General features: G+C 69.3%; 45 protein-coding genes (1 of these 45 only partly in view). 26 read left to right on the forward strand and 19 right to left on the reverse strand.

Annotated features, from left to right (window positions below):
- Both BQ2383_RS09935 and BQ2383_RS09940 read left to right on the forward strand, forming a co-directional pair.
- Positions 1-793 carry the 3' portion of a DUF4185 domain-containing protein gene (locus BQ2383_RS09935; protein ID WP_167381596.1) on the forward strand. The gene continues 383 nt to the left of window position 1, outside the view, so 793 of the gene's 1,176 nt are visible here — the last part of the coding sequence; its start codon lies beyond the left edge, outside the window; the stop codon is at positions 791-793.
- Positions 790-1,518: an SGNH/GDSL hydrolase family protein gene (locus tag BQ2383_RS09940; RefSeq protein ID WP_091033164.1), complete on the forward strand. Its 729-nt coding sequence runs from the start codon at positions 790-792 to the stop codon at positions 1,516-1,518. The genes BQ2383_RS09935 and BQ2383_RS09940 overlap by 4 nt, the downstream gene beginning before the upstream one ends.
- Positions 1,519-1,669: 151 nt before the next feature.
- On the opposite strand, the gene BQ2383_RS09945 is transcribed toward BQ2383_RS09940, so the two are convergent.
- Positions 1,670-2,128, reverse strand: coding sequence for a VOC family protein (locus tag BQ2383_RS09945; RefSeq protein ID WP_091033166.1), 459 nt, complete (start codon positions 2,126-2,128; stop codon positions 1,670-1,672).
- Positions 2,129-2,231: 103 nt separating this feature from the next.
- Here BQ2383_RS09945 and BQ2383_RS09950 point away from each other — a divergent pair, with 103 nt between their 5' ends.
- The 7 genes from BQ2383_RS09950 (at position 2,232) to BQ2383_RS09980 (ending at position 8,064) form a co-directional block, all read left to right on the forward strand.
- Positions 2,232-3,185 (forward strand): helix-turn-helix transcriptional regulator, encoded by a 954-nt coding sequence (locus BQ2383_RS09950; RefSeq protein ID WP_091033169.1) that lies wholly within the window; start codon positions 2,232-2,234, stop codon positions 3,183-3,185.
- Between the two features lie 277 nt (positions 3,186-3,462).
- The gene (locus tag BQ2383_RS09960; RefSeq protein ID WP_432206339.1) at positions 3,463-3,717 is read left to right on the forward strand and encodes a type II toxin-antitoxin system Phd/YefM family antitoxin; all 255 of its coding nucleotides are present in this window, start codon (positions 3,463-3,465) and stop codon (positions 3,715-3,717) included.
- Positions 3,714-4,094 carry a type II toxin-antitoxin system VapC family toxin gene (locus BQ2383_RS09965; protein WP_091033175.1) on the forward strand — a complete coding sequence of 127 codons (381 nt, stop codon included), beginning with the start codon at positions 3,714-3,716 and terminating at the stop codon, positions 4,092-4,094. Before BQ2383_RS09960 ends, BQ2383_RS09965 begins: the two co-directional genes overlap by 4 nt.
- A gap of 102 nt (positions 4,095-4,196) precedes the next feature.
- Entirely contained in the window at positions 4,197-6,527 is a 2,331-nt protein-coding gene (gene purL / locus BQ2383_RS09970; RefSeq protein WP_091033177.1) for a phosphoribosylformylglycinamidine synthase subunit PurL, read from the forward strand.
- Positions 6,524-6,679, forward strand: a complete 156-nt coding sequence (locus tag BQ2383_RS19365; RefSeq protein WP_167381597.1) for a hypothetical protein — start codon at positions 6,524-6,526, stop codon at positions 6,677-6,679. The genes purL and BQ2383_RS19365 overlap by 4 nt, the downstream gene beginning before the upstream one ends.
- Before the next feature lie 209 nt (positions 6,680-6,888).
- Positions 6,889-7,212 carry a cupin domain-containing protein gene (locus BQ2383_RS09975; protein ID WP_091033180.1) on the forward strand — a complete coding sequence of 108 codons (324 nt, stop codon included), beginning with the start codon at positions 6,889-6,891 and terminating at the stop codon, positions 7,210-7,212.
- 147 nt (positions 7,213-7,359) lie between these two features.
- Positions 7,360-8,064: a DUF2786 domain-containing protein gene (locus BQ2383_RS09980; protein WP_091033182.1), complete on the forward strand. Its 705-nt coding sequence runs from the start codon at positions 7,360-7,362 to the stop codon at positions 8,062-8,064.
- Positions 8,065-8,096: 32 nt separating this feature from the next.
- On the opposite strand, the gene BQ2383_RS09985 is transcribed toward BQ2383_RS09980, so the two are convergent.
- The gene (locus tag BQ2383_RS09985) at positions 8,097-8,669 is read right to left on the reverse strand and encodes a TetR/AcrR family transcriptional regulator (protein WP_091033185.1); all 573 of its coding nucleotides are present in this window, start codon (positions 8,667-8,669) and stop codon (positions 8,097-8,099) included.
- Positions 8,670-8,739: 70 nt separating this feature from the next.
- Here BQ2383_RS09985 and BQ2383_RS09990 point away from each other — a divergent pair, with 70 nt between their 5' ends.
- The 3 genes from BQ2383_RS09990 (at position 8,740) to BQ2383_RS10000 (ending at position 12,228) form a co-directional block, all read left to right on the forward strand.
- On the forward strand, positions 8,740-11,286 hold the full coding sequence (locus BQ2383_RS09990; RefSeq protein ID WP_091033187.1) for an MMPL family transporter: 2,547 nt from the start codon (positions 8,740-8,742) through the stop codon (positions 11,284-11,286).
- A gap of 114 nt (positions 11,287-11,400) precedes the next feature.
- Entirely contained in the window at positions 11,401-11,751 is a 351-nt protein-coding gene (locus BQ2383_RS09995; RefSeq protein ID WP_091033190.1) for a TraR/DksA family transcriptional regulator, read from the forward strand.
- A 39-nt stretch (positions 11,752-11,790) separates the two neighbouring features.
- The gene (locus tag BQ2383_RS10000) at positions 11,791-12,228 is read left to right on the forward strand and encodes a VOC family protein (RefSeq protein ID WP_091033192.1); all 438 of its coding nucleotides are present in this window, start codon (positions 11,791-11,793) and stop codon (positions 12,226-12,228) included.
- Positions 12,229-12,638: 410 nt separating this feature from the next.
- On the opposite strand, the gene BQ2383_RS10005 is transcribed toward BQ2383_RS10000, so the two are convergent.
- Positions 12,639-14,297 (reverse strand): Ig-like domain-containing protein, encoded by a 1,659-nt coding sequence (locus tag BQ2383_RS10005; protein WP_091033194.1) that lies wholly within the window; start codon positions 14,295-14,297, stop codon positions 12,639-12,641.
- Between the two features lie 311 nt (positions 14,298-14,608).
- On the opposite strand from BQ2383_RS10005, the gene BQ2383_RS10010 reads away from it, so the two are divergent.
- Together BQ2383_RS10010 and BQ2383_RS10015 are read left to right on the forward strand one after the other, a co-directional pair.
- Positions 14,609-15,712 (forward strand): GntR family transcriptional regulator, encoded by a 1,104-nt coding sequence (locus BQ2383_RS10010; protein ID WP_167381598.1) that lies wholly within the window; start codon positions 14,609-14,611, stop codon positions 15,710-15,712.
- 67 nt (positions 15,713-15,779) lie between these two features.
- The gene (locus BQ2383_RS10015; RefSeq protein ID WP_244175976.1) at positions 15,780-17,186 is read left to right on the forward strand and encodes a mannitol dehydrogenase family protein; all 1,407 of its coding nucleotides are present in this window, start codon (positions 15,780-15,782) and stop codon (positions 17,184-17,186) included.
- A gap of 83 nt (positions 17,187-17,269) precedes the next feature.
- Here the strand turns inward: BQ2383_RS10015 and BQ2383_RS10020 are convergent, their stop codons facing one another.
- The 7 genes from BQ2383_RS10020 to BQ2383_RS10050 form a co-directional block, all read right to left on the reverse strand.
- The gene (locus BQ2383_RS10020) at positions 17,270-18,175 is read right to left on the reverse strand and encodes a carbohydrate ABC transporter permease (RefSeq protein ID WP_237682403.1); all 906 of its coding nucleotides are present in this window, start codon (positions 18,173-18,175) and stop codon (positions 17,270-17,272) included.
- A complete protein-coding gene (locus BQ2383_RS10025) occupies positions 18,172-19,152 on the reverse strand; it encodes a carbohydrate ABC transporter permease (RefSeq protein WP_244175977.1) in 981 nt (326 codons plus the stop codon). Before BQ2383_RS10025 ends, BQ2383_RS10020 begins: the two co-directional genes overlap by 4 nt.
- On the reverse strand, positions 19,152-20,429 hold the full coding sequence (locus BQ2383_RS10030) for an extracellular solute-binding protein (RefSeq protein ID WP_167381599.1): 1,278 nt from the start codon (positions 20,427-20,429) through the stop codon (positions 19,152-19,154). The genes BQ2383_RS10025 and BQ2383_RS10030 overlap by 1 nt, the downstream gene beginning before the upstream one ends.
- Positions 20,430-20,662: 233 nt before the next feature.
- Positions 20,663-21,526, reverse strand: a complete 864-nt coding sequence (locus BQ2383_RS10035; protein ID WP_167381600.1) for a Gfo/Idh/MocA family protein — start codon at positions 21,524-21,526, stop codon at positions 20,663-20,665.
- A gap of 15 nt (positions 21,527-21,541) precedes the next feature.
- Entirely contained in the window at positions 21,542-22,573 is a 1,032-nt protein-coding gene (locus tag BQ2383_RS10040) for a Gfo/Idh/MocA family protein (RefSeq protein WP_091033207.1), read from the reverse strand.
- A gap of 56 nt (positions 22,574-22,629) precedes the next feature.
- Complete coding sequence (locus tag BQ2383_RS10045) at positions 22,630-23,631, reverse strand: Gfo/Idh/MocA family protein (RefSeq protein WP_091033210.1); 1,002 nt, start codon at positions 23,629-23,631, stop codon at positions 22,630-22,632.
- 33 nt (positions 23,632-23,664) lie between these two features.
- Entirely contained in the window at positions 23,665-24,681 is a 1,017-nt protein-coding gene (locus BQ2383_RS10050; RefSeq protein WP_091033212.1) for a LacI family DNA-binding transcriptional regulator, read from the reverse strand.
- 138 nt (positions 24,682-24,819) lie between these two features.
- Here BQ2383_RS10050 and BQ2383_RS10055 point away from each other — a divergent pair, with 138 nt between their 5' ends.
- The 6 genes from BQ2383_RS10055 to BQ2383_RS10080 all read left to right on the forward strand — a co-directional run bounded on the left by BQ2383_RS10055 (position 24,820) and on the right by BQ2383_RS10080 (position 30,561).
- Positions 24,820-25,602, forward strand: coding sequence for a 6-phosphogluconolactonase (locus BQ2383_RS10055; protein WP_208617652.1), 783 nt, complete (start codon positions 24,820-24,822; stop codon positions 25,600-25,602).
- A complete protein-coding gene (locus tag BQ2383_RS10060) occupies positions 25,599-26,783 on the forward strand; it encodes an N-acetylglucosamine-6-phosphate deacetylase (RefSeq protein WP_208617653.1) in 1,185 nt (394 codons plus the stop codon). The genes BQ2383_RS10055 and BQ2383_RS10060 overlap by 4 nt, the downstream gene beginning before the upstream one ends.
- Entirely contained in the window at positions 26,780-28,018 is a 1,239-nt protein-coding gene (gene manD, locus BQ2383_RS10065; protein ID WP_091033214.1) for a D-mannonate dehydratase ManD, read from the forward strand. Before BQ2383_RS10060 ends, manD begins: the two co-directional genes overlap by 4 nt.
- A gap of 67 nt (positions 28,019-28,085) precedes the next feature.
- The gene (locus BQ2383_RS10070; protein ID WP_244175978.1) at positions 28,086-28,958 is read left to right on the forward strand and encodes a hypothetical protein; all 873 of its coding nucleotides are present in this window, start codon (positions 28,086-28,088) and stop codon (positions 28,956-28,958) included.
- The gene (locus BQ2383_RS10075; RefSeq protein WP_208617654.1) at positions 28,955-29,716 is read left to right on the forward strand and encodes a spermidine synthase; all 762 of its coding nucleotides are present in this window, start codon (positions 28,955-28,957) and stop codon (positions 29,714-29,716) included. The genes BQ2383_RS10070 and BQ2383_RS10075 overlap by 4 nt, the downstream gene beginning before the upstream one ends.
- Positions 29,713-30,561, forward strand: a complete 849-nt coding sequence (locus BQ2383_RS10080; protein WP_091033217.1) for an SMP-30/gluconolactonase/LRE family protein — start codon at positions 29,713-29,715, stop codon at positions 30,559-30,561. The genes BQ2383_RS10075 and BQ2383_RS10080 overlap by 4 nt, the downstream gene beginning before the upstream one ends.
- A 101-nt stretch (positions 30,562-30,662) precedes the next feature.
- On the opposite strand, the gene BQ2383_RS10085 is transcribed toward BQ2383_RS10080, so the two are convergent.
- Both BQ2383_RS10085 and BQ2383_RS10090 read right to left on the reverse strand, forming a co-directional pair.
- Positions 30,663-31,517 (reverse strand): fumarylacetoacetate hydrolase family protein, encoded by an 855-nt coding sequence (locus BQ2383_RS10085; RefSeq protein ID WP_091033218.1) that lies wholly within the window; start codon positions 31,515-31,517, stop codon positions 30,663-30,665.
- A gap of 13 nt (positions 31,518-31,530) precedes the next feature.
- Positions 31,531-32,505 (reverse strand): C-terminal binding protein, encoded by a 975-nt coding sequence (locus BQ2383_RS10090; RefSeq protein ID WP_091033220.1) that lies wholly within the window; start codon positions 32,503-32,505, stop codon positions 31,531-31,533.
- 76 nt (positions 32,506-32,581) lie between these two features.
- Between BQ2383_RS10090 and BQ2383_RS10095 the strand changes: the two genes are divergently transcribed.
- Positions 32,582-33,331: an SDR family NAD(P)-dependent oxidoreductase gene (locus tag BQ2383_RS10095; RefSeq protein ID WP_091033223.1), complete on the forward strand. Its 750-nt coding sequence runs from the start codon at positions 32,582-32,584 to the stop codon at positions 33,329-33,331.
- Complete coding sequence (locus BQ2383_RS10100) at positions 33,324-33,668, forward strand: nuclear transport factor 2 family protein (protein WP_091033224.1); 345 nt, start codon at positions 33,324-33,326, stop codon at positions 33,666-33,668. The genes BQ2383_RS10095 and BQ2383_RS10100 overlap by 8 nt, the downstream gene beginning before the upstream one ends.
- 193 nt (positions 33,669-33,861) lie before the next feature.
- Here BQ2383_RS10100 and BQ2383_RS10105 read toward each other — a convergent pair whose 3' ends face one another.
- Positions 33,862-34,200 (reverse strand): SdpI family protein, encoded by a 339-nt coding sequence (locus tag BQ2383_RS10105; protein ID WP_091033227.1) that lies wholly within the window; start codon positions 34,198-34,200, stop codon positions 33,862-33,864.
- Positions 34,201-34,344: 144 nt separating this feature from the next.
- Complete coding sequence (gene dinB / locus BQ2383_RS10110; protein ID WP_091033338.1) at positions 34,345-35,541, reverse strand: DNA polymerase IV; 1,197 nt, start codon at positions 35,539-35,541, stop codon at positions 34,345-34,347.
- Between the two features lie 103 nt (positions 35,542-35,644).
- Between dinB and BQ2383_RS10115 the strand changes: the two genes are divergently transcribed.
- A complete protein-coding gene (locus BQ2383_RS10115) occupies positions 35,645-36,475 on the forward strand; it encodes a zinc-ribbon domain-containing protein (RefSeq protein ID WP_091033231.1) in 831 nt (276 codons plus the stop codon).
- A 154-nt stretch (positions 36,476-36,629) separates the two neighbouring features.
- The gene (locus BQ2383_RS10120; RefSeq protein ID WP_140403335.1) at positions 36,630-39,044 is read left to right on the forward strand and encodes a hypothetical protein; all 2,415 of its coding nucleotides are present in this window, start codon (positions 36,630-36,632) and stop codon (positions 39,042-39,044) included.
- Positions 39,045-39,302: 258 nt separating this feature from the next.
- On the opposite strand, the gene BQ2383_RS10125 is transcribed toward BQ2383_RS10120, so the two are convergent.
- The 5 genes from BQ2383_RS10125 to BQ2383_RS10145 all read right to left on the reverse strand — a co-directional run bounded on the left by BQ2383_RS10125 (position 39,303) and on the right by BQ2383_RS10145 (position 45,394).
- Complete coding sequence (locus BQ2383_RS10125) at positions 39,303-39,590, reverse strand: SDR family oxidoreductase (protein WP_244175979.1); 288 nt, start codon at positions 39,588-39,590, stop codon at positions 39,303-39,305.
- 260 nt (positions 39,591-39,850) lie between these two features.
- Positions 39,851-40,927, reverse strand: coding sequence for an enolase C-terminal domain-like protein (locus BQ2383_RS10130; RefSeq protein WP_091033239.1), 1,077 nt, complete (start codon positions 40,925-40,927; stop codon positions 39,851-39,853).
- A complete protein-coding gene (locus tag BQ2383_RS10135; RefSeq protein ID WP_091033240.1) occupies positions 40,924-41,679 on the reverse strand; it encodes an SDR family NAD(P)-dependent oxidoreductase in 756 nt (251 codons plus the stop codon). The genes BQ2383_RS10130 and BQ2383_RS10135 overlap by 4 nt, the downstream gene beginning before the upstream one ends.
- 54 nt (positions 41,680-41,733) lie before the next feature.
- The gene (locus tag BQ2383_RS10140) at positions 41,734-43,125 is read right to left on the reverse strand and encodes a hypothetical protein (RefSeq protein WP_091033242.1); all 1,392 of its coding nucleotides are present in this window, start codon (positions 43,123-43,125) and stop codon (positions 41,734-41,736) included.
- A 34-nt stretch (positions 43,126-43,159) separates the two neighbouring features.
- Positions 43,160-45,394, reverse strand: a complete 2,235-nt coding sequence (locus tag BQ2383_RS10145) for a DUF4148 domain-containing protein (protein ID WP_244175980.1) — start codon at positions 45,392-45,394, stop codon at positions 43,160-43,162.
- 149 nt (positions 45,395-45,543) lie between these two features.
- Between BQ2383_RS10145 and BQ2383_RS10150 the strand changes: the two genes are divergently transcribed.
- Entirely contained in the window at positions 45,544-46,200 is a 657-nt protein-coding gene (locus BQ2383_RS10150) for a GntR family transcriptional regulator (protein ID WP_091033244.1), read from the forward strand.
- An 8-nt stretch (positions 46,201-46,208) separates the two neighbouring features.
- Positions 46,209-47,129, forward strand: a 921-nt coding sequence (locus tag BQ2383_RS10155; protein WP_091033343.1) for an SDR family NAD(P)-dependent oxidoreductase, incomplete at its 3' end; no start/stop codon positions are given.

The raw sequence follows: 47,129 nt of genomic DNA on the forward strand, positions 1-47,129 counted from the left end.
CCTCACGACCATCACCGGCGGCACCCCCGACGACCCGGCCGGCATCATCCCGCCCGAGCCCGACGGCAAGTGGTACTGGATCGGCGACCCGACGCCCGGCCGTCACGGCACGGTGCAGGTGCCGCTGCTGCAGTTCGCCCGAACCGGCACGGGGCAGTGGGACTTCGCGTGGACCGCGAACCGGCTCGCCACGCTCGACGGTCAGACGCTGCAGCTCGAGGGCATCGTGGACCTCCCCTCGGCGACCGGCATCAACTGGGGCTCGTGGACGCTCGAAGAACGCGGCACGACCTACATCTACGGCATCGCCGACCCCGGCGGAGTGCGCTCAGCGTACGTCGCGAAGGTGCAGGGCAAGGACGGCTTGAAGGGCACCTGGACGTACTGGAACGGCACGACCTGGGCGGCGGACGAGGCGGATGCCGTGCCCGTGGTGCCCTACGTGGCCAACGAGTTCAGCGTCGCCCCCTTCCGTGACGGCTACCTGCTCGTGACGCAGGACACGTCGGAACTGTTCAGCACCCGCATCGTCGCGCGCACCTCGTGCTCGCCGACGGGTCCGTTCACCGACCCGGTCGAGCTGTACCGCACACCCGAGACCGGGGCGCTCGGCAGCTACGGAGACCCCGACGTGTTCACCTACAACGCGCACGAGCATCCGAATCTGCGTCAGGGCAACCGCATCCTCGTCTCCTACAACGTGAACACCTTCGACAACGTGGGTGACGTGTACGACGACGCCTCGATCTACCGTCCGCGGTTCATCGACGTGCAGCTTCAGGTGAGCCGTTGACGGATGACCGCGCGGCGCTCCGGGGGCTCCTCGCCTCCGGAGCGCCGGTCACCTGGGTGTTCACGGGCGACTCGATCACGCACGGCCTGATCCACACCCGAGGGGCTCGCAACTACGTCGACCACCTGCACGAGCTGATCCGCGGCGATGCCGGGCGGGTGCAGGATGCCGTGATCAACACCGCGATCACGGGGTGGCGGGCCGACCTGATCCTGGGCGACTTCGACCGTCGCGTGGCGCACTGGCGGCCCGACGTGGTGACGCTCATGATCGGCACGAACGACTGCACCACCGAGTGGCTCGACCCCGTGATCGAGGTGTCGGCGTTCGCGGAGTCGATCGCGGAGTTCGTGCGGCGGGTGCGAGCGCTCGGTGCGGTGCCGGTGCTGCAGACGCCGCCGACCGTCGATCTGCTGCATGCGCCCGACCGCGCACGCATCGGCGAGTTCGCGCAGGCGATCCGCGATGTGGCCGCGCGGGACGGTGTGGTTCTGGTGGATCAGTACGCCGCGTTCGCGGAGTTCTCGGCGGGGACCGGGCCGGGCAACGAGGGCATGCCGTGGGGACTGCTCGACGACGCGTTCCACCCGAGCGCCGCGGGGCACGCCCTGCTCGCACTCGGGTGGGCCGAGGTGGTCGGGGTCGGCGGTGCCGGGTCGCTCGTGCTCGCGGATCTCGCGGCGCGGGTGGCGCTGGCGCGGCATCCGCAGTGGCCTCCCGTGTGACGCGCGGCGTGCCGGGTTCGCGCGGGGCGGCGTGCCGGGTGGGGCGGTACACCTGTCGGGAGTTCGGACGGATGCAGGAGCGAAACGCCGCGAACCCTCCTGCATCCGTCCGAACTCCCTGCATCCGTCCCGGGAAAGGGTACGTCGCGGGTCAGCCGGCCTGCACGTCGAGCACCCAGGTCACGCCGAAACGGTCGGTGAGCATGCCGAAGCCGGCCGACCAGGCCGAGGCTGCCAGCGGCTCGACAACCGTCGCGCCCTCGGCCAGACCGTCCCAGTACCCCCGCAGCTCGTCGAGCGATTCCGCCCGCAGCGACTGGAAGAACGTGCGGTCGGTGATGGTCGCGCCGTTCTCCCGGTGCGTGGTGCCGGCGGTCGCCGTCGGGTCCGGGTCGTCTTGCCCCGGGATGTCGTACGCCATCAGCCGGATCCCCGTCGCGGCTTCGAGCTGTCCGAACACGATCTTGTCGAACCCGGGCACTCCCTCCGGCATGCCGAACTGGCCGTATGTCGCGGCGGTGACCTCGCCGCCGAACACGGACCGGTAGAAATCGAGCGCCTGTCGAGCCGTGCCGCGGAAGTTCAGGTGGGTCGTGGTGTTGATGGTCATCGGTCTCTCCTTCTTGTGCGGCCCGCCGTTCGGAACCGCCTGAGAGAACGATCACAGGGGTAGCGGTCGGTTTCTGTCCTCTACTGCGGGCAGACTGAATCGCATGGCCTCAAGCTCGTCACGAATGCTCGCGCTGCTGTCGCTGCTGCAGACACCGCGCGACTGGCCCGGCCACGTGCTCGCCGAGCGGCTGGAGGTCAGCCCGCGCACCGTGCGCCGCGACGTCGATCGACTCCGAGAGCTGGGCTACCGGATCGGCGCGATCAAGGGGCCGGACGGCGGCTACCGTCTCGCAGCCGGATCCGAGCTGCCGCCGCTGCTGTTCGACGATGACCAGGCCGTCGCGATCGCGGTGGCGCTGCAGACCGTCCCCTCCAGCGGCATCGACATCGAGGAGGGCGCGGCGCGGGCGCTCGCGACCGTGCGGCAGGTGATGCCCTCACGACTGCGGCACCGTGTCGACGGCATCCGCTTCACGGGTGCCACTGCCGATGTGCGCGTCGATCCGGCGGTGCTCGAAGCGGCGAGCGCGGCCGTGCGCGACCGCCAGGTGCTGCGCTTCGACTACGGCTCCGACCGCGACCGACCTGCCCGTCGCACCGAGCCGCACGCGGTGGTCGCCCGCGAGGGCCGCTGGTATCTGCTCGCGTGGGATCTGGAGGTTGCGGATTGGCGTACCTTCCGGCTGGACCGGATGCAGCCGCGCATCCCGACCGGGCCGACGTTCACCCCGCACCCGCTGCCGGCGGCGGATGCCGCGACCTACCTGGCCGCGCGAGCGAAGGGGTCGGCGACCGAGGATCGGTGGCCCTGCGTCGGCGAGGTCGTGATCGAGCTCCCTGCCCGCGAGGTCACACCCTGGCTAGGCGAGGGCGAGCTGGAAAACCTCGGCGATGGCTCGTGCCGGATCACCATCGGCTCCTGGTCATGGGTCGGCGTGCTCGCTGCGGTCGCCCGGTTCGATGCGCCCTTCACGGTGGTGGGTCCGGCGCCGCTGCAAGAGGCCGCCGGGGTGCTGGCGGCGCGGTTTGCCGCGGCGGCGGACTCTTCCTCCTGATCCAGAAGTTCTCACGACCTTTCCCCATATCCCGGAACGATGCTCCCGATCCGGCGCTCACACGCCTCGTGGTTCGCTTGAATGGCCGAATGACGAACGGCCTGCCTCCACACGAACCGTCCGACGAAGAGCTCCGAAGGCTGGTGATGGACGGATTCACCTCGGGCGAAGGATCTGAAGTCGACCAGAAGTACTTCGATCGACTCCGAACCAGAATCCGAAACTCGAAAATCTAGTACTTCTAGTACGCAATCGGTAGACTCGGAGGATGGGGACAGTGACGAAGACAGAACTCAATCAGCAGACAGCGCGGGTGCTGGCGCGCGTCACCGCGGGCGAGCATCTGACGGTTACGGACCGCGGTCGTCCGATTGCGGAACTGACACCGCCGGCCGAGACGGCGTGGACACGAATGATCGCCAGCGGGCGTGTGACGCTCCCCACGAAAAGGGGACCTCTCACCAACGCCCCCGTCCTCGACACGATGCCGACTGCAGAGGTCCTCGAAGACCTCCGTGCGGACCGCGCGTGATCTACCTCGACACCTCGGCCGCGGTGAAGGCACTCGTCGAAGAAGCAGAAACCTCGGCGATCGTCGATGCCTTCGGCACCGGAGCAGAGTTCGTGTCCTCCCGCCTGCTCGCCGTCGAGCTGCACGCCGTGGCAGATCGACGTTCCCTCGATCACGAAAGCGCTGATGACCTGCTCGATCGAGTCGCGCTCGTCTCTCTCGACGATGACACGATGGCCCACGCCATCCGCCTCCGCAGCGGCCTGCGCACCCTCGATGTCCTGCATCTGGCAACCGCACTCGAACTGAGCGATGTGGTCACATCCGTTCTCACCTACGATGACGAACTCGCTGCGGCGGCGCGCGCCCACGGCCTGACACTCACGGACCTCACGTGAGGTCTGTGCCGCGGGCCTGCGGCAGAGGCACTCGCGGGAGAGCCGCCTCACCCGCGCCGGTAGACTGAGCATGCCCCGCCGGCCCCTTCCTTTGGAGTGCGCGTGACCACCGCCCCTGCACCTTCCCCCCAGCACGTCCCCGACTCCGTCGAGAACGCGATCGCGACGCCCGAGAAGGAGCAGCCGTACGCGGCCCTCGGACTCAAGCCCGACGAGTACGAGCGCATCAAGGAGATCCTCGGCCGTCGCCCCACCTCGGGCGAGCTGGCGATGTACTCCGTCATGTGGTCGGAGCACTGCTCCTACAAGTCGTCCAAGAACTACCTGCGCCGCTTCGGCCAGAAGGTCTCCGACGAGATGAAGGAACGCCTCATGGTGGGCATGGGCCAGAACGCGGGCGTCGTCGACGTCGGCGAGGGCTGGGCCGTCACCTTCAAGGCTGAGTCGCACAACCACCCCTCGTTCATCGAGCCCTTCCAGGGTGCGGCGACCGGCGTCGGCGGCATCGTCCGCGACATCATCTCGATGGGCGCTCGCCCGGTCGCGGTCATGGACGCCCTGCGCTTCGGCGCGGTCGACCACCCCGACACCGCCCGCGTCGTGCACGGCGTGACCAGCGGCATCAGCTTCTACGGCAACTGCCTGGGCCTGCCGAACATCGGCGGCGAGACGGTCTTCGACTCCGTCTACCAGGCCAACCCGCTCGTGAACGCGCTCGCGGTGGGCGTGCTGCGCCACGAAGACCTCAAGCTCGCGAACGCGACCGGCGTCGGCAACAAGGTCGTCCTGTTCGGCGCCCGCACGGGTGGCGACGGCATCGGCGGCGCGAGCATCCTGGCCTCCGACTCGTTCGACTCCACCGGCCCGACCAAGCGCCCCGCCGTGCAGGTGGGCGACCCGTTCGCCGAGAAGGTGCTCATCGAGTGCTGCCTCGAGCTGTACCGCGGCGAGCTCGTCGAGGCGATCCAGGACCTCGGCGCCGCCGGCATCTCCTGCGCGACAAGCGAGCTCGCGGCCAACGGCAACAGCGGCATGAAGGTCTCGCTCGACAACGTGCTGCTGCGCGACCCCACGCTCACGGCCGAGGAGATCCTCATGTCGGAGTCGCAGGAGCGCATGATGGCGATCGTCGCTCCCGAGAAGCTCGACGCTTTCCTCGAGGTCGTGAACAAGTGGGAGGTCGAGACCTCCGTGCTCGGCGAGGTCACCGGCGACGGACGCCTCATCATCGACTGGCAGGGCGAGCGCATCGTCGACGTAGACCCCTCGACCGTCGCGGTCGACGGCCCCGTCTATGACCGTCCGGTCGCCTACCCGACCTGGATCGACGCCCTGCAGGCGGATGCCGCCGAGAACCTGCCCCGCGCCAACGACCCCGAGACGCTGCGCGAGCAGTTCCTCGCCCTCGTCGCCTCGCCGAACCTGGCCGACACGAGCTGGATCACCAACCAGTACGACTACTACGTGCTCGGCAACACGGCACTGAGCTTCCCCGACGACGCCGGCATGATCCGCGTCGACGAGGAGTCGGGCCTCGGCTTCGCCATCTCGACCGACGCCAACGGCCGCTACTGCCAGCTCGACCCCTACGCGGGCGCACAGCTGGCCCTCGCCGAGGCCTACCGCAACGTCGCCGTCACCGGCGCCGTGCCCACGGCCATCACCGACTGCCTCAACTTCGGCTCTCCCGAGAACCCCGAGGTCATGTGGCAGTTTGGTCAGACGGTCGACGGCCTGGCCGACGGATGCTACGAGCTGGGCACCCCGGTCACCGGCGGCAACGTCTCGTTCTACAACCAGACCGGCGACGTGCCGATCCACCCGACCCCGCTCGTGGGCGTGCTCGGCATCATCGACGACGTCTCGCGCCGCATCCCCTCCGGATGGCAGGACGAGGGTCAGAACATCTACCTCCTCGGCACCACCTCGACCGAGCTCTCGGGTTCGGCCTGGGCCGACGTCGTGCATGACCACCTCGGCGGACTGCCGCCGAAGGTCGACCTCGCGGGCGAGAAGCGCCTCGCGGGTCTGCTCTCGGCCGCCCGCGACGAGTGGCTCATCTCCTCGGCGCACGACCTCTCCGAAGGCGGCCTCGCGCAGGCACTCGCCGAGGGCGTCATGCGCTTCGGCGTCGGCGCCCGCGTCTGGCTGAACGAGATCATCGAGAGCAACGGCGTGGATGCCGCATCCGCCCTGTTCTCCGAGTCGACCGGTCGCGTGCTCGTGACCGTGCCGCGTGAAGACGACGTGAAGTTCCGCGGACTCTGCGAGGGACGCGACTACCCGGTGATGCGCATCGGCGTGACCGACACCGAGGGCGCGAAGCTCGAGGTGCAGGACGTCTTCACCGTGTCGATCGCCGAGCTGCGCGAGCGCTCGCAGGCCACGCTCCCCTCGTACTTCGGCCCGACGGTCACGGAGGTCAGCGCATGAGCGACGTGAGCCGGCAGAACCCGAACGAAGAGGACTACGGCGACCTCGGCGAGAAGCGCAACCGTCGCATCCGCATCGTCGCGTGGACCGTGATCATCGCGCTCATCCTCGGCGGTGGCGGCGCGACCGTGATCACCCTCATCCTCGGCTGAGAGGGGCCGGCCCCTCCGCCCCAGGTCGCAGTTCCGCACCCGCGTCGCAGTTCCGCACCCAGGTCGCAGTTCCGCACCCGCGTCGCAGTTCCGCACCCAGGTCGCAGTTCCGCACCCGCGTCGCACGGATTCCAGGATTGCGTGCGACCTCGATGAGAGAGTGCGACGCGGCCTCGCCAGGCGTACCCTCGGGCGGGAACGGAGGAACCATGACCATCCACCTCAGAGACGTCACCGCTGACGAAGACATCGAGGGGTACCTGCTCGGCTCACCCGTGAGCATCATGCGTGAGTTCATCACGACACCCGGTCGAGGACCACGTCTGCACCGGCATCCGTATGCCGAGACGTTCGTGATCCGTCGCGGCCGCGCGCTGTTCACGGTCGGCGACGATCAGGTGGTCGGCGTCGGAGGGCAGATCCTCGTCGTCCCCGCGCTCGTCTCCCACCGTTTCGAGGTGCTCGACGGCGGCACATACGAGGCCACGCACATCCATGCGAATGACCGCTTCGTCACGGAGTGGCTCGAGTAGCCACAGCATCACCGCCGAACACCGCGCACAGCATCCCTCCCCAGGACGCCGCGAAACAGGTTTCTCCCCAGGCACCGTGATCGACCCTCTGAATGCGGGTGACCCCGCGGAGGATACGAGGCATCACACACCACCAAGGGGGATGCCATGACCGAGGCGAAGCTCGACCTGATCGCGAAGCTGCTGGCGAAGGCCGAGAGCACGACACCGGAAGAGGCAGAGGCTCTGACCGAGCACGCCGAGCGGCTGATCGTGAAGTACGGCATAGATCAGGCCCGCATCGACGAACGTCGTGGCCGGCTGGGCCAGACACAGGAGCAGATCGTTCAGGAGCGGATGCTCTTCAGCGGCGTGTACGCCCGGGATCTGCAGGAGATCGGCGCGGGCGTCGCGCAGGCGCTGGGCACGGTGCGGCCGCTCGGGATGGAGGTGCCCGTCGGCGCGGGCCTGCTCCTGGTCGGGTACGCGTCCGACGTCACGCAGGTGCGCACCCTCACCGCGAGTCTCGAGGTGCAGGCCATGGTCGCGATGCGGAAGTGGTGGTCCGTGCAGCGCGAGATCTACCACCGGCACACGGAGTCCGAGAAGCGGCGTGCGCGCAGCGGCTTCCTGCGGGGCTTCGCCCGAGGTGTCATGAGTCGCATCCAGGACAGCCGCCGAACGATCGTCGAGGATGCGGGCACCGGCACCGCCCTGGTCCTGACCTCGCGCCGCGATCGGGTGGACGAGGCGGTCGACGCGATGGCGACCAAGCGCGCCCGACCTCGCCGCCATGCCGATGCCGGAGCCTTCGCATTCGGGCACCGATCGGGGCGAGAAGCGCGAACCGGCGAACGAGGCCGCCTGACATGACCGAGTCCCTGTACCCCCGGCGCGACGGAAGCTCAGCGGGCGAAGAGGTACCGGACCAGTTCGATGATCCCGCCGGGTCCGTGGCTCTCACGGCCGAGGGACTCCACGATGATCGCGCCCAGGATCGCTCGGCCGATCTGCGCGATCGGGGCGTCTTCCGGCAGCTGACCGTCGCGGATCCCGCCGCGCAGCCGTTCGGCCAGGTGCTGCTCGACGCCGAGACTCCCCCCGAGGTGGGCCCCGACCGCGGCGTCTTCGGCGGCGGCTGCGACCAGCGACTGCAGCAGCGCCTGCCCCTGCGTGGTCGCGAGGATGGCGAAGACCGACTGCAGCCACGTCTCGACGTCGGCGAACAGGTCGCCGGTGTCCGCGACGACGAAGTCCACGGGGATGAGGCGCCCGTCGACCAGGCAGTCCGCGATGAGCGCACCCCGCGAGGGCCACCAGCGGTAGATGGTCTGCTTGCCGACCCCCGCTTCCTTCGCGATGCCCTCGATCGTGAGCCGGTCGTACCCCTGCGCGTGGAAGAGTCGCGAGGTCGCATCGAGGATCGCTTCGCGCGCCGCGGTGCTGCGCACGGGCCCGCTCCGATGCTCGTTGACCATGCTCTCAGGATAGCCAAAGATCTCTAGACGAGACGTGCCGTATGATCTTTCGAGTCTGAAGGAGACCACTGTGGCTTCACTGCTTTACCGTCTGGGTTCGTTCGCTGCACGCAAGGCGTGGACGGTGATCGTGTCGTGGGTGTTGATCCTCGGCCTCGGCGTCGGCGCCTTCCTCACACTGGGGGGCACGCTGAGCAACAGCTTCGACATCCCCGGCACCGCATCGGGCGCCGTGACCGACGACCTCGCCGACAAGCTCCCGGATTCCGCGGGCGGCACCGGAACGGTCGTCTATCGCACCACCGACGGTTCAGCGTTCACCGACGAGCAGAAGCAGGACATCTCCGATCTCGCTGCCAGCGCCGAGGATCTCGATGGCGTCGCCTCCGTGATCGATCCGTTCGACGCGCAGCAGCAGCAGGCCGGCCGGGCGAAGGAGCTCGCCGACGGCGAGAAGCAGATCACCGACGGTCGCGCCCAGCTCGACGCTGGGCAGACGAAGCTCGACGAGGGCAGGGCCCAGATCGAAGCCGGCCTCACCCAGCTCACTGCGGCCCGCACCCAGGCGGAGCAGGCCGGTGCCGGCCCCGAGCAGCTCGCCGCCCTCGACGCCCAGGTGGCGGCGCTGAACGCGCAGGCCGCCGAGCTCGAGGCGCAGAACGCGAAGCTGGACCAGTCCCGCATCACCCTGCAGGAGAACGCCGACCAGGCGGAGTTGGGCTCGACCCTCCTCGACCTGGCCGACGGCATCGGCGTGGTGTCGGAAGACGGGTCCACCGCGATCGTCAACATCTCGTTCGTCGACCCGCGCCTCGAACTCTCCGAAGAGGTCAAGCAGGGCACGATCGACCATTTCGCATCCGCTCCGATCGACGGCACCGAGGTCGACTTCGGCACCGACATCGCGCAGGGCGTGCCCGAGATCTTCGGCGTCGGCGAGGCGGTCGGTCTCGTGTTCGCCGCGATCGTCCTCATCGTGATGCTCGGCTCGCTCATCGCCGCAGCCCTCCCCATCGTCACCGCCATCGTCGGCGTCGGTGTCGGTGTCACGGCATCCCTCGCGTTCTCCGGCGTGGTGGACATGGCGTCCGTGACACCGGTGCTGGGCGTGATGCTCGGCCTCGCGGTCGGCATCGACTACTCGCTCTTCATCGTCAACCGACACCGCAAGCAGCTGCTCGCCGGCGTTCCGGTGCGCGAATCCATCGGCCTCGCCACCGGCACGTCCGGCACCGCCGTGGTGTTCGCCGGCACGACCGTGATCGTCGCGCTCCTCGCGCTCAACGTGACCGGCGTCCCGTTCCTCGGCCTCATGGGCACGGTCGGCGCAGTGTGCGTCGCGGTGGCCGTGCTCGTCGCGATCACCCTCGCGCCCGCCATCCTCGGGCTCGTCGGCGACCGTCTGCTCAGCCGCCGCGCTCGCGCGACGGTCGGGCAGGAGCATGCCGCGGGCACGCCCGTGAAGCGGATGTCGACCCTGCGCGCGGTCGTCACCACGCTCGTGAGCGTGGTCGCGCTGCTCATCATCGCGATCCCCGCGATGTCGATGCGACTCGGCCTGCCCGACGGGTCGAGCGAACCGAGCGACTCGACCAGTTACCGAGCGTTCCAGACCGTCGACGAGCAGTTCGGCGAAGGGGCGAACGGCCCCCTGCTGGTCACCGCGACCCTCGACGACGCGGTCACCGACGACGACCTGCTCTCCACGCAGGTCACGATCGCACAGGCCATCGCCGACCAGGACGACGTCGTGGCGGTCGCTCCGATCGCCACGTCCGACGACAACACCCTCCTCGCATTCCAGGTCGTCCCCGAGGAGGGTCCGAACAGCGCCTCGACCGAGAAGCTCGTACAGGACCTCCGCGCCCTGCCGGCGATCGGCGACGGGATCACCCTCGGCGTCGCGGGTCAGGCCGCGATCAACATCGACATCTCCGAGGCTCTGGCCGGGGTCCTGCCGCTGTACCTCGTGGTCGTGGTCGGCCTCTCGCTGCTCATCATGATCGTCGTGTTCCGCTCGCTGCTGGTGCCCCTCATCGCCACCGGTGGGTTCGTGCTCTCGCTGTTCGCGACATACGGCCTGATCGTCGCGGTGTTCCAGTTCGGCTGGGGCGCCGAGATCATCGGGTTGCACAGCACCGGGCCGATCCTGAGCTTCCTGCCGGTGATCCTCGTCGGCATCCTGTTCGGCCTCGCGATGGACTACCAGCTGTTCCTCGCCTCCGGCATGCGCGAGGCGTACGTGCACGGAGCATCGGCGCGCGATGCCGTGGCCCAGGGCTTCCGTGCCGGCCGCTCGGTCGTGACCGCCGCCGCGCTCATCATGGTGTCGGTGTTCGGCGGGTTCATCTTCTCGGAGTCGACGATCATCCGCTCGATCGGGTTCGGCCTCGCGTTCGGCGTGCTGCTCGACGCGTTCGTGGTGCGGATGCTGCTGATGCCCGCGCTCATGCATCTGCTCGGCCGTTCGGCGTGGTGGCTGCCGCGCTGGCTCGACCGCATCCTGCCGAACGTCGACATGGAGGGGGCGGCCCTCGAGCGCGATCACCCCGGCATGAAGGCCGTGGCCGTTCCGACGACGACCGACTCGGTGCCGACGAGCGGGCACTCGGCCTGAGGCGCGTCGCAGATTCGCGTCGAGGTCGCAGAGTTCCGCCTGAACCCTGCGACCTCGACGCGAAAGTGCGATGGTTGGGGCCGGGGTGTCGGTGGGGATGCCTAGAGTGGGCGCATGAGTTCTGACCCACGCGCGCTGCTGCAGGAGTTGCGCGTCCAGGCCGAGGCCCGGGTGCAGGCGGCGGCCGCAAGCCTCGACGAGCTCACCCACGACCGCGAGAGCTCGAACGACGACGACGAACACGACCCTGAGGGCGTCACGCTCTCGTCGGAGTGGTCACGGCTGACCGGGCTCGCCGAGGCGGCAGCATCCGAACTCCGACAGGTCGACGACGCGCTGGCGCGAGTGGATGCCGGCACCTACGGCGTCTGCGCGAACTGCGGCCGGCCGATCCCCGCGGCACGACTGCAGGCCCGACCGTTCGCCGAGTACTGCGTCGCCTGCGCCGAGAAGCTCGGGCACTAGCGCTGACACGGGTGGACGAGCGCGAGTAGCATCCCACCCATGCCCATCACACTCGAGAACGTCGGGATCGCCGTGCGCGACCTGGAAGCCACCATCTCCTTCTTCACCGACCTCGGCCTCACGGTGCTCGGTCGCGACGAGGTCAGCGGGGAGTGGGCGGCGACCGCGGTCGGACTCGACGGCAACCACGCGAAGATCGCGGTGCTGCAGACCCCCGATGGACGCGGCCAGATCGAGCTGTTCGAATACATCCACCCGGATGCGATCGAGACGGAACCGACCCTTCCCAACGAGATCGGCATGCACCGCATCGCCTTCTCGGTCGACGACATCGACGAGTCGCTCGCGATCGCGGCCCGCCACGGCTACCAGCCACTGCGCGGCGTCGCGAACTACCAGGACGTCTACAAGCTCACCTATCTCCGCGGCCCCAGCGGCATCCTCGTGATGTTCGCGCAGGACCTCACGAAGAGCTGACCGCGCGTCCCCAGACTTCCCGTGCACGGCTTCGGCGCCTCGTGCACGACTTCGGAGTTCCCCGTCGACACGCGGCCGTTCGGTCGATCCGCCCGGCGCGTCACGCGCGATCTCCGAAGCTGTGCGGCGACGAGGGGGCCAAGCAGTGACGAGGCCGCCTGACCCGAACGGGCTCGCGCGGTCTCAGGCGGAGAACTCCCCCTCGGGAGGAGATTCTCGGCGAATCCGTCCGCCCGAGGGGGAGAAGTCCGCCCGAAGCCGGGTGCCCGACGCCGGGTGCCTGAAGGGGGACAGCCGCAGCGAGGCAGCTCAAGCGGTCACCCCCACGCGCGGCAGCCGAACACGCGACACCGAGCCGGACAGCCGAAGCGGGGCAGCCCCCGAAGGGACTGCCCCGCCACGACAGGAACCTACGGCAGCGCCGGGCCCCCTGGTCCCGCACCCGGCACGGGGTAGTACACGGGCGGAGTGTCGTCCCACGCCGACGGCAGCATCAGCAGGTCGTCGTAGTGGTGCATGGCGATGCCGCCGAACGAGGCGTCGTCCTGGAACGCGGCGTACGTCTTGTCGAGCTCGCCCTCGAGGTAGGTGCGTCCCTCCTCCCAGAACGTCACGGTCTCGGGGTCACCCGTGCCGGAGAGGTCCTTGGTCTCGATGCCGACCACGACCGAGTGCGGCTTGCCGATCTGGTTCGCGTAGTCGATCTCGTGCTGCGCCTGGGCGATGATGCCCGCACTGCCGTCGGCCGTGTCGCGGTAGTCCATGATCGCGATGTAGTCGGTCATGTCCTGGATGTGATCGCTGAGCGGCTTGGTCTGGCCGTTCCAGGTGATCGAGGTGCAGCAGGCCGAGGAGTCCAGCCAGCGCGGGATCGCGGGCCCGACCAGCACCGGCAGCCCGGAGGCGTCGCGGCGCTCGATGAGCGTGTCGAGGATCTCGAGCCACCGGTTCGGGAGGCCGCCGCTGTCGGGCAGCTTCCAGTCGGTGAGGATGTACGGCTCGATGTCGACGTTGATGCCGTCGAAGCGCGCGGACTCCGGCACGGCGAGGTTGTAGTCGAGGACCTTCTCGAACTCGTCGACCGCGAAGTGCTCGAACTGCTCCAGGGCGCCCAGATACGGCGGACGCGTGCCACCGGCAACGGTGGCCTGCACGTGGTAGCCGCGGGCGCGCGCCCACTCCACGAACGCCACGACCTCGTCACGCGAGTCGCGCAGCATGTCGGTCGTGCCGTACTTGTCGACGCCGAGGTAGATCGTGCGGATGGGGTCGGACCCGAACGTCGTGGTGTCATCCATTACGGCGCCGAGGCGGTCGCGGGCGTCCTCATCGAACACGGCCTCGTACGAGGCGCGCTCCCAGATCCACATCGCGCGGTCCTGGTCGTAGATCACGGGGGTCTCGGCGGTGGCTCCACCGAGCGCGACGTAGGTGGTCGGCGCGTCAGTCGTGTGCCCCGACACGTCGGTCGCCCGGGCCTCGATGCTCGCGAACTCGGAACCTGCGACGGGGAAGGATGCCGTGTACTCGCATCCGCCCTGCGCCGCAGCGGCCTGCCAGGCACCGCCGTTCACCCGCACCTCGACGGCGGACAGCGCGCGGTCGGATGCCACGTCGACGACCACGTCGAGGGAGGAGCCCGCATACGCGCCCTCGGTCGGCGAGACGACCGTGACGACCGGGCGGGATGCGGCGGGGTTGTCGACCTCGACGGCGAGGAACTCCGACCAGGTCGTGTAGAGGGTGGTGAGGTCGAGGGCGCGCACGGCGAGGTCGAGTCGCCCGTCGCGGTCGGCGATGTCGATGTCGATGCTCCACGTGCCGGCCGTGCCGGTCACCGGGATCGGGATCACCTCCTGGGCCCCCACGACGAGTACGAGCTCGGAGGTGTTCGCGAACGTCCCCTCCACCGTGAGCGTCGATCCGCTGACGGTGCCGCCGTCGACGGGCGAAGTGATCGCGAGCTCGGTCGTGACGGTCTCCGCAGAGGCGGCGCCGCCGGCGGCGACCACCCCTCCGGTGAGAAGGCTCGCGGCGACCAGCGCCGACAGCCAGCGTGTGCGTCTCATCGGTGTCTCCTTCCGCTCCGCCAGGCGCGGAGTCGTCGTGACTGCCACCGTGACGCGCGGGCATCCGGTGGTCAACGAAAGGTCCGAGAAGGGGAATGACTGGAGGAAGGAATCGGGACTTCGCCGGCTTCGGCCCTGCACTTCGCTCGGCCGATCGCACGTGCGTCGGCCCTTTCGCCCGGATGCGGCGGAGGGAAGCGCGAATCCCCGCAGCACGCGCCGCGAGTGCCCGACACCTTGCCGAACCGAGTCCGAATGAATACGGTTGCATAGCAAAGACTCACGGGCATCCACGGGCCGAGGAGGGCGACATGGGAGCTTTTCCGAACACCCAGCCGCTGTTCGTGAGCCTGGCGCAGCAGCTCCGCGACCGCATCACCGCCGGCGAGTGGTCACGGGGCGAGCGCCTGCCACCGGAGGCGACTCTGGCGGCGACGCACGCGGTCGGCATCAACACCGTGCGTCGGGCGGTGGGGATGCTCGTCGACGACGGAGTGGTGGTCCGCCGCCAAGGATCCGGCACCTACGTGTCGGCGCGCTGGACCGGGACGACGCCCCTGATCGGCGTGATCGTCCCGTCGCGCAGCTACTACTTCCCCACGGTCGTCGACGGGATCACGGAAGTGGCCCGGGCCGCGGGCGCGACCCTGCGCATCGTGTCGAGTGAGTACGACGACGCCCTGGAGATCCGCCGCATCCGCGAGCTCCTGGCCGCCGGATGCGACGGCCTGCTGATCACCCCGACACTGCACCGCACCGACCCGACGGCGCGACTCGACCTGCTGCGCGCACTGCCGATCCCGGTGGTGCTGATGGAGCGGATGCCGACGGATTCGCCGCCGGACGACGGGCTCTCGGCGGTGTGCACCGATGTCGTCGCGGGCGGATACGCGGCCGTGCGGCACCTGGCACGGCAGGGCCGTCGGCGTATCGGATTCCTCGGGCGTCGTGACACCGCGACCGCCGATGCCGCGCTGCGCGGCTACCGTCGCGCGATCGACGATCTGACCCTCGTCGACCTCCCGGGCGCGGTGGTGCGTCGGGACTCGTGGGACGACGCCGCACTCGCCGACTACGCGCACCGAGCGCTCTCGGTGGGACTCGACGGCGTCGTCTGCCTCGGCGACCGCGAAGCGACGGCGCTCCTTCCGCACCTGAGGCGCGTGGGGCTCTCGCTTCCCGACGACCTCGCGCTGGTCGCCTTCGACGACGAAGAGGCGGCGGATGCGTCGCTCCCGCTCACCGCCGTGTCCCCGCCGAAGCGCGAGATCGGACGCCTCGCGGCGGCCACACTGTTGCGGCAGCTGGGGCGCGGGGGCGACCGAACCCCGGTGCGGATGCTGCTGCAGCCGGTCGTTCGGGAGCGGGCCTCCACTACCGTCGCATCCACCCGCGTCTTGCAACCGCTTGCATGATCGCGCCGCGCGTCATAGGTTGAGATCAGGCCCGCCCCAGGGTTCGACGATCGACCCGAGGATTCCCGTGCCCCACAGCCCGCGCCGCACCCTACCGCGCGCCCCCGTGCGCATCGTGCACCTCGGACTCGGTGCCTTCCACCGTGCACACCAGGCCTGGTACACCGCCCACGCCGATCCCGATCACGAGTGGGGCATCGCCGCGTTCACGGGTCGCGCGCCCGATGCCGCCGAGACGCTCACACGACAGGATGACGTGTACACCCTCCTCACGCGCGGCGCGGAGGGCGACCATCTCGAGACCATCGAGAGCATCGTGGCCGCGCACGACGGCGGCGACACCGACGCGCTGCGCGACTACCTCACCCGCCCCGAAGTCACGGTCGTCACGCTCACGGTGACCGAGAAGGGCTACCGACGCGGATCGGACGGCCGCCTCGACGTCGCCGACCCCGACATCACCGCCGACATCTGTGCGCTGGGCGAAGCCTTCGCCGATCGGGAGAACCCGCCGGACACCATCGCGAACGGCGTCCTGCGCACGATGCCCGCCCGCCTGCTCTGGGCGCTCGACGCTCGACGCCACGCCCTGCCCGACGGCACGATCACGCTGATCCCGTGTGACAACCTCGATGACAACGGCTCCGTGCTCCGGGCCGTGCTCGGCGACCTCGCCGCGCTCACCTCCCCTCCCCTCGGCGCCTGGATCGACGCGCAGGTCGACGTGGTCAGCACCTCCGTGGACCGCATCACCCCGCGCACCACGGCAGACGACATCGACGCCGTCGCCGCCCGCGAGGGCATCCGCGACGAAGCCCTGGTGGTGACCGAGCCGTTCCACAGCTGGATCCTGAGCGGACGCGTCCGCGCCGCCCGACCGCGCTGGGAGGATGCCGGCGCCTCGATCGCGAACGACATCGAGCCGTTCGAGCAGCGCAAGCTCTGGATGCTCAACGGTGCGCACTCCCTTCTCGCCTCCGACGGCATCCTGCGCGGACATGAGACCGTCGCCGAGGCCATCGCCGACCCGGAATGCGCGGCGCTGGTCCACGACCTGTGGGATCTCGCCCAGCGGCGCCTCGATGCCTCCGCCGACAGAGCCGGCGTCGAACTCGACCTTCCCGCCTACCGGACGGCGCTGCTCGAGCGATTCGCGAACCCCGCGATCGTGCACCGGCTGCGCCAGATCGCCGCGGACGGCAGTCTCAAGCTGCGTGCCCGCATCGTCGAGCCGGTGCGCCGCGCCCGCGCCGACGGCGAGACGGGGGCGGCCGGCATCGCCGCGATCGCCGCCTGGGCCCGGTTCGTCATCGCCGAGGTGCACGCAGGACGTCCGCTCGACGACGTCGCCGCGGAGGAGCTGGCCGCACGCGCGACAGATGCCGATCCGCATCGCGCCCTGCTCGACCTGCTCGCGCCCGATCTCGCCGCGGACCCCGCCGTGCTCCAGATGCTCACCGACCACGCCCGCTGATCCGTCCCCGCTGATCCCCCCACACACCCCACGCACGAAGAGCGCCGATCCCGAAGGACCGGCGCTCTTCGGCGTCTGCGGCATCAGCCCTTGACGGCACCGGCCATCATGCCCGCGCCCAGGCGACCCTGAACGAAGAGGAACAGGATGACCACGGGCACCGAGATCAGCGTGGCGCCCGCCATGATCCCTGCCCAGTCGGTGGCCGACAGCTCGCTGCTGAACGTCTGCAGCCAGAGCGGCAGGGTGGCGTTGCCCGGCTTCGTCATCACGACGAGGGCCAGGGTGTACTCGTTCCACGCCTGCAGGAACGCGAAGACGGATGCCGTGACGATGCCCGGTCCGAGCAGCGGCAGCGTGACCCGCATGAACGCCCCGAACCGGCTGCAGCCGTCGACCATCGCCGCCTCTTCGAGCTCGGCCGGGATGCCGTGGATGAACCCGCGCAGCAGCCACACCGTGAACGGGACGACCGTGCCGATGTAGAGCAGCGACAGGCCGCCGACCGTGTTGAGCAGGTGCCAGCCGTCGAGCATGCGGAACTGCGAGATGAACAGCGCCTCGGTCGGGATCATCTGCACGATGAGCACGAGCAGGATGATGAGGCCGCCGCCCTTGAAGCGGAAGCGGCTCACCGCGATGGCCGCGAAGAATCCGAACAGCACGGCGACCACGACCACGATGGCGGTCACGCCGGCGCTCATGCCGAGCGCCGACCAGAAGCCGCCGTCGGCGAGGATGCTCCCGAAGCTGTCGAAGCTCAGCGGGAACGGGAAGAACCGCGGCGTGCGCGAGAACAGCTCTTCGTTCTCGGAGAGCGCGGTGTTCACCATCCAGTAGATCGGGAAGACGAGGAGCAGCGCGGCGGCCACCGCGACGCCGTTCCAGGTGCGCCGGCGGGTGTCGTTGCGGTTGCCGATGGTCCGACGCGAGCGCGGCGGCACGACGGCGGCGATGTCGGTGGTCCTGGTCATGGTCGGGGCACTCATTCCGAGACCTCCTTCTGCTGGGCGAACATCTTCGCGATGTACTTCCAGGTGAGCAGCAGCGTGAGGATGAGCACGATCGTCGCGAGAGCCGACGCGTCGCCGTACTCGCCCTGGCCGATGCCGATCCGGTAGATGTAGGTGCCGAGGAGGTTGGTCTCCTCGATCGAGACGCCCGCCTGCTGCAGCACGTAGATCTGCGTGAACACGCGCAGGTCCCACACGATCTGCAGGAGTCCGACGATCATGACCGCCGGGGTGATGAGGGGCATCGTGACGTGCCGGAAGCGCGTCCAGGGACCGGCCCCGTCGAGCTCCGCCGCCTCGAGCACTTCGGTGGGCACCTGGGTGAGGGCGGAGTAGATCATGAACACGATCAGGGGCAGGCTGCCCCAGATCACGGTGATCGCGGCGATCGTGAACACACCCATCGGGGTGGAGGTCCACGGGAACCCGGCCATGTCGGGGAATCCGATGCGCGCGAGCACCCAGTTCACCAGGCCGTAGCGGGCGTCGAACAGCCACTGCCAGATGACCATGGTCACCAGCGCCGGGGTGGCCCACACGAGCAGCAGCGTCACCTGCAGGGCGATGCGCGCCCAACTGCTCACCTTCGTCAGCAGCAGCGCGATCAGCATGCCGATCACCATCGACAGCGACGCGCACACGGCGCAGAAGAGCACGGAGCGGAAGAACACGACCCACATGTTCGGGTCGGTCAGGATCCTGCCGTAGTTCGCCAGGCCCACCCATTCGGGCTCCTGCCCGAACTGCTGCGCCAACCCGAACTTCTGCAGCGACATCACGAACTGCTGCAGCAGCGGCCAGCCGAGGGCGATCAGCACCGCCGCGAGGAGCGGCGCGATCAGGAGGTACGGGAGCAGCGCTCCCCGCACGCGACGCGGGCGCGTGCGGGGAGCGGGCTGCTGCGGGGCCGCCTCGGGGGCGACCTCGACATCGATCACGGGAGTGGTCATCATCAGTCGGCGTTGAGGGTCGCTTCGATCTTCGCGCCGATGCGCGTGACCACCTCGTCGATGTCCTCACCCTTGGCGATCGCCGAGTAGAGGTCGACCGGGATGTTGTTGCCCTCCACGATCGCCCAGTTCGGGGCCGCCGGGGTGAGCGCGCTCGTCTCGGCGATCTGCTGCTGCAGCTCGGCGTCAACGATGCCGTCGGGGATCGCCGACGCGAAGGTGGTGTTGCCGGGGACCCAGCCGGAGTCCTCGGCGAGCTGGGTCATGAAGTCCTCGCTGAGGATCAGCTTCATGGCCTTCTTCGCCAGCTCCTGCTGCGACGACTTCGCGGCGATGCCGACGTTGGATCCGCCGAGGAACTGGTGGCTCTCGCCGCCGGCCTCGACCGGGGGAAGCGCCATCACACCGGTGACGTCGGCGAGCTCGGGGGAGATGCTGTCCTGTGCGAAGACGCGGTAGGAGAACATCGCGACCTCGCCGTTGTTGTACGGCACCCACGGGTTGCCCGCGGTCTCCTTGGCGTCGAGCGCGCCGAGGGCCGACCCCTGCCAGATGGTCTGCATCTGCTCGAGAGCGGCCTTGGCCTCGGGGGTGTCGAGTCCGCTGACCCACGCGCCGTCCTTCTCCTCGGCGTAGTTCGCGCCGTGGGAGAACAGCCAGCCCTCGAGCCCGTGCACGTCGACGACGGGGAAGTAGATGCCCTTGAAGCCCTCGACGCCGTCGGGGTTCGCCTGCTGCACCGTGGCGGCTGCGGCGACCAGGTCATCGAGCGTCTCGGGAGCGGCGATGCCCGCCTTCTCGAGCAGATCGGTGCGGTAGAACACGACGCTGGTGCCCGCGTAGAGCGGGTAGGCGTAGGTCTTGCCGTCGAGCGTCGCCTGGTCGACGAAGCTGGGGATCAGGTCGTCACCGTCGACCTCGTCGTACAGGTCGGAGATGTCGGCGAGCGCCCCGACGTTCGCGAACGTCGCGGTCTTGGTGTTGCCGATCTCGACGATGTCGGGGGTCTCGGACTCGCTCGCGAGCGAGGTCTGGAGCCGGGAGACGATGTCATCCCAGGGCTGCATCTCCACCGTCAGCGTGGAGCCGGGGTTCTGGGCGGCGAACTCGTCTTCGAGCCACGCGACCGCATCCTCGGACACGGAATCCTGCATGAGCCACACGCGGAGGTCTCCGCTGTCGGCGTCGCCTCCGTCGTTCCCGGTGCCTGAGCTGCAGCCGGTGACGGCCAGCACCGCGGCCAGTGAAGCGGCCGCTGCGATCACAGTGCGTCTTGCCATTCTCGTTCCTCCATGGTCTTCCTCGACGGGCCCGAAAGGCGCCCGATGAACGGGTGTTTCAACCATTTCTCACGCTAACGTGCAAACGGTTGCATTACAATAGCTTCTTCGTTGAAGAGGGTGTAACGGTTGAGTTTCTGTTTGATTACCAGGGATAAGTCAGTGCGTGCGGGTAGCGCGGTGCAGCGATCACGACCTTCGGGGGCGTGATCCCTGCACCGCGTTGCACAAGGTCAGACGGCGATGGCCGCCGTGGTGCGGGCGACGGCCTCCAGCACCGCGATCGGTGCGAGCAGCTGCGCCGTGGGGATCGGGGCTTCCCCCGTCGCGAGCATCCGGGCGAACGCGTCCACGCCGGGCTGCACGTAGTCGGCGCCGAGCACGATGTCGCGACTGATGACCCCGTGGCCACCGACAGCCGTCGCGCGGAACGGCACCTGACCGTCGCCGTCGGGGCGGATGAACTCGAGCGTGACGAGCACGCCGCCAACGCGGTAGCGCGCGACGACCCCTCCCGGCAGGCGCTGCACGTCGATGTCCTCGGGCTCCCCCGGCACGAGGCGCTGCGCCACGTCGGCGATGTGGATGCCGTAGAAGAAGATGCCGCTGTACGGGCTGGCCGCATCCGCGGGCCCCGTCACGGTGACCGCCTGCAGCTCGCCGATCGACCCGAGGCCCTCGGCGATCGCGTCGGTGTCGGCCACCCAGCGCAGCGCCGACGACGAGGTGAGCACCGAGCCACCGCGCTCGGCCGCGGCGACGATCTCGTGCGCATCGGCGACGCTCGCCGCGAGCGGCTTGTCGACCCAGACCGGCGTTCCCGCCTCGAGGAACGGCACGGCGTGCGCCCGGTGCAGGGCACCGTCGCGCGAGGTGACGATGAGCGCGTCGATGCTGCCGAGCAGGTCGCCCGACTCGGCGACGATCCGCTCGATGCCGCCGAGCTCCGCCAGCTCCCGCGTGCGGTCGTCCTCGCCCGCGACAAGCGCCACCACACGCACCGGCACGTCATCCGGCCGCTCGACGTTGAGGTAGCGGATGATCTCCTCGGCGTGGCTGTTCTCGATGCCGACGATCGCGACGTTCTTCGTTTCCATGTCTCTCATCCTCTTTCACTCGTGCAGGTCGACGGGACGACCGGTGCGGGCCGACTCGTACACGGCCAGCACCACCTGCAGCGCTCGGCGGCCGTCATCGGTGGTGATGGCGGGGCGACCGCCGCTGCGGATCGCGCGCACGACGTCGAGGTACTGCCGGCGATGCGCCATGTCGACGTCGCTCCACCCCTCGGGCACATCGTGCTCGACGAGCGAGTCGGCGTCGGGCTGCGGCGCAGAGGCCGAGGCGAAGAAGGACAGCCCGTCGTTCTCCATCACCGCGGTGCCCTGCGAGCCGTGCACGGCGAGGCGCACCGGCAGCCCCGGGTAGGCCGCGGTGCTGGCGAGCAGCAGGCCGATGGCGCCGCTCTCGAACTCGATCGTGGCGCCCGCGACATCCTCCACCTCGATGCCCTCGTGCGCGAGACGGCCGGTCTTCGCACTCACCGACACCGGAGTGCCGAGCATCCACAGCAGCAGGTCGAGCGCGTGGATGCCCTGGTTCATGAGTGCACCGCCGCCGTCGATGGCCGCGGTGCCGCGCCAGTCTCCGGACTCGTAGTACTCCTGCGGGCGGAAGAACGCCGACTCCACGACGCCCGACGTCACGCGTCCGAGCGCGCCCTCGTCGATCGAGCGGCGGATGAACGAGGCCACCGGCTGGAAGCGGCGCTGACTGATGACGGAGACCGTGCGTCCGGAGGCGCGCTCGGCCGCCCGCACCCGATCGGCGGATTCGAGCGTGACGTCGATCGGCTTCTCGACGATCACGTCCACCCCCGCGTCGAGGGCGGCGACCACCGCGTCGGCGTGGAAGGCGCTGGGCAGGCAGATCGCGGCGAGGTCGACGCTCTCGGCGCGGTAGGCCTCGGCGGCCGACGCGTGGAACGGCACGCCGTACTGGTCGGCGAGCGCGCGCCCACGAGCCTCGTCGACGTCGACGATCGCGGCGAGCACGCCGGCGTCGCCGAGAGCCGCGACGAGGCGCGCGTGGACGGCGCCGATCACCCCGGCGCCGACGATCGCGATGCGCAGCGGTTCGGTCATGATGTCTCCTGTCGTGGGGATGGATGCCGGAGGTGTCGGCGCAGCCGGCGGGGGTCTCAGTCGGCCGGGCGCGACCAGGCCAGCGCGGTGCCGCCCTGTTCGGTAGAGGTCTGGGCGAGGAGGGCGAGTCGGGTCGCGGCGAGCGAGTCCCGAGTTCCGACCTCGGGGGTGCGCCCGTCGGCGAAGGCGTCGAGCGCCTCTTCGGCCGGACGCCGTCCCGGCGGCAGATCGAGCGCGCGGGTCGGCTGATCGTGGGTGGTGACCTCGACCCGGCCGCGGGCCCAGAAGATCTCCGCGGTCCCGCGGGTACCGACCAGGCGCAGCCGGTAGTCGCCGTGCACGTCGGAGGCCTGCGGGGTGAGCCAGTTCACCTCGGCGGAGACGACGGTGTTCGGTGTCGTGAGGGTGGCCGAGCCGTAGCGCGCGAATCCCTCGGCGCCGTCGAGCGGGGCCGAGACGGCTCCCCGGATCACGCCCTCGTCGGCCGGCGCGAACAGGAGCGCGGCGTCGAGGTCGTGCACCGACAGGTCGGTCAGGATGCCGCCGTACTGCGCCGGGTCGAAGAACCAGTCCGGCCGCTGGGCGCGGTTGAGCTTGTGGGGGCCCGATGAGGTGACGCCGACGATGTCGCCCAGCTCTCCGGCGCGCACGACATCGAGTGCGGCGAGGGTCTCGGGGTAACCGCGCTTCTCGAGCAGCAGGTTCACGGTGCGGTCGACCTCGGCAGCCACGGCCTCGATCTCGTCGAGTTCCGCGAGCGAGGTGCACAGCGGCTTGTCGGCCAGCACATGGGCACCGGCACGGAGTGCGGCGATGACATCTGCTCCGCGCGCTCCGTAGACCCCGGCAATCACGGCGACGTCGACGCCCTCGGCGAGCAGATCCTCGGCGCGGTCGAAGGCGCGAACGCCGAAGCGGGCGGCGTGATGCGCGGCGACAGCAGGGTCGGCGTCCTGTACACCGACGAACTCGAACGCGGCGCGGTCGGCGCGGGTCAGCTCGTCGAGCACGTAGTCCACGTGCGGATGGGCGGCACCGATGATCGCGATCCGAGGCATGGGCGACAGTAAATCATGCGACCGGTTGCATGGTCAACCGCCGATCGTGTGCGCAGCCTCCGTGGTGGCCCGGACGACGAGGTGCGTGGCGATCGTCACGCGGGCATCCGAGCGCTCCCCGCTGGCGAGCACGCCGAGCAGAAGCTCGGCTGCCGCATCGCCCGCCGCCGCCGAGGCGGCCGAGATCGTGGTGAGGGCCGGATGCGTGCCGGAGGCGAGGGTGTCGTCGCATCCGATCACGCTGATGTCGTGGGGAACGTCGATGCCGCGCAGCGCGAGTCCCGCCATCACGCCCTGGGCGACCACGTCGTCGAACGCGATCACGGCCGTCGCCTCGGAGGCGAGAATGCCGCCGACCGCGTCGCGTCCGCTGGCCGAGCTCGGGCGCCCCAGCTCCTGCACGATGACCTCGAGTCCCGCGCGCTCGGCAGCCCGGGCGAGGGCGGCCCGGCGCTGCTGGTCCGACCACGACTCGCGCGGCCCCGACAGGTACACCACGCGGGCGTGGCCCAGGCGATGCAGGTGCGCGACGGCCTCGTCGAGGCCTCCGCTCGGATCGATCAGCACCCGCGCCAGGCCCTCGATGTCGCGGTTCACGAGCACCACGGGGCGCGAAGCGTCGAGCTCGCGGATGCGGTCCTCGTCGAGGCGCGGGGAGGCCAGGACGAAGCCCTCGACCTGGGCGCTGAGGCGGGAGGTGAGGTTGGCCTCGCGGTCGGCGATCTCGTCGGAGTCGCCGAGGAACACCGCGTAGCCGGCGGCGTCGGCCAGCGTCTGCACGCGGCGCACGAGCGGCGGGAAGAACGGGTTGGCGATGTCGGGCACGACCACGGCGACGTTGCCGAAGCGACCGGTGGAGAGCGCGCGCGCGGCGTGGTTCATGACGTAACCGAGCTCGTCGGCCGCGGCCTTGACACGTCGCACCGTCTCGGGGTTCAGCAGCTCGGGGCGGCTGAACGCACGGGAAACCGTCGACCGCGAGACGCCGGCCACGCGGGCGATGTCGCCGATCGTCACCGACGTCGATGCCGTCTTCCTGTTGCCTGTCACGTCACACACACTAAGCCCGTGCACCGTGGCTGCGCGCGTGCGAACCCTCGGGAATCTCCTCGTGGGGGCGGCGAGAACGCGAAACGGATCCTATTCGGGGGCTTGACTTTGCAAGCGGTTGCATTAATCTTGCGAATCATGAGCACGACGACGTTCGCCCTGCATGCCCACCCCGACCGCGCCGCGATGGGCGCTGCCGCCGCGCGATCGGCGGCGCGCACGCTGCGCGAAGCCGTGGCCGCTCGCGGCACCGCTCGGATGATCGCCGCCGCCGCCCCCAGCCAGCTCGACGTGTACCGAGCCCTCACCGCCGAGCCCGACGTGCCGTGGGACCGCATCACGATCCTGCACATGGACGAATACCTCGATCTCGACCCCGCGGCCCCCCAGCGCTTCGGCAACTGGCTGCGCACCCACCTCGTCGATGCGGTGCAGCCCGCCGCGTTCCACCCCATGCGCACCGAGCTCGGCGCCCAGGCGGCGACCGAGGAGTACGCGGCCCTGCTCGCCGAAGGGCCCATCGACCTGGTGTGCCTCGGCATCGGCGTGAACGGCCACATCGCGTTCAACGATCCGCCCGACGCCGACCTCGGCGACCCGTGCCCGGTGCGCGTGGTGCAGCTCGACCTCGCCAGCCGCGTGCAGCAGGTCGACGACGACTGCTTCGATACGCTCGAGGCCGTGCCCACCCACGCACTGACGCTGACCATCCCGGCGCTGATGAACGGCGCCCACCTCGTGTGCGCCGTGCCCGATGCCCGCAAGGCCGAGGCCGTGCGCGCCCTGGTCGAAGAGCCGATCAGCTCGCACTGGCCGTGCACCGTGCTGCGGCGGCACTCGCGCTGCGAGGTGCACGTCGACCGCGACGCGGCATCGCTGCTGCATCCCGCACCGGCCGTGGCGGCCCAGGCGGCGCGATGACCGCGCGCACGCTGCACGGTCGCGACGCCCTCGGCGCGGGCGGGCTGGAGGTCGTCGTCGAGCACGGCCGGATCAGCGCGCTCACCCCGACCGCCGACCCCGGTGACGGCGCCCCGTGGATCGGCCCCGGGCTCATCGACCTGCAGGTCAACGGCCACCTCGACGGTGACGCGAATGCGGCAGAGCCCTCGCCGGCCCACATCACCGCGATGGCACAGTCTCTCGCCGCACACGGCGTCACGCGATTCCTGCCGACCGTCATCACCGCCTCGCCCACCGAGATGCTCGCCCGCATCCGTGCGATCGACGAGGCCGTGCGCACCTCGACCGCGACCTCGCGCGCAGTCGCCGGCATCCACGTCGAGGGACCCAGCCTGTCGGAGCAGGACGGCCCCCGCGGCGTGCATCCGCTCGCGCACATCCGCCCACCGGCCATCGCCGAGCTGCAGACCTGGCTCGACGCCGCTCCCGGCCTGCTCCGGGTCGTGACCCTGTCTCCGCACCATCCGGGGTCCGTCGAAGCCACACGCTTCCTCGTCGCGCACGGCGTGCGGGTCGCGGTCGGACACACCCACGCGACGGATGCCGAGATCGCCGCGGTCGTCGACGCCGGCGCCACGCTCTCCACGCACCTCGGCAACGGCGCGCACGCGGTGCTCCCCCGGCATCCGAACTACCTGTGGACCCAGCTCGCCGAACGCCGGCTCGCCGCCGGTGTCATCGCCGACGGCCACCACCTGCCCGATGCGACGCTCGCGACCATGATCGCCGCGAAGCGCGACCACGGCATCTTCCTCGTGAGCGACGCCGTCGCCACGCCCACGGCCCTGCGGGAGAACGGCGTCTCAACCATCGGCGGTGGCGTGCACCTCGCCGACGACGGAGCGCTGCGGCACGTGTCGACCGGATTCCTCGCGGGCTCCGTGCAGACCCTCGACGTCGGTGTCGCCACCGTCGCCCGCCTGACCGGTTCGCTGGCGGCGGCGGTGCGGCTCGCGACCTCGGCCCCCGCAGCCGTCCTCGGCGACGGTCCGCACTGGACGGTCGGCGCCCGTGCCGACGTGCTGCTGTTCGACTGGGCGCCCGGCGAGCGCGCGATCACGCCACGCGAGGTGCTGATCGCCGGCGAACCCGCCACCGACATGACCGACGCACCCGCAGCCGCAGGAGGAACCCGATGACCATCGACAGGGCTGACGTGATCGTCACGAGTCCCGATCGCAACTTCGTGACACTCAAGATCACGACCGCCGACGGCGTGACGGGTCTGGGCGATGCGACGTTGAACGGGCGGGAGCTCGCGGTCGTCGCATATCTGACCGAGCACGTGGTGCCGTTGCTGATCGGGGCGGACGAGTCGCGCATCGAGGACACCTGGCAGTTCCTGTACCGGAGTGCGTATTGGCGGCGGGGACCCGTGACCATGGCCGCGATCGCCGCGGTCGACATGGCGCTGTGGGACATCAAGGGCAAGGTCGCCGGCCTCCCCGTCTACCAGCTGCTCGGAGGCGCATCCCGGAACGGCCTCATGGCGTACGGGCACGCGTCGGGCAAAGAACTGCCGGAGCTGTTCGACTCGATCCGCGCGCACCAGGAACAGGGATACAAGGCCATCCGGGTGCAGACCGGGGTGCCCACGTTGAAGGCGATCTACGGGATCGCGTCGCAATCGGCCGACGCCGGGGGCGGCGAAGCCCGGTACGACCACGAACCCGCCCGCCGCGGCGCGAAGCCGGTGGAGGAGGACTGGGACACCCGCGCCTACCTCAACCATCTCCCCGGGGTGTTCGAGGCGGTGCGGAACGAGTTCGGCCCCGACATCCCCCTCCTGCACGACGGCCACCACCGGATGACGCCCATCCAGGCCGCCCGGCTCGGCAAGGACCTCGAGCCGTACGACCTGTTCTGGCTCGAGGACTGCACGCCCGCCGAGAACCAGGAGGCACTGCGCCTGGTGCGCCAGCACACCACGACGCCGTTGGCGATCGGCGAGATCTTCAACACGGTGTGGGACTTCAAGGACATCATCCGCGACCAGCTCATCGACTACGTCCGCGGAGCCGTCACCCACATGGGCGGCATCACCGCACTGAAGAAGACGCTCGACTACGCGGCGATGTACCAGATCAAGTCGGGCATGCACGGGCCGACCGACATCTCTCCGGTCGGCATGGCCGCCGCGATGCACCTGGGACTGTCGATCCACAACTTCGGCATCCAGGAGTACATGCAGCACGGCGCCCGCACCGACCAGGTCTTCCAGCAGTCGTTCACCTGGACCGACGGATACCTGCACCCCGGGAACAAGCCCGGCCTCGGCGTCGAGCTCGACACCGACGAAGCGGGCAAGTACCCCTACGAGCAGGCCTACCTCCCCTACAACCGCCTCCTCGACGGCACCGTCCACGACTGGTGAACGCGGGGTGGTCGCGCCCGTGAGAGACCTCGGGCGCGACCACCCCGCGCAGTAGGCTGAACGCATCATGGACGAGTTCATCCAGGGCTTCTGGAACTTCGCGCAGCACTACTGGTGGCTCATCTTCCCCATCATGGGGATGGCCGGCGGTGCCGCGAAGGCGTGGGAGCAGGGTTCCAAGCGCCGTCACGAGCGCCGCCTGGAGACTCTTCGCATGAAGGCGCAGCTGAAGACCGCCGAGATCGAGGCCCGTGCGCTCACCCAGCAGGCCAAGCGCCGCGGCCCTTCGGTGGTCGACACCACGGCATCCGTCGTCCCGAACGACCTGGTCGCGCGACTGTTCGCCGAGCACGACGAGATCACCGCCCGCTGGCTCGACTACGAGCTCGACGTCGCGAAGCTCATCGCCTTCCCCGCCATGAGCGACGGCCGTCAGCCGCTGACCGCCGCGTTCCTGCGCGCCAAGAAGACGGCGGATGCGCTGCGTCCGGCATCCGCCGAGGCGAAGGTGTCGGAGCAGCAGATCACCGAGTATCTGCAGGCCGTGGGCGACTACGCGGTCGCATTCGAGATCGCCGAGAAGGATGCCCGGCGGCTGCGCGACTCGACGTTCACCGCGCCGGAGCGCAAGCGCCTGGAGCGGGCTCAGCAACTGCTCAAGGTCGCGGTCGACGAGTCGGCCACGCAGGCCGAGCGCAACGTCGCCTACAAGCGCGTGCGCGAAGAGCTCGACGGCCTCATCCTGCTCTCCGATGACGCCGTCACGGTGCTCGAGAAGCAGGTGGCGAAGGAGATCTCCGCTCCCGCCGCGGCCGCGGAGGAGCCCGAGCGGATGAGACTCCCCCTCCGCGACGAGAAACCCCGAGACGCGAACACATCCGCGGGCCCCGCCCGCACCCTGCCCCTGCCGGGCGACGACGACGGAGGCACGCCGCGGTGATCACTCGGTTCGAAGAGCTCGACTGGCAGACGACGCCGATCGGCGACCTCATGCTGCGCCGGCGCACGGAGCCGGCGGTCGGGCAGGAGATCTACGAGGTCAAGCTCGGCGACGAGTACCTGATGTCCAGCCTGTTCACGGTGGCAGAGGAAGAGCTCGCGAACCTGGGCCTCGCCGCGGTGGTCGGCGACGACCTCTCGGTCCTGGTCGGCGGGCTCGGGCTCGGCTACACCGCCGTCGCGGCGCTGCGCGATGCGCGGGTGGCATCGCTCACGGTGATCGATCGACTGGGCGCCGTGATCGGCTGGCACGAGCGCAAGCTCCTGCCCGCGTCGGCGGAACTCGTCGAGGATGCGCGCACGAGTCTGGTCGAAGACGACTTCTTCGCCGTCATGCGGTCGGCACCCGCTGAGGGGCACCGCGGGTATTCGGCGATCCTTCTGGACGTCGACCACTCTCCCCGCCACCAGCTCGACCCGACGCACGCCGACCTGTACGACGCCGCCGGTCTGCGTGCGCTCGATCGTCACCTCGCCGTCGGCGGGGTCTTCGCCCTGTGGTCGGATGATCCGCCCGACGAGGATTTCATGGCCGAACTGAACGCCGTGTTCGATGATGCCGTCGCCCACATCGTCGACTTCGACAATCCTGTGACCGACGGGGTGTCGTCGAACACCGTGTACGTCGCGCGCAGTCGTGGAGCGGACTCCGTGTCGCTCGACGCCGCCGCGCGCACCCAGCCGAGAGAAGAAGCATGACCCCGGAGAACGTCACCGGTCCCGTCGCCCGTCACGCCGAAGGTCCCGTGTGGTGGCCGGGCTGGGGTGGACTGCGGTGGGTCGACGGGGAGGCCGGCGATCTGCTGACGCTGGGCACCGACGGTGTGACCCGCCAGCACATCGACGACGAGTACCTGGCGTTCGCCCGGCCGCGCACGAACGGCGGCCTGGTGGCGGTCGGCGCCCGCACGCTCTACCTCGCGGATGACGTCGACGGCGAGACGCGCGCCGTAGCGACCCTGCACGAAGATCCGCACGTGCGCATGAACGACGGATGCTGCGACCCGCGCGGCCGCCTGCTCGCCGGGTCGATGGCCTACGACGCCGCACCGGACGGCGGATTCGTGCTGCGGCTCGACGCGGAGCTCACGGTCTCGACTGTGCTGCCTCGGGCGACGATCTCGAACGGCATCGGCTTCTCGCCCGACGGCCGCCGCGCCTACTACGTCGACACCGCCACCCACCGCATCGACGTGTTCGACGTGGCCGAGGGCGAGCTGCGTGGACGGCGGGCATTCGTCTCTATCCCCGAGGAGCAGGGGTCCCCGGACGGACTGACGGTCGCCGCAGACGGCAGCGTGTGGGTCGCCCTCTGGGGCGGCAGCGCCGTGCACGGCTACGACGCGACCGGCACTCTCGTCGCGACGATCAAACTGCCGGTGCCGCAAGTGTCGGCGTGCACGTTCGGCGGCGACGACCTCGGCACGCTCTACATCACGACGTCAGCGCAGGGCCTCCCCGACGACCACGGCACCGAGGCGGGTTCGGTGTTCGCCGTGCGGCCCGGTGTGCGCGGGCTGCCGGTCACGCTGTTCGCCGGCTGAGACGGGCGCATGCCGAGAGCCCGACGGCCTCTGCCCGAGGCACGGTGCACTCAGCAAAAGTAACCGTGCCCCGGACACAGGCCGCCGGGTGGCGCGGGCGGTCAGCCCAGGTGCACCCGTTCGGTGCGCTGGTGCTGGCGGCCGAGACCCTCGATCTCGATCGTCATCTCGTCGCCGTCCTGCAGGTACGGAAAGCGCCCGGAGAGCGCGACACCCTGCGGGGTGCCGGTGTTGATCACGTCGCCCGGCTCGAGCACCAGGTACTGGCTCAGCTCGTGCACGATCTGCAGCACCGGGAAGATCATGTCAGCCGTCGAGGAGTCCTGACGCGCCTCGCCGTTCACGAAGGAGCGCAGGCGCAGCGCCTGCGGGTCGACCTCGTCCGCGGGCACGAGCACGGGACCGAGGGGGTTGAACGTCTCGGAGCACTTACCCTTCGACCACTGCCCGCCCGACACGTCGAGCTGGTACGCCCGCTCCGACACGTCGTTCGAGATCGTGTAGCCGGCGATGACTTCGCGCGCGGCATCCGGAGACGACAGGTACCGGGCCGTCTTGCCGATCACGATCGCCAGCTCGACCTCCCAGTCGACCTTCTCGGCGCCCGGCGGCAGCAGCACCACGTCGTTCGGGCCGACGACGGTGTTCGGATGCTTGAAGAAGATCACCGGATGCTCGGGCGGCAGCGACCCCGACTCGGCCGCGTGCGCGGCGTAGTTCTGGCCGATGCAGACCACCGCGGTCGGACGAGCGACCGGGGCGCCGATGCGCAGCCTCTCGACCTCCGCCGTGGGCAGCTCGCCGCGGTCGAGTGCCGCGCGCACGCGCGCGATGCCGTCGGACGCGAGGAAGGCGCCGTCGATCTCGGCGGTGAGGGGTGCGAGGTCGTAGACGATGCCGGCCTCTCGGACGTAGGGGCGTTCCTGGCCGACCGGGCCCAGTCGCAGCAGTTCCATGATGATCCTTCGGTCAGCGCGCGGCGGCGTAGGTCGGATTGACGATCGGCACGGACTCGCCGGCGAGGTACCGGATGATGTTCTCGGCCGCGTGGACGGGCAGATCCGCCAGCGCTTCGGGAGAGAACCAGGCGGCGTGCGGGGTCAGCAGAACCTGTTCGAGGTCGCGCAGCGGCGAGTCGGCGGCGAGGGGCTCCCCCGCGAACACATCGAGGGCGGCGGCACCCAGGTGCCCGGCGCGCAGCGAGGCCGCGAGCGCGTCCTCGTCGATGAGCGGACCGCGGCACGTGTTCACCACGACGGCGCCGGGCTTCATGGTCGCGATGGCCGCAGCATCGACCAGGTGCCGGGTCTCGTCGGTGAGCGGCACGTGCAGCGTGAGGATGTCGGCCTGCGCCACGGCATCCGGAATCTCGACGGGCTCGCACCCGGCATCGCGCACGGAGTCGGCGGGGGCGTAGGGGTCGGCGACGAGGACGCGGAAGCCCAGCGCCCGACATCCACGGGCGACCATGGACCCGATGCGGCCGAAGCCGAGCACCGAGACGGTGGTGGCCGAGGGGCGCACGGCGAGCGGGCGGGCATCGACGGCCTTCCAGGTGCCGGCGCGCACGGCGCGATCGTAGGCGGGGAGACCGCGAGCCTGCGTCATGATCATCGCGATGGTGTGCGCGGCGACCTCTTCGATGCAGTAGCTCGGGGTGTTCGCGATGGCGATGCCGCGGGCGGTGGCGGCCTCGACGTCGACCATGTCGTAGCCGATGCCCACGCGGCTGATGATGCGCAGGTTCGGCATCCGGTCCATCACCTCGCCGGTGATCTGCGCCCACTGCACGACGAGCCCTTCGGCGTCGGAACCGGCGGCGGCGATGTCGTCGAGGCTGCCCGATGCGGCGCGCTCGGCGCGCAGCCCGGCCTGCCGGAGGGTGTTCTCGATGACGGTTCCCGGCAGGTCGCAGTCACTGACGAGGATGAAGGGCGCAGTCATGAGAGCGATGCTATAGCATCTAGCAGATGTCTGCACAGCACTACGGTTGGCCATCATTTGCTATAGCATCGGACGCATGACTACGCGCCGCGCTCTGATCACGGGGGCCAGTTCCGGTATCGGAACCGCCGCCGCCCTCGACCTCGCCCGCGAGGGCACTGCCCTCTGGATCACGTACGCCGGACGGGAAGCCGAAGCTCTCCGCGTCGCCGAGGAGTGCCGGGCGGCCGGCGCCCCCGAGGTGCACGTCTCGCGCCTCGACCTGCGCGAGCGCGAGTCGATCGACGCGCTGGTCGGCGAGATCACGGATGCCTGGGGCTCGCTGCACGTGCTCATCAACAACGGCGGCGTGTGCCCGTACACCGCCTACGACGACATCGACTTCGACGAGTGGGACATGGTCCTCGAGACCAACGCCCGCGGCACGTTCTTCCTCACCCGCGGCGCTCTTCCGCTGCTCCGGGCCGCCGAGGGGGACCGCTCCGTGATCAACATCGCGTCGATCGCCGGGCAGGTCGGCGCGCTGCAGACCGGCATCCACTACGCCGCCAGCAAGGGGGCGATCCTCGCGATCACGCGCAGCTTCGCCCGACACCTCGCATCCGAGGGCATCCGCGTGAATGCGGTCACCCCCGGTCCGGTCAAGAGCGCGATCACCGACCAACTGCAGGGGGCAGGCCGCGAGAAGCTCGAAGCCGGCATCCCCCTCGGCGCCTTCGGTCAGCCGGAAGACGTCGCCTGGATCATCACCTCGCTCGCGTCTGAGCGCGCCCGCTTCATCACCGGCGCCACCTACGACGTCAACGGGGGCGTTCGCATTGACTGACTTCTCTGCCCGCTCCGCCATCGACACCGTCCAGGCGCAGCTCGACGCGTTCAACGCGCACGACCTCGACGCCTTCGTCGCGACCTATGCCGCGGATGCCGTGATCACCGGCGTCGCTCCCGAACCGGTGATGGGCTCAGCCGCGATCCGCGCGTTCTACGAGCCGCGGCTGCAGAATCCCGAGCTGTCGTGCGTGATCGAGACCAGCGTGCTGTTCGGCACCCGCTGGGTCGTCGCGCAGGAACAGGTCATCAACGCGGGCACAGCGACCGAGACCATCGCGACCTTCGACGTGGTCGACGGGGTGATCTCCCGCGCCTCGATGCTCAAGGCCTGAAGCTGCGGCGGACGCGGCGTCACAGGAAGCGCCTCTCACCTGGCTCCTCTCGATCCCCGATACCTGGGCATCCCCTCTCGCCTCTCGCCCGGGAGGAGAACTCCGCGTGGGGCGGAGCATCCGCCGCGACAAGTCCTCCCGACAGGGAGTTCTCCTCCCCACGCCGCGTCACCCGGATCAGAGGAGTGAGCCCCTACCCCGCGTGCGCGGCGGAACCTGCGCGGTTCGCCTGAAGGAGTGAGACAACAGACGTGGCGAGGAAGATGGCCGCGACCGCCACGACAGCGATGAGGGAGACAGTGCCTTCGGTGACGAGCGCGATGAGGGCTGCAGCGAGACTGACGACGAAGCCGATCCAGACGGTCTTGGCCGCCGCGCGGTGGGATGCTGCCCACGATGCGTCACTTCGCATCGTCGCGTTCGTGCGGATGCCGGCGAGCCGGTTGCGGCGCAGTCGACCGCGGCCGGCGAGTTCCGTCAACACGGCGGTGAGCAGCAACAGCGCGGGGAAGATCACGGCGATGACAGGCATGCCGGCAGTCTAAAACGCCCTTGCTCGACCACGCGAGGCGAAGGAGATCTCGCGGAATGAAGGAGTGATCGGCGCGAAGGCTCCTCAGGTCGCGCTTTCTCCTTCAGCACACGCGGTCGCAACGTCAGCACGCGCGCGCCCGGGTCACTCGTGCTCGGGCAGGATCGGCGACGACCACCCCGGGTCGCGCCCCAGTTGCGCCGCCCGCGACACCGAGGTCGAGCCGTAGCGATCGCGCAGGGTGTCAAGCACCGAATCGAGTCGCGCCTCATCACCCCAGTCGATCGGCAGCTCGGGCGGCACGTTCTCGGCGCGGTCGAGCTGCGACAGGGAGATGCCGATCAGGGTGATGCCGCGCGCCGAGATCTCGGCCTGCGCCGCGGCGAGCAGGGTTCGGGCCACAGTGAGCACGATGGCGGTGCGATCGGTGGGCGCTCGGAGCGAGCGGGAGCGCGTGGCCTTCGTGAAGTCGCCGAAGCGCAGACGCAGCACGACGGTGCGGCAGACGCGGTCGCCGTCGCGGAGTCGCCGCCCGAGCCGGTCGACGATCTGGGTGAGGATCAAGTCGAGCTCCTCCGCGGACCGCGGACGGCTGCCGAGCGCGCGCTGCGAGCCGACCGATCCGCGCCGCCGGGTGGTGTCGACCGGTCGCGGGTCCCGCAGCCGGGCGAGCGCGTGCACATGCGCACCCGTCGCCTTGCCCAGCATCCGCTCCGCCGTCGCCGCCTCGAGCTCGGCGAGCTCGCCGACCGTGCGGATGCCGTAGCGGTGCAGTTTCTCGGCCGTCACCGCTCCCACGCCCCACAGCCGTTCGACCGGAAGGGGAAGCAGGAACTCCTCCTCACGCTCGGGTTCCACGACCAACAGTCCGTCGGGCTTGCTCACGGCGCTGGCGACCTTGGCGAGGAACTTGGTGCGCGCGACCCCCACCGAAATGGCAAGTCCTGCCTCCGCGCGCACGCGTTCTCGCAGCCGCGCCGCGATCTGCTCGGGAGTGCCGGCGATGCGTCGCAGACCCCCGACCTCGAGGAACGCCTCGTCGATCGAAAGCCCCTCGACGAGCGGGGTGGTGTCGCGGAAGATCGCGAACACGTCTTTGCTCGCGGCGGAGTACGCCTCCATCCGCGGGGGGACGACGACGGCATCCGGGCAGAGCTCACGCGCCTGCCGGCCGCCCATCGCCGTGCGGACCCCGCGCGCCTTCGCCTCATAGCTCGCGGCGAGCACGACGCCACCGCCCACGATGACGGGTCGACCGCGCAGTTCCGGCGCATCACGCTGCTCGACCGACGCGTAGAACGCATCGAGATCGGCATGCAGCACCGTGGCTTCCCCACGCATCCGTTCTCCCGTCGACGTGCGGATCGTCGCACGGACAACGGACATCAAGGTCGGGATCGAGCAAGAACGACGGGATGTCCGTGCTCGCGGATATCGTCGGCGCGTGCCGGAACCGGTGAAGCAGTGGTGGGCGCGACGGCAGTTCTCCCGCGGTCGCGCCGTTCCGTATGAGGTGGGCACATACCGCGCCGGATGGGCGGCATACCCGGAGCTGATCCGGCAGTACCACCCCGAGCTCAACCACGGCATCGCGCTGTCGCAGGTCCCGCTCGCGGCCGATGTGCTGCTCTGTTGGGAGTGCCCGGTCGGGCATCGGTTCGCGGCCACCCCGACCGAGCAGCGCGAGCGGCCGGGACAGGTGCGGCGCCGCTCCGCGTGGTGTCCCGAATGCTCGGCGCTCGCCCGTCCGCAACCGGTCGTGCTGGGCGAAGCTCGCGCCCTCCCGCGCAAACCCCGTCGCCCCGCGCTCGCGCTCTGCACCAAGACACCCGACCTGCCCGCCGGGACCGCGTTCGTGAGCGCGTGCGCCCCGCGCCCGGCATCCGCGGTGGAGGGACGCCTGCGCGCAGAGCTCGGAGCGCTGATCGAGTTCGACGCGGCGGTGAACGCGGTGAAAGTGTCGCGCGCGTTCTTCCGCCACACCGAGGTCTGGCCCGACATCGTGTTTCCGGAACTGCGAGTCGCGCTGGAGTATGACACGGTCGGCCGTCATGGCCTGGAGCACGTCGGCAAGCGGCAGGATGCCGATCTACGCAAAGACCGCGCCCTGCGCGCTGCGGCGTGGGAGGTCATCCGCATCCGCACCGGGAAGCTCGAGCCTCTGGGCCCGCACGACCTCGCGCTGTCGTCGGTGAGCGCCAAGAGCGTGGCGCGCATCATCGACGAGCTACGGGCCATCCGCGGCGCGCTGCTCGTCGACGCGTATCTGCGGTGAGGCTGGGGCCGTCGACATCCCGCGCACCAGCGCGTTGCCAGGTGACGGTACTCCGCGGCCCCAATGACGATGGGCTGCGGCCATGTCGTGACTGACGATCGCGGGCACACCGATATGCCGCCATAATGAGTGCGTCGAAGGTAAGGAGACAATGGTGCCGACCCAACTTCCACCCGAGCTGGCCGCCGTCCTCGATGGCGATGATCTGCGCGAGAAGTACGCCAGCTTCGTCGACCTCGTCAGGCTTCTCGGGGACTCGATCATCGCGAACGACTACTCGATCCCGGACGGCTTGTCGAGTTCGGTCAAGTTGACGGACTACGGGGATGCGGCACTGACCAAGGTCGTAACTGCGAAAGCGGACAAGATTCCCGCCAAAGAGGCACGTCTGATGTGCGCGCTCGCAATCGGACGAGAAAAGCTACTGGTTGATATTGAAGCCACCGACCTCGACGGCATGTCTAAAGCTGTCTCAGCTCAGATCCTCTCGGGCAAGATCCGCTTCCCATTCGCTTTTGGGCGCGAGTCCTATGACGCGTACGCAGCCATGTTCGAAGAGGGCCAACCTGTTCTCACCTACGACGAGACACAACGCTTCCTAGACAGTACTCCGACCGGTGTTCAGCAGTACGGCCGGTACGTGACGGGTCCATACGGTTTGCTCGAGTCTCAGTCAACCCGTCAGCTTGCCTCGGGGCGACGTGTCGAAGCGTTTCATTGCTCAGACACGATGTGCGATGCTGCGCACCGCATCCACTTGACAACAAGTAGCACGGCCACCATCAATAGTCATCGAGACCGCTTCGAGGATGCGTTTCCAGATAACGAGAAGAAGGAGATCGACTGGTTCGGAGCAGCAGACGACGTCCGCGACGTCGATGCAATCATGTTCTCAGACACAGCGGTCGGCGTCTCTGCGACGCTATTAGGGGATGCGCTGAGTCTCAGGGAACTCCGGGCGCTGATTGCGTACCTGCTCAACGCAACGGCGGGCAGCCTTCGAAAATTGGTTAGTCCGTTCCTGGAAGTCAACGATGCAAACGCCGCCGTCGCAGACTTGGATCGCGCGCAGCTAATGCAGATCGCTCTTCTTGTCAAGGAAACTGTACTGCAGGAGGCGCTGGATTCACTCGTCTTCGATGGCGAGATTCACGTGCCGCGTGGGGAAGTTCGGTGCCCCGTCCTGAACAAGGAGCGTCGCTCCGGTGCGTTCGGGCTATCGCCAGAATTGGGAAGCCTCGGTGTGCGATTCGTTTCCGACCATCCGGGCTTCGCTGCTTTACGGCTTCGTGACGAGTTGACGAACGTCTACGCGCTCTCGGAAGACTCCGTACGATCCGATCTGGAGTGGATGTTGCGGGGCATTGTCGCGGACTCACTCGAAGAGCAGTTGGACACTTTCTTCCGCACGGCCGAACCACTGGAGTGCGTAACACGTCTCGGCCTCGTCAGCAGAGACACTTTGTCACGCCTGGCCAAGAATCTCCGGATCGCACACGGCCTCGATGAGGGGGACGTGAGCATCGCAAATCGCATCCTATGGAAGCTCGGCTTCCCTCTCCATAGCGAACAGGATCCGCGAGCCGAGTACTGGAGGCTTCATGAGAAGCTCCTTGGACTCACTCGTGCATCGAGCGCTCCCGGGACTCGCGACACCGAGGAGTTTCTAGGCGTCGCGAGCAAGTACTTCCGCGAACTCGAGCGCTTCCTGCAGGAGTCGCTCGCCTTCTCGGCATGGGCGCTCCTACATGATCACGTCGTGGATCCGCATGCATATCAGTATGGATTCGAGGCCGATAATGCGCGGGGATTGGAATTGGTCCAGGAATCGGTATCGTACGGAGGTGACTCGCTAAAGAGCTACGACTTCCTCAGCGATAAGCTTGACATTTACACGATGGCACGCGGGTTCGAGTTCCTCTCCGCGCGGCTATCCGCCCTTGCCACGGAGTCGGAGTCCCTCGGTCGGCCACGGAACGATTTTCCTGCCTACTCTCGCGGGAGCCGTCTCAAAAAGTTTCCGTTCACCTCGACGGCCCCCTTCCTCTCGCTCACCGAAGGAAGCCGCCTCAAGATCACCTCCGGCCTGAAGAGCGTTGCGCAAGCGCTGCAGCGCGGGAAGGTCAACGAGGTTCGAAACGACCATCAGCATTACCGCAAGACTGCGTCGGGCGTGGGCCAGATCGAGCAGGCTCTGCGGGAGGCGGAGAACGCTATGCGAATGATCGAGTCACTGGGACTGGCACTCGTTGAGTCCCAGGTAGAAGATGCCGTCCATGACCGTTGGGGGCGTTCGGAGTACTACCTTGCAGCCCCAAGGGGCACACGCCATGTGATCGCTCGGCCCTCTAGCTATGACTGGCTCGGGCTCCCTGAACTCGATCAGGCGCAGTACATATTGCGCGGCGCGGTCTTCGCTGAGCCCAACGAGGTTCTCCGGTTCCAGCGGCGCCTGGACAGTGAGTACTCCGAGATGTGGCAGAACATTCCCGCACGACGACGCCCCCGCGGCAGCGCGCTGAGCCAAAACTCGGTCGAGCATCGGGGAACAGAGGTTCGAGGAGCCTGATCCCACACCTAGACGGATCCCGCTTCGCGACACACTCGACCGGTGCCACCGGGCTGCTCGTGGACGCGCACATACGGTGATGCGGTGGCTTGTCGAGACTCCCCGTAGTCAGCCTCCGAAGCGCTCCCGCGGGGCGGTGTCGACCGCCATGTCGCCGAAGGATGCCGACCAGGCGCCGTCGACCGCGATGGACCGGCCCGAGAAGTACGGCGCCTCGTCGGCGGACCCTCCGCGAGCGCTCGCTCCTCGGCCGCCGGGTCAACCGGACGGACAATCTGCGCCTCCAGATGCGGAGTGCGCGCCCGCGGGGGCGACGATGTCCGGTCGCATGCCGAGAACGCCATATGTCATCGCCACTCTGCGTGCGAGGGCATCGATGTCGGTCTTGGCGAAGTCGTAGGCCGTGTGATCGGTGAAGCTGGCGCGACCGCGGATCGACCCGATGGTCACGATCGCGCCCGACAGGCCCTGATCGATGATCGCCGACACCGCGGCGGAGCAGCCGCAGATGTAGACAGAGCCGTTGATGCCGAAGGTCTCAAGCACCACATCTTCATCGCGCTCGTGTAGCCGAGTGCACTTCGAGGTACCGGCCTTGCTAAGTCATCCGGCGACCGGGGTTCTGGCGCCCTCGGGTCCGGTGCACGCTCATGCGGTGCAGTATCGGCCGCGCGTCGCCGAGCAGGACCTCCGATGCGAAGCCCTCCTCGATCGTGCCCAACTCCTGGCGAGCGCTCTAGACCGACCACGGATTCAGCCGTTGCCGATGAGGAGCGCGCGCGGCGCGACTGGCGGCGGCCGACCTCTCAGTCCGTCCCGAACGCGAACACGCCAGGATCAAGCGTGAACCCGAGCCCCGGAGCATCCGTCGGCCGGATCCGCCCCTCGAACGACGGACCGCCGAGCACGAACGACGGCGCCGGGTCGTACGGGTTGATACCCCGCGCGAAGGTCTCCACGCCGATGCCCAGGTGGGCGGTGACCTCGGGGTAGACATGCCCCGAGACGGGCACGCCGCGCTCGGCCGCCCAAGCGATCAGCTCCTGGGCCGGGGTCACGCCACCGATCGCGACGACGTCGAGGCGCAGCGCTTCGACCCCGCCGACCTCGACCAGCGCCTTCAGCACGGCAGGGTCGGTGACCTCATCGCCGACCGAGACGGGAAGTCCCGATTCCCGGCGGATGCGCGCGACACCCGCGGCGTCTTCGGGGAGCAGCGGGTCTTCGAGCCAGGCCAACTGCGGGTCTCCCCACTGCGCGATCTCGGCCAGGGCGGCATCGGCATCCGGCCAGCCGAAGCCGACGTCGACGATCAGACCGGTCGCGGAGGGCAGCTCGGCGTTCAGCAGGGCGAACAGCTCGCGCATATATGCCGGATCGGGAATGCGGGAGATCTTCACGTACGTCCAGCCGTCTGCCTGAGCGAGAACCTCGTCGGCGACCTCGCGCGGAGCCCGGTCAGGCGACGGGTATGCGGCGACGAGAATTGATTCCCGCGGCGCGTCTCCGGTGCCGAGCAGCGTCCACAGCGGCACGTCCGCGCGCCGCGCCGCGATGTCCCACAGCGCGATGTCGACGAGGCCGATGGCCCGGCGAACGAGACCCACCCGCCCGACAATGGCACTGCCGCGCAGCATCCGCTCCCAGGTCGCGATCGGGTCATCGGCATCCGCACCGACCGCATGTGCCGCGACGAGCCGGTCGACGATCTCGGCCATCGGCGCCTCGCGCGACAGGCAGTATGCGACGCCGGTCGTGCCGTCGTCGGCGGTCGCCTGCACCGCGCTGTACTCGCGGCGGGTCACCGTCATCGCCCCCAACTGCAAGGGCGCGGGGAGGGGCAGCGCGGCCGTGGCCGTATCGATGCGCGCGATCGTGCTCATTCGGGCTTCTTCGCCAGGGGGATGCCGTAGTCGACCATGAAGCCGCCGTCGACATACAGGGTCTGGCCGTTCATGTAGCGGGACTGGTCGGAGACGAGGAAGCTGACGGCCGCGGCGATCTCACTCGCGTCGCCCAGGCGCTTCGCGGGGATGCGCGACAGGATCGTGTCGAGGCTGAGTGTGCCCGCCTCGACGCCCTGGCGGAAGACTCCCGTATCGATGTAGCCGGGCGCGACCGCATTGACCCGCACGCCACGCGCGGCCCACTCGGCACCGGCGGTCGAGGTCAAGCCGATCACGGCCGCCTTGGTCGTGGCGTAGGGAGCGCGTCCCGCCGAACCGCGCGACGAGATCGACGAGATGTTCACGATGCGGCCGTCGCCGCGCTCCAGCATCCGCCTGCCGGCGGCCTGCAGTGCCGAGAAGACGCCGTGCAGGTTGACGTCGACCACGGCCGACCACTCGTCCCAGCTGAGGTCTTCGATGCCACGGTGGCGCTGGATGCCGGCGTTGTTGACGAGCACCTCGATGGGTCCGAGCTCAGCCTCGATCTCTCCGAACACCCGGTCGACGCCGGCGTGGTCGGTCACGTCGAGCTCGCGCCACAGGATGCCGGCGGGGTTCTCTCCCGAGGTGAGTCCGGGCACGCGATCCGCGGCGACGACCGTGTAGCCGTCGGCGGCGAGGCGCTGGCCGATCTCCCAGCCGATGCCGGCGGATCCTCCGGTGACGATGGCGACGGGCGCGGTCATTGCTCTCCTCAGGGTGTGCGAGATTTGCTATAGCAAGTGTAGCGGGCGCGCGACTCAGCGGTCGAAGAGATCGGCGACGACCGCCGCGACATGCTCCTCGAGCAGGTCGAGCGCGCCGGGGGCCAGCGGCGTCTGCCACGCCTGGTACGCGCCGCGGTCATACGCATCGCGCGTCGGCAGGTACACGAAGCCGGGGCCGTTCGTGAGGTTCATCACGACGATCGGCGTCTCGGGGAACCGCGCTCGCAACGCGGTCTGCAGGCGCGAGTACGCCTCGCCCGGATGCCCGACGATCACCGCATCCCCGAGCCGCCAGGCCCAGACCGGATGCTGCACCGTCGGGCCGTCGATGTACCCGTCACGCAGGTTGCGCGCGCGGCCGAGGCGCTCCTCGCGCGACCGCGGGTCGATGTCCTTCCACTCCTCGGCGAGCTCGTCCAGCGTCGGCAGGTCGCGCAGCGGAAGCTCGACCGACGCCACCGAACCGGCCGCGCCCTCCCCGCCGGAGGCCTCCTGCCCCGCCCAGATCGCCAGCGGGGCGCCCGACTCCACGACGCCCTCGAGCGTCAGCTCTTCCCCCGGCGCAGGCAGCGCGTCGAGGGCCGCGAGCACCGCATGCCCGAGCGAGCGTCCGTGGCGGTCGGCGACCGAGACATCGCCGGTGTACTGCTCGCGAGGGGCCAGCTCGCCCGAGGCGCCCTGCACGAACAGGCACGGTGCATCCGTGGCCGCCTCGACGATCTCGCGCATCGCGCCGACATAGTCCGGCGATACCTCACGGCTCTGCCAGGCGAGCGTGGTCGGGTGGCAGGCATAGTTCACGAGCGTGCCGCGCACGACACCGTCGACGCTGAGGCGGCCGATCATGACGGTGTCGTCGGCGGCGCCGGCGGGATTGAAGCCCACGAGCGCACGACCGTCGACGTCGAGCTCGCGGTCGGCCGCGAGCGTGCAGCGGCCGGTCGTCCACTCGATGAGTCCGAGAACCGCCCCGTCGAGTGCCTCGCGTCCGGCGGCGATGCCCGCGGCGGCGAGCGCCTCGAGGTACCCGGGGATCAGCTCTCCACCCGGGAGGTGCGCATCGGCCGCGCAGAGCACCGCGCCGGCATGCGTGTGCGAGAGCGACAGCATCAGCTGATCGGGGTCGAGTCCGAGGCCATCGAGGATCGCCCCGCGGACACCCTGCTCGTCGGCCACGCGGCGCCACCAGGTGCCGTCGACCGCGAGCAGCAGGCGCGGCCGCTCGTCTCCCGCGATCACGGCGAGCGCGGTCAGCTCGAACGGGCGGTGCGCCCCCTCGGAGCGCTCCCAGTCGGCGGGACCCCAGTTCTTGGCGCGGATGCCGATGGGCGGCGTGACGTCGCGCCGGGCGATGCCGATGCGCGCGCGGGTGCGCGGGATGCGGATGCGGTCGCCGAGATGCGTGGGCGATGCCGTGTCGTTCACTCGAAGTCCTCCATGTGCTCCATGATGCCGCCGCTCACGCGCTCGTGAGCACGTCGGCGATCAGCACGCGGTCTCCGGCCTCGGGGAGATCCGCCTCGACGCCACGCTCGACGTTGTCGCTGTAGAGGAGCGTGGAAGGCTCCGAGAAGCCGTCGGCCAACCGCAGCCGCCCTCCGACGAACTGGCTGCCGGTGACGCGCGCGTGGTTGACGCCCGTGCCGATGTCGACGTGTGCCACGCCCTTCGGCGCTGCCGAGGTCAGGCCGCTCAGACGCCAGGTGATGACCCCCGAGCCGGCGGCTCGGGACAGCATGGCGCCCTCCGCGCGCTCTGTGCTGAGCTCGACGCCCTCCAGCGCGATGGCCTGGTCGCGCACGGCGGTCGCGGAGAGCACGGCATCGCGCACCGAGCCGCCCCGGATGGTGACCCTCGACGCGCTGATCTCGGCGGGCGCGCCCTTCGCCGGGCCGCTCAACCGGCAGTCGACGAACTCGACGGTTCCGGAACCACGCGCCTTCATCCCGTCGATTCCGGTGATCGTGCAGCGCACGAAGCTGACGGGAACGGTGACCGGGGTCTGGATGAGCACCTGATCCTTGGGGAGCGCGAAGGTGCAGTCCTCGATCGTCGTCGGCCGCGACGATCGAGCCGACCGCTGCCCGATGGCCAACAGCCCGGCGGTGCACCCGCGCACCTGGGCGCCGTCGGCGTTGATCGTCATGGTCGCCTGCGGGTCGAAGGTCGACCGTCCGATCACCCGCACGTTCTCGAGAGTCAGGTCGCTGATCTTCGTGCCGGCGACGAACCACGAGCAGACGTGGTCGCGCACCGTGATGCGCTTGGCCGAGGTGCCCCACTGCGCGCCAGAATTGGCGATGTCCATCAGCCCCGAGCATCCGATGAAGGTGAGGTCGTGCTCGTACTGACCGTGGGTGGTGAACGGGTTGCCGCCCTGATCGTCGCCGTCACCGTGGCAGTTCTCGACGATGCAGTACGCGCTGGCGGTCAGGTCGTTGAGGTGCCGCGCGTTCGACGACGTGCAGTCGCTCACCCGCCCGTAGAGGCAGTAGATCTGCTGCGTGAGGTACCCCGCGCCGCCGTAGAACACCGTGGGCGGGTTCTCGACCGAGCAGCGTTCGGTCGTGAAGTGGGTGTTCCACCGCCGCATCACGACGGGCCACCAGGTGCGGCTGGCGTGCACATCGGCGACATCGCATCCGATGGCGTACTCGAACGCGATCGGATGCGACCCTGTCAGCTCGCGCGCGTCGGGGAACGAGCCGTCGGTGGGCCCGTCGAAGGGACCGGCGCCGAGGAACCGCATGTTCGAGATGCGCACGCCTTCGACCGGGGCCATCTGCCGCCAGGTGAGCTTGCGGCCCTTGTCCAGCGGCCAGCCATTGAGGTAATTGATCCGGATGTGCTGCCCATCGATCTGCTGCGTCACCTGGACGAACCGCTGGATCTCGCGCTCATCGGCGCCGCCTCCGGCGACCGTGTCGCACTGCACCGCCCACCACGTGTCGACGGGGAACTTCGCCGCATCGGGGACGGCGACCGCATCCGTCAGCTCAGGCCAGGCCTCGGCCAGCTGATGCTCGACGACGACGTCTCGGGATACCCCGGTGAAGAACATCACCGCGCCGAACGGGTTGTCGTGGGTGTTCGGCTCGATGCCCTCCGTCGCGATGACGTGCCCGCCGAAGTCGATCTCGAGGTGGGAGCGCGTGAAGCGATGCCGCTTCTGGAACAGCAGATCCGTGTGCGCTTCGATCCGCCGGATGCGGGGATCGTTTACCATCGCGGCGAGCGCATCATCGGCCGCCGTCTCGGGCCCCGTGATGCCGAAGACCCGGAAGTCGAGCGTGCCGTCATGCTGCAGCAGCCAGGTGGTGCCGCGCTTGCCGGCGATCACCGTGCCGCCGTTGGGCGTGATCTTCGCCGCGTCGGACCCCACGTACACGAGCAGCCCCGCGTCGCCCGGTGTCCGGTAGCCGGCGACGATGGCCACCTCGCCGGCCCGCGCACGGAGGCGGGCCAGCTCGGCGACGGTCTCCGCCCTGGTGATGTCTTTCGCACCCATGGCGACGGGGGCCGCCTGCGCGGGTGTCACGACAGCGAGGGAGCCGGCAGCGCCGAGCGCGACCGCACCGAGTCCGGCCATGAGGGCGCGGCGACCGGTGGACCGCACCGTCCCCTCCGCGTCAGCGCTCGCCGGTCTCGTGGCACCTGCGTGCGGATCCGTCACAACGGTCGATCCATCGGTCATGACAACCCCTTCGTCATCGCTTCGAAGTCTTTGCTATAGCATCTAGCAAATATGCGGCGGTGTCCACCGATCCGAGAAATGCCATAGCATCGAGCGAACGAATGCGCACCACTCGACGAGGCTGCGCCGCGGATCGAGAGGGCACCCGAATGCGCAGCGTCTCGGATCAGAACATCGCCGAACAGGTCACGGACGAGCTGCGCGCCGCTATCCACTCCGGAGAGCTGGCGCCCGGCGAGCGCCTCGTCGAACGCAAGCTCGCCGACTGCCTCGGCGTGAGTCACATCCCGGTGCGCGAAGCCCTGACCCGTCTGGCCGAAGAGCGTCTGATCACCCGCGAGCCCCGCCGCGGCGCCCGCGTCGCACAGCTGAGCGCGCAGGATCTGGAGGAGATCTCGAGCCTGCGGATCGTGCTCGAGCAGTTCATGGCCATCCGGGTGCAGGAGCGGTGGAACGAGGAATCCGCCGCCCGTCTCGGCGCCATCGTGCAGGCGATGTCGGATGCGGCACCCGGCGACATCGACGAGGTGCTGCGCCAGGACCGCCTGTTCCACGAGACCCTCGCCGACCTCGCCGAACACCGCTTCCTCGACGAGGTCAGCGGGCAGCTGCGCGGACGCATCACCGGGTTCCTGCACGCCGCCAACGCGGCACTCGACCCCGCCGAGCTCGAGGAGCACGTGCGCAGCCACCAGCAGATCGTCGACGCCATCGCGAGCGGAGACCCCGACCGGGCACAGGCGGTCATCGCCGAGCACGTCACCCGCGCGGTCCGGCGCATCACCCCCTCGGCCGAAGCCGAGTGACGCGGCCCGTGCCTCAGAAGACGATCGTCCTCACCGGAGCATCCGACGGGATCGGGGCAGCCGCCGCTCGCCAGCTCGCCTCGCCGTCGAACCGACTGATCCTGGTCGGCCGATCGGTCGAGAAGACCCGCGCGGTCGCGGAGGAGACCGGATCGGACTGGTTCACGGCCGACTTCGCCCGCCTCGACGACGTGCGGGCGCTGGCCGGGAAGATCACGGATGCCGTCGGCGATGGCGGCATCCACGTGTTGGCGAACAACGCCGGCGGCATCTTCGGAGATCAGACCCCGACCGTCGACGGCTTCGAGAAGACGATGCAGGTCAATCACCTGGCGCCGTTCCTGCTCACTAACCTGCTGCTTCCGCAGCTGCTCGCATCCGACGGCGCGGTCATCAACACCTCGAGCATCGGCCACCGCCTCTTCGGGCACATCGACGTCGACGACCTCGACAACACCCGCCGCTTCAGCCCGAACAAGGCCTATGGCGACGCGAAGCTCGCCAACGTGCTGTTCGCGAAGAGCCTGCACACGAAGTTCCACGCCGACGGGCTCAGCGCGGTGGCGTTCCATCCGGGCACCGTGCAGACGAACTTCGCGTCCGACTCGTCGAGCATCATGCGGCTGCTCTACCGCACGCCGCTCAAGCACCTCCTGCTGATCGGGGCCGACAAGGGCGGCGACACTCTGCGCTGGTTCATCGAGGGCACCCCCGGCGACACCTGGCTTTCCGGCGCGTACTACGACGAGCGCACCCTCACCACGAAGGTCAACCCGCAGGTGAACGACCCGGATCTCGCCGAGGCCCTCTGGCAGCGCAGTGCCGCCCTCGTCGGCCCCGATCAGCAGGAGGTGCTTGAGCGGCGTGCGGTAGAGCAGCCGCATGATGCTCGACGAGTCGGACGCGAAGTTCGTCTGCACGGTGCCCGG

Source organism: Microbacterium oxydans, from assembly GCF_900095745.1.
GTDB classification, from domain to species: Bacteria; Actinomycetota; Actinomycetes; order Actinomycetales; family Microbacteriaceae; genus Microbacterium; species Microbacterium oxydans_B.

Excerpts from the sequence above, each read along its gene's own strand:
- BQ2383_RS10095 (WP_091033223.1), top strand. The coding sequence starts at position 32,582 with ATGACTACGCGCCGCGCTCTGATCACGGGGGCCAGTTCCGGTATCGGA.
- BQ2383_RS10030 (WP_167381599.1), bottom strand. The coding sequence starts at position 20,429 with ATGGCAAGACGCACTGTGATCGCAGCGGCCGCTTCACTGGCCGCGGTG.
- BQ2383_RS10085 (WP_091033218.1), bottom strand. The coding sequence starts at position 31,517 with ATGGAACTGCTGCGACTGGGCCCGGTCGGCCAGGAACGCCCCTACGTC.
- dinB (WP_091033338.1), bottom strand. The coding sequence starts at position 35,541 with ATGCGTGGGGAAGCCACGGTGCTGCATGCCGATCTCGATGCGTTCTAC.
- BQ2383_RS10055 (WP_208617652.1), top strand. The coding sequence starts at position 24,820 with ATGAGCACGACGACGTTCGCCCTGCATGCCCACCCCGACCGCGCCGCG.
- BQ2383_RS10145 (WP_244175980.1), bottom strand. The coding sequence starts at position 45,394 with ATGACCGATGGATCGACCGTTGTGACGGATCCGCACGCAGGTGCCACG.
- BQ2383_RS10130 (WP_091033239.1), bottom strand. The coding sequence starts at position 40,927 with ATGAGCACGATCGCGCGCATCGATACGGCCACGGCCGCGCTGCCCCTC.
- BQ2383_RS10105 (WP_091033227.1), bottom strand. The coding sequence starts at position 34,200 with ATGCCTGTCATCGCCGTGATCTTCCCCGCGCTGTTGCTGCTCACCGCC.
- BQ2383_RS09985 (WP_091033185.1), bottom strand. The coding sequence starts at position 8,669 with ATGGTCAACGAGCATCGGAGCGGGCCCGTGCGCAGCACCGCGGCGCGC.
- BQ2383_RS10070 (WP_244175978.1), top strand. The coding sequence starts at position 28,086 with ATGGACGAGTTCATCCAGGGCTTCTGGAACTTCGCGCAGCACTACTGG.
- BQ2383_RS10035 (WP_167381600.1), bottom strand. The coding sequence starts at position 21,526 with ATGGAAACGAAGAACGTCGCGATCGTCGGCATCGAGAACAGCCACGCC.
- BQ2383_RS10040 (WP_091033207.1), bottom strand. The coding sequence starts at position 22,573 with ATGACCGAACCGCTGCGCATCGCGATCGTCGGCGCCGGGGTGATCGGC.
- BQ2383_RS10025 (WP_244175977.1), bottom strand. The coding sequence starts at position 19,152 with ATGATGACCACTCCCGTGATCGATGTCGAGGTCGCCCCCGAGGCGGCC.
- manD (WP_091033214.1), top strand. The coding sequence starts at position 26,780 with ATGACCATCGACAGGGCTGACGTGATCGTCACGAGTCCCGATCGCAAC.
- BQ2383_RS09975 (WP_091033180.1), top strand. The coding sequence starts at position 6,889 with ATGACCATCCACCTCAGAGACGTCACCGCTGACGAAGACATCGAGGGG.
- BQ2383_RS10080 (WP_091033217.1), top strand. The coding sequence starts at position 29,713 with ATGACCCCGGAGAACGTCACCGGTCCCGTCGCCCGTCACGCCGAAGGT.
- BQ2383_RS10045 (WP_091033210.1), bottom strand. The coding sequence starts at position 23,631 with ATGCCTCGGATCGCGATCATCGGTGCCGCCCATCCGCACGTGGACTAC.
- BQ2383_RS10005 (WP_091033194.1), bottom strand. The coding sequence starts at position 14,297 with ATGAGACGCACACGCTGGCTGTCGGCGCTGGTCGCCGCGAGCCTTCTC.
- BQ2383_RS10020 (WP_237682403.1), bottom strand. The coding sequence starts at position 18,175 with ATGAGTGCCCCGACCATGACCAGGACCACCGACATCGCCGCCGTCGTG.
- BQ2383_RS09950 (WP_091033169.1), top strand. The coding sequence starts at position 2,232 with ATGGCCTCAAGCTCGTCACGAATGCTCGCGCTGCTGTCGCTGCTGCAG.
- BQ2383_RS10135 (WP_091033240.1), bottom strand. The coding sequence starts at position 41,679 with ATGACCGCGCCCGTCGCCATCGTCACCGGAGGATCCGCCGGCATCGGC.
- BQ2383_RS10090 (WP_091033220.1), bottom strand. The coding sequence starts at position 32,505 with ATGACTGCGCCCTTCATCCTCGTCAGTGACTGCGACCTGCCGGGAACC.
- BQ2383_RS10000 (WP_091033192.1), top strand. The coding sequence starts at position 11,791 with ATGCCCATCACACTCGAGAACGTCGGGATCGCCGTGCGCGACCTGGAA.
- BQ2383_RS09980 (WP_091033182.1), top strand. The coding sequence starts at position 7,360 with ATGACCGAGGCGAAGCTCGACCTGATCGCGAAGCTGCTGGCGAAGGCC.
- BQ2383_RS09995 (WP_091033190.1), top strand. The coding sequence starts at position 11,401 with ATGAGTTCTGACCCACGCGCGCTGCTGCAGGAGTTGCGCGTCCAGGCC.
- BQ2383_RS19365 (WP_167381597.1), top strand. The coding sequence starts at position 6,524 with ATGAGCGACGTGAGCCGGCAGAACCCGAACGAAGAGGACTACGGCGAC.
- BQ2383_RS09945 (WP_091033166.1), bottom strand. The coding sequence starts at position 2,128 with ATGACCATCAACACCACGACCCACCTGAACTTCCGCGGCACGGCTCGA.
- BQ2383_RS10150 (WP_091033244.1), top strand. The coding sequence starts at position 45,544 with ATGCGCAGCGTCTCGGATCAGAACATCGCCGAACAGGTCACGGACGAG.
- BQ2383_RS10060 (WP_208617653.1), top strand. The coding sequence starts at position 25,599 with ATGACCGCGCGCACGCTGCACGGTCGCGACGCCCTCGGCGCGGGCGGG.
- BQ2383_RS10010 (WP_167381598.1), top strand. The coding sequence starts at position 14,609 with ATGGGAGCTTTTCCGAACACCCAGCCGCTGTTCGTGAGCCTGGCGCAG.